General features: G+C 62.7%; 48 protein-coding genes and 1 riboswitch (1 of these 49 running past the window's edge). Of the genes, 18 read left to right on the plus strand and 30 right to left on the minus strand.

The window, feature by feature from the left end:
* Window positions 1-395 precede the first annotated feature (395 nt).
* From NR193_RS00005 to NR193_RS00025, 5 genes are read right to left on the minus strand one after another with little or no spacing between them, the layout of a single operon-like run.
* Window positions 396-2,105, minus strand: a complete 1,710-nt coding sequence (locus tag NR193_RS00005; protein ID WP_256748858.1) for a dihydroxy-acid dehydratase — start codon at window positions 2,103-2,105, stop codon at window positions 396-398.
* A complete protein-coding gene (locus NR193_RS00010; protein WP_256748859.1) occupies window positions 2,105-3,559 on the minus strand; it encodes an NAD-dependent succinate-semialdehyde dehydrogenase in 1,455 nt (484 codons plus the stop codon). The genes NR193_RS00005 and NR193_RS00010 overlap by 1 nt, the downstream gene beginning before the upstream one ends.
* Window positions 3,560-3,570: 11 nt before the next feature.
* Entirely contained in the window at window positions 3,571-5,469 is a 1,899-nt protein-coding gene (locus tag NR193_RS00015) for a thiamine pyrophosphate-dependent enzyme (protein ID WP_256748860.1), read from the minus strand.
* A gap of 10 nt (window positions 5,470-5,479) precedes the next feature.
* Window positions 5,480-6,550: a Gfo/Idh/MocA family protein gene (locus NR193_RS00020; RefSeq protein ID WP_256748861.1), complete on the minus strand. Its 1,071-nt coding sequence runs from the start codon at window positions 6,548-6,550 to the stop codon at window positions 5,480-5,482.
* Complete coding sequence (locus NR193_RS00025; RefSeq protein ID WP_256748862.1) at window positions 6,540-7,280, minus strand: IclR family transcriptional regulator; 741 nt, start codon at window positions 7,278-7,280, stop codon at window positions 6,540-6,542. Before NR193_RS00025 ends, NR193_RS00020 begins: the two co-directional genes overlap by 11 nt.
* A gap of 237 nt (window positions 7,281-7,517) precedes the next feature.
* On the opposite strand from NR193_RS00025, the gene NR193_RS00030 reads away from it, so the two are divergent.
* The 4 genes from NR193_RS00030 (at window position 7,518) to NR193_RS00045 (ending at window position 11,694) form a co-directional block, all read left to right on the plus strand.
* Window positions 7,518-8,789, plus strand: coding sequence for an ABC transporter substrate-binding protein (locus tag NR193_RS00030; RefSeq protein ID WP_256748863.1), 1,272 nt, complete (start codon window positions 7,518-7,520; stop codon window positions 8,787-8,789).
* A 67-nt stretch (window positions 8,790-8,856) separates the two neighbouring features.
* Window positions 8,857-9,744, plus strand: coding sequence for a carbohydrate ABC transporter permease (locus NR193_RS00035; RefSeq protein ID WP_256748864.1), 888 nt, complete (start codon window positions 8,857-8,859; stop codon window positions 9,742-9,744).
* Window positions 9,737-10,594 (plus strand): carbohydrate ABC transporter permease, encoded by an 858-nt coding sequence (locus NR193_RS00040; RefSeq protein WP_256748865.1) that lies wholly within the window; start codon window positions 9,737-9,739, stop codon window positions 10,592-10,594. The genes NR193_RS00035 and NR193_RS00040 overlap by 8 nt, the downstream gene beginning before the upstream one ends.
* 14 nt (window positions 10,595-10,608) lie before the next feature.
* The gene (locus NR193_RS00045; protein WP_256748866.1) at window positions 10,609-11,694 is read left to right on the plus strand and encodes an ABC transporter ATP-binding protein; all 1,086 of its coding nucleotides are present in this window, start codon (window positions 10,609-10,611) and stop codon (window positions 11,692-11,694) included.
* A gap of 259 nt (window positions 11,695-11,953) precedes the next feature.
* On the opposite strand, the gene NR193_RS00050 is transcribed toward NR193_RS00045, so the two are convergent.
* Both NR193_RS00050 and NR193_RS00055 read right to left on the minus strand, forming a co-directional pair.
* Window positions 11,954-12,715, minus strand: coding sequence for a Stf0 family sulfotransferase (locus NR193_RS00050; RefSeq protein WP_256748867.1), 762 nt, complete (start codon window positions 12,713-12,715; stop codon window positions 11,954-11,956).
* Window positions 12,716-13,013: 298 nt separating this feature from the next.
* The gene (locus NR193_RS00055; RefSeq protein ID WP_091579790.1) at window positions 13,014-14,003 is read right to left on the minus strand and encodes a LysR family transcriptional regulator; all 990 of its coding nucleotides are present in this window, start codon (window positions 14,001-14,003) and stop codon (window positions 13,014-13,016) included.
* A 312-nt stretch (window positions 14,004-14,315) separates the two neighbouring features.
* Between NR193_RS00055 and chvE the strand changes: the two genes are divergently transcribed.
* The 4 genes from chvE (at window position 14,316) to araD1 (ending at window position 19,507) form a co-directional block, all read left to right on the plus strand.
* A complete protein-coding gene (chvE, locus tag NR193_RS00060) occupies window positions 14,316-15,383 on the plus strand; it encodes a multiple monosaccharide ABC transporter substrate-binding protein (protein WP_091579787.1) in 1,068 nt (355 codons plus the stop codon).
* 121 nt (window positions 15,384-15,504) lie between these two features.
* A complete protein-coding gene (mmsA, locus tag NR193_RS00065; protein ID WP_256748868.1) occupies window positions 15,505-17,037 on the plus strand; it encodes a multiple monosaccharide ABC transporter ATP-binding protein in 1,533 nt (510 codons plus the stop codon).
* Entirely contained in the window at window positions 17,034-18,326 is a 1,293-nt protein-coding gene (gene mmsB, locus NR193_RS00070) for a multiple monosaccharide ABC transporter permease (protein ID WP_256748869.1), read from the plus strand. Before mmsA ends, mmsB begins: the two co-directional genes overlap by 4 nt.
* Window positions 18,327-18,514: 188 nt before the next feature.
* Window positions 18,515-19,507, plus strand: coding sequence for an AraD1 family protein (araD1, locus tag NR193_RS00075; RefSeq protein WP_256748870.1), 993 nt, complete (start codon window positions 18,515-18,517; stop codon window positions 19,505-19,507).
* A 195-nt stretch (window positions 19,508-19,702) separates the two neighbouring features.
* Here araD1 and NR193_RS00080 read toward each other — a convergent pair whose 3' ends face one another.
* Together NR193_RS00080 and NR193_RS00085 are read right to left on the minus strand one after the other, a co-directional pair.
* Window positions 19,703-20,476 (minus strand): ABC transporter substrate-binding protein, encoded by a 774-nt coding sequence (locus NR193_RS00080; RefSeq protein WP_256748871.1) that lies wholly within the window; start codon window positions 20,474-20,476, stop codon window positions 19,703-19,705.
* Window positions 20,477-20,575: 99 nt separating this feature from the next.
* The gene (locus tag NR193_RS00085) at window positions 20,576-21,670 is read right to left on the minus strand and encodes a 2'-deoxycytidine 5'-triphosphate deaminase (RefSeq protein ID WP_256748872.1); all 1,095 of its coding nucleotides are present in this window, start codon (window positions 21,668-21,670) and stop codon (window positions 20,576-20,578) included.
* 138 nt (window positions 21,671-21,808) lie between these two features.
* A riboswitch (SAM riboswitch) is annotated at window positions 21,809-21,886 on the plus strand.
* Between the two features lie 57 nt (window positions 21,887-21,943).
* On the opposite strand from NR193_RS00085, the gene NR193_RS00090 reads away from it, so the two are divergent.
* Window positions 21,944-23,131, plus strand: a complete 1,188-nt coding sequence (locus NR193_RS00090; RefSeq protein WP_256748873.1) for an O-succinylhomoserine sulfhydrylase — start codon at window positions 21,944-21,946, stop codon at window positions 23,129-23,131.
* Between the two features lie 16 nt (window positions 23,132-23,147).
* Here the strand turns inward: NR193_RS00090 and NR193_RS00095 are convergent, their stop codons facing one another.
* Window positions 23,148-24,299 carry a ceramide glucosyltransferase gene (locus NR193_RS00095; protein WP_256748874.1) on the minus strand — a complete coding sequence of 384 codons (1,152 nt, stop codon included), beginning with the start codon at window positions 24,297-24,299 and terminating at the stop codon, window positions 23,148-23,150.
* Window positions 24,300-24,527: 228 nt separating this feature from the next.
* Here NR193_RS00095 and apaG point away from each other — a divergent pair, with 228 nt between their 5' ends.
* Complete coding sequence (apaG, locus tag NR193_RS00100; protein WP_256748875.1) at window positions 24,528-24,920, plus strand: Co2+/Mg2+ efflux protein ApaG; 393 nt, start codon at window positions 24,528-24,530, stop codon at window positions 24,918-24,920.
* A gap of 62 nt (window positions 24,921-24,982) precedes the next feature.
* Here apaG and NR193_RS00105 read toward each other — a convergent pair whose 3' ends face one another.
* The 3 genes from NR193_RS00105 to NR193_RS00115 form a co-directional block, all read right to left on the minus strand.
* Complete coding sequence (locus NR193_RS00105; RefSeq protein WP_256748876.1) at window positions 24,983-26,017, minus strand: Hsp33 family molecular chaperone; 1,035 nt, start codon at window positions 26,015-26,017, stop codon at window positions 24,983-24,985.
* A gap of 129 nt (window positions 26,018-26,146) precedes the next feature.
* Window positions 26,147-27,058, minus strand: coding sequence for an ornithine carbamoyltransferase (gene argF / locus NR193_RS00110; protein ID WP_256748877.1), 912 nt, complete (start codon window positions 27,056-27,058; stop codon window positions 26,147-26,149).
* A gap of 14 nt (window positions 27,059-27,072) precedes the next feature.
* Entirely contained in the window at window positions 27,073-28,272 is a 1,200-nt protein-coding gene (locus NR193_RS00115; RefSeq protein WP_256748878.1) for an aspartate aminotransferase family protein, read from the minus strand.
* 357 nt (window positions 28,273-28,629) lie between these two features.
* On the opposite strand from NR193_RS00115, the gene NR193_RS00120 reads away from it, so the two are divergent.
* Window positions 28,630-29,148: a GcrA family cell cycle regulator gene (locus tag NR193_RS00120; protein ID WP_256748879.1), complete on the plus strand. Its 519-nt coding sequence runs from the start codon at window positions 28,630-28,632 to the stop codon at window positions 29,146-29,148.
* A gap of 103 nt (window positions 29,149-29,251) precedes the next feature.
* Here the strand turns inward: NR193_RS00120 and NR193_RS00125 are convergent, their stop codons facing one another.
* The 3 genes from NR193_RS00125 to NR193_RS00135 form a co-directional block, all read right to left on the minus strand.
* Window positions 29,252-30,262: a magnesium and cobalt transport protein CorA gene (locus NR193_RS00125; RefSeq protein ID WP_256748880.1), complete on the minus strand. Its 1,011-nt coding sequence runs from the start codon at window positions 30,260-30,262 to the stop codon at window positions 29,252-29,254.
* Window positions 30,263-30,352: 90 nt separating this feature from the next.
* On the minus strand, window positions 30,353-31,078 hold the full coding sequence (phoU, locus tag NR193_RS00130) for a phosphate signaling complex protein PhoU (RefSeq protein ID WP_256748881.1): 726 nt from the start codon (window positions 31,076-31,078) through the stop codon (window positions 30,353-30,355).
* A gap of 114 nt (window positions 31,079-31,192) precedes the next feature.
* A complete protein-coding gene (locus tag NR193_RS00135) occupies window positions 31,193-32,458 on the minus strand; it encodes an ATP-binding protein (protein ID WP_256748882.1) in 1,266 nt (421 codons plus the stop codon).
* A 216-nt stretch (window positions 32,459-32,674) separates the two neighbouring features.
* Here NR193_RS00135 and ppk2 point away from each other — a divergent pair, with 216 nt between their 5' ends.
* A complete protein-coding gene (gene ppk2, locus NR193_RS00140; RefSeq protein ID WP_256748883.1) occupies window positions 32,675-33,583 on the plus strand; it encodes a polyphosphate kinase 2 in 909 nt (302 codons plus the stop codon).
* Window positions 33,584-33,640: 57 nt separating this feature from the next.
* On the opposite strand, the gene NR193_RS00145 is transcribed toward ppk2, so the two are convergent.
* From NR193_RS00145 to NR193_RS00160, 4 genes are all read right to left on the minus strand, one after another.
* Window positions 33,641-34,390, minus strand: a complete 750-nt coding sequence (locus NR193_RS00145) for an enoyl-CoA hydratase-related protein (protein WP_256748884.1) — start codon at window positions 34,388-34,390, stop codon at window positions 33,641-33,643.
* 14 nt (window positions 34,391-34,404) lie between these two features.
* Entirely contained in the window at window positions 34,405-35,043 is a 639-nt protein-coding gene (locus tag NR193_RS00150) for an acyl-homoserine-lactone synthase (RefSeq protein WP_091579742.1), read from the minus strand.
* Between the two features lie 97 nt (window positions 35,044-35,140).
* Window positions 35,141-35,872, minus strand: coding sequence for a LuxR family transcriptional regulator (locus tag NR193_RS00155; RefSeq protein ID WP_256748885.1), 732 nt, complete (start codon window positions 35,870-35,872; stop codon window positions 35,141-35,143).
* Between the two features lie 7 nt (window positions 35,873-35,879).
* Window positions 35,880-36,071: a hypothetical protein gene (locus NR193_RS00160; RefSeq protein WP_256748886.1), complete on the minus strand. Its 192-nt coding sequence runs from the start codon at window positions 36,069-36,071 to the stop codon at window positions 35,880-35,882.
* Window positions 36,072-36,130: 59 nt separating this feature from the next.
* Here NR193_RS00160 and NR193_RS00165 point away from each other — a divergent pair, with 59 nt between their 5' ends.
* A complete protein-coding gene (locus NR193_RS00165) occupies window positions 36,131-36,982 on the plus strand; it encodes a transporter substrate-binding domain-containing protein (protein ID WP_256748887.1) in 852 nt (283 codons plus the stop codon).
* A gap of 89 nt (window positions 36,983-37,071) precedes the next feature.
* On the opposite strand, the gene NR193_RS00170 is transcribed toward NR193_RS00165, so the two are convergent.
* Window positions 37,072-37,485 carry a tellurite resistance TerB family protein gene (locus tag NR193_RS00170; protein ID WP_167365128.1) on the minus strand — a complete coding sequence of 138 codons (414 nt, stop codon included), beginning with the start codon at window positions 37,483-37,485 and terminating at the stop codon, window positions 37,072-37,074.
* 157 nt (window positions 37,486-37,642) lie between these two features.
* Between NR193_RS00170 and NR193_RS00175 the strand changes: the two genes are divergently transcribed.
* Window positions 37,643-39,289: a lysine--tRNA ligase gene (locus NR193_RS00175; protein ID WP_256748888.1), complete on the plus strand. Its 1,647-nt coding sequence runs from the start codon at window positions 37,643-37,645 to the stop codon at window positions 39,287-39,289.
* Here the strand turns inward: NR193_RS00175 and NR193_RS00180 are convergent.
* The 8 genes from NR193_RS00180 to NR193_RS00215 form a co-directional block, all read right to left on the minus strand.
* Window positions 39,255-40,106, minus strand: a complete 852-nt coding sequence (locus NR193_RS00180) for a thermonuclease family protein (protein WP_375162677.1) — start codon at window positions 40,104-40,106, stop codon at window positions 39,255-39,257. The two genes, NR193_RS00175 and NR193_RS00180, sit on opposite strands and share 35 nt — an antisense overlap.
* A 9-nt stretch (window positions 40,107-40,115) precedes the next feature.
* On the minus strand, window positions 40,116-40,766 hold the full coding sequence (locus NR193_RS00185) for a helix-turn-helix transcriptional regulator (protein ID WP_256748889.1): 651 nt from the start codon (window positions 40,764-40,766) through the stop codon (window positions 40,116-40,118).
* Between the two features lie 369 nt (window positions 40,767-41,135).
* Window positions 41,136-41,681, minus strand: coding sequence for a thioesterase family protein (locus NR193_RS00190; protein ID WP_256748890.1), 546 nt, complete (start codon window positions 41,679-41,681; stop codon window positions 41,136-41,138).
* Between the two features lie 62 nt (window positions 41,682-41,743).
* On the minus strand, window positions 41,744-43,963 hold the full coding sequence (locus NR193_RS00195; protein WP_256748891.1) for a 3-hydroxyacyl-CoA dehydrogenase NAD-binding domain-containing protein: 2,220 nt from the start codon (window positions 43,961-43,963) through the stop codon (window positions 41,744-41,746).
* Window positions 43,964-43,977: 14 nt separating this feature from the next.
* Window positions 43,978-45,186: an acetyl-CoA C-acetyltransferase gene (locus NR193_RS00200; RefSeq protein ID WP_091579721.1), complete on the minus strand. Its 1,209-nt coding sequence runs from the start codon at window positions 45,184-45,186 to the stop codon at window positions 43,978-43,980.
* 85 nt (window positions 45,187-45,271) lie between these two features.
* Window positions 45,272-46,444, minus strand: a complete 1,173-nt coding sequence (locus NR193_RS00205) for an acyl-CoA dehydrogenase family protein (protein WP_256748892.1) — start codon at window positions 46,442-46,444, stop codon at window positions 45,272-45,274.
* A 50-nt stretch (window positions 46,445-46,494) separates the two neighbouring features.
* Window positions 46,495-48,285, minus strand: a complete 1,791-nt coding sequence (locus NR193_RS00210; protein ID WP_256748893.1) for an acyl-CoA dehydrogenase — start codon at window positions 48,283-48,285, stop codon at window positions 46,495-46,497.
* A 299-nt stretch (window positions 48,286-48,584) separates the two neighbouring features.
* Entirely contained in the window at window positions 48,585-49,043 is a 459-nt protein-coding gene (locus NR193_RS00215; RefSeq protein ID WP_256749318.1) for a MerR family DNA-binding transcriptional regulator, read from the minus strand.
* Window positions 49,044-49,498: 455 nt separating this feature from the next.
* Here NR193_RS00215 and NR193_RS00220 point away from each other — a divergent pair, with 455 nt between their 5' ends.
* The 4 genes from NR193_RS00220 to NR193_RS00235 all read left to right on the plus strand — a co-directional run bounded on the left by NR193_RS00220 (window position 49,499) and on the right by NR193_RS00235 (window position 56,818).
* Window positions 49,499-53,482, plus strand: coding sequence for a peptidoglycan-binding protein (locus tag NR193_RS00220; RefSeq protein ID WP_256748894.1), 3,984 nt, complete (start codon window positions 49,499-49,501; stop codon window positions 53,480-53,482).
* Window positions 53,483-53,673: 191 nt separating this feature from the next.
* Entirely contained in the window at window positions 53,674-54,597 is a 924-nt protein-coding gene (locus tag NR193_RS00225; protein WP_256748895.1) for a sulfite exporter TauE/SafE family protein, read from the plus strand.
* Entirely contained in the window at window positions 54,597-55,391 is a 795-nt protein-coding gene (locus NR193_RS00230) for a TIGR02186 family protein (RefSeq protein WP_256748896.1), read from the plus strand. Before NR193_RS00225 ends, NR193_RS00230 begins: the two co-directional genes overlap by 1 nt.
* A 170-nt stretch (window positions 55,392-55,561) precedes the next feature.
* Window positions 55,562-56,818: an Hsp70 family protein gene (locus NR193_RS00235; RefSeq protein ID WP_256748897.1), complete on the plus strand. Its 1,257-nt coding sequence runs from the start codon at window positions 55,562-55,564 to the stop codon at window positions 56,816-56,818.
* 9 nt (window positions 56,819-56,827) lie between these two features.
* Here NR193_RS00235 and NR193_RS00240 read toward each other — a convergent pair whose 3' ends face one another.
* Window positions 56,828-57,671 carry the 3' portion of a LysR family transcriptional regulator gene (locus NR193_RS00240; RefSeq protein ID WP_256748898.1) on the minus strand. 53 nt of this gene lie beyond the right edge of the window, so 844 of the gene's 897 nt are visible here — the last part of the coding sequence; its start codon lies off the right edge, out of view — the gene reads right to left on this strand; the stop codon is at window positions 56,828-56,830.

The raw sequence follows: 57,671 nt of genomic DNA on the forward strand, positions 1-57,671 counted from the left end.
TTTGAGCATGATCTTTCCCGAAAACCGGATTCCACTTTTCGGGATCATGCTCTAGCCGGGGGAATGGAGAGACAGCCCCCGGCTGGTTTGCGCGAAAGACTTGGTGAACCGGCATGCGGAAGTGACCGTCAACCATCCCGCTCGCGCAATTGGCGTCTCTTTTCGTTCAGCCTTTTCGCGGGCGGCCATGCCGTGATGTTGTTCTTACCGTCCGACAGAACGTAAATTCGTTCACCGATGCGATCTAGCCTTACCGCCAAGCCGGGACGAGTCCGTCTGCCTTGCGGCGATGCCTGTGCCGTGCTGACACTACGCCATATCGGGTAGCGTGCGGATTCTCGTTTCGCTGCGCTTGACTTCAAAATCCAGTCACTCTGCTCAGGCGAATGCCTGCATCAGGCTGTCTTCGTGACGCGCAGAAAGTCGAAATCGCATCCGTGCGTGGCAGGCAGCACTGAGCGATGGTAGAGCGCTTGGTAACCCCGCGCCGGGACATCTGCGTCCGGTCGGAATTCGACCTTGCGCCGGGCGAGTTCGGCTTCGTCGACAAGCAGATCGATCCGTTTGCCCCTGGCGGAGAGTCGAATACGATCGCCGTTGCATACAAGCGCGAGAGGACCGCCCAAAGCTGCCTCCGGCGTGACATGCAGCACGATCGTGCCGAAGGCGGTGCCGCTCATCCTCGCATCCGAGATTCGCACCATATCCTTGACACCCTGCCGTGCGAGCTTTTTCGGAATCGGCAGATAGCCGGCTTCCGGCATCCCGGAAGGGCTTTTCGGGCCGGCGTTCTGCAGGACCAGTATGTCGTCGGCGTTCACATCGAGATCGGGATCGTCGATCCTGGCCGCGAGATCATCCAGCGATGAGAACACAACTGCACGACCCTCGTGCTCGAGCAGCCCGGGCGTTGCTGCGGCACGTTTCAGCACGGCACCACCCGGCGCGAGTGATCCATTGAGCGCGATAAGTCCGCCCTCCCGCTCAATGGGATCCTCGGCAGAACGGATATAGGTTCGGTCGATCGGGTCGGACAACGGCTTCGCCAGCCGCTCCGCCATCGATTGCCCGGTAATGTCGACCGCATTGAGATCAAGCAGTGGTGCAATCGCGCGCAACACGCCCTCGAGCCCGCCCGCCGTGTGGAAGTCTTCCATGTAACCTTGCCCGACGGGCTTGAGGTTGACCACGACCGGCGTCTCGTCGGAGAGCCTATTGAAATGGTCGAGATCGACATCGATCCCCAAACGGCCGGCTATTGCGGTCAGATGAATCAGCGCGTTTGTCGAACCTGACACCGCCAGCAGCACCCGCATTGCGTTTTCCACCGAAGCCGCGGTGACTATCTTGTCCGGCGTCTGGTTCGAGCCGACGAGCCGCGCGGCAAGCGCGCCGGTCTCCTCAGCAGCCCGCAGCCGGTCGGCATGCACGGCTGGGATGGCCGCCGTATCCGGCAGGCACATGCCGAGCGTCTCGCCGATCAGCGCCATGGTGCTGGCTGTTCCCATCACCGCGCAGGTGCCGGCCGTCACGGCGAGACGTCCCTCGACCTGGTTGATCTCGGCCTCATCGATGGTGCCACCGCGATACTGCCCCCAGAAGCGGCGGCAATCTGTGCAGGCACCTAGCCGTTCGCCTTTGTGCCGCCCAGTCATCATCGGACCTGCCACGAGAAGAACCGCAGGCTTGCCGGCCGAGGCAGCGCCCATCAGCAGCGCCGGCACGGTCTTGTCGCATCCGCCCATTAGGATGACCGAGTCCATCGGCTGGGCGCGGATCATTTCTTCGACATCCATGGCCATTAGGTTGCGAAACTGCATGCTGGTCGGACTGAGGAAAACTTCGCCGAGTGAAATCACCGGAAACGGCACCGGCAGGGCGCCGGCAGCGAGCACGCCCCGTTTCACCGCCTCCAGGAGCTCGGGAAAATGGCGGTGGCAGTTGTTGAAGCCGCTTTCCGTATAGCAGATGCCGACGATCGGCTTGTCGAGCGACGCGTCGGTGTAGCCCATCGATTTCGCGAAGGAGCGGCGCAGATAGCGGGCAAATTCCCTGTCGCCGTAGTTGGTGAGGCCACCGGTAAGGCCTTCATGCCTGTCGACCATCAGAGGGCACCCCTCATTTCCAACCGGCGCCGGATATATTTCGACTCGAGATAGTCCATGATTCCGAGCGAGCCGCCTTCCCGGCCGAACCCGCTCTCCTTGATGCCGCCGAACGGCGCCTCCGCGGTTGCCAGCATGGTTTCGTTCACGCCAACCATGCCTGCATCGATGCCCTCTGCCGTGAGTGCCGCGAGCGCGTCATCATGCGTAAAGACATAGGAAGCGAGGCCGAAAGGCACGCTGTTGGCGCGACGAATCACGTCGTCGAGCCGGGAGAACCCGGCAATCGGAGCGACCGGCGCAAACGGTTCCTCCTGCATGATTCGCGCCTCGTCGGGCACGTCCGTCAACACCGTCGGCTCCAGGAAGTTGCCCTTGTTGTACTGGCTTGGCCGGCGCCCGCCGGTCAGGAGCTTCGCCCCTTGCTTAACGGCGTCCTCGACAAGTCCAAGCGACTGTTCGACCGCGCTAGGGCGGATGAGCGGCCCCATGGTGACGCCTTCCGAAAGTCCGTCGCCGACGACGAGTTTCTCGGCAAATGATTTGAAAGCGGCTTCGAATTCGCGTTTGATCTTGACATGCACGTAGAAGCGGCTGGGCGAAATGCACACCTGCCCGCCGTTACGGAATTTCGCCGCAGCAACCCGTTCCGCCGTCGCGACAGGATCGGCGTCCGCATGAACGATCACCGGCGCATGGCCGCCAAGCTCCATCGTGACCTTCTTTATGCCCGCAGCGCAGAGCGACAGGATATGCTTGCCGACCCGGACGGATCCCGTCAGCGAGACCTTGCGGACAACAGGCGAAACGATCAGTCGTTCCGAGATCGGCCCTGGATCGCCAGTCAGGATCGTCAGGACGCCGGAGGGAAGCCCGGCATCCATCAGCGCCTGTGCGATGGCAAAGCATGCGCCTGGCGCTTCTGACGCCGGCCTCGCAATAACCGAACATCCCGCGGCAAGTGCCGCGGCGATCTTTCGGCCCGGGAGCAGAGCAGGAAAATTCCATGCAGACAACGAAAGGCAGACACCGACCGGCTGGTATGTCACCGACATGCGGTCGGTGGCGTTGCGGCCCGGGATTATCTGGCCATAGATGCGCTTGGCTTCCTCACCATACCATTCGAACTGGTCGGCCGTGGCGTTGATTTCACCCATCGACTCGGCGAGAGGTTTTCCCGTTTCGGTGCTGATCATCCGAGCGATCGTATCGGCGCGCGCGCGGATCAGCGATGATGCCTTGGCGAGAGTTCGGCCACGCTCCCAAACCGGAACGGCGCGCCAGACGCTGAAAGCAGCCTCTGCGCCTGCCAGCGCCGTGTCGATGTCTCCTTCGGCGGCGTTCGGCACGTGACCGACCGGTTCGCCGGTGACGGGGCTGACGACCGCGCGGGTTTCGCCGGAACCGGCGGGCCGCCATCGGTTCTCGATAAAAAGGCCATAGTTCTCATACATGGGGGAAGTTCCTATATCGTCGCCGCCCGGTAGGCTTCTTCGACGTCGGCAACCCAGTTGCCGACGTTCCAGGAACCATGGGCGCCGAGGGAGGCGATCGGATCGTCGCCGAAGTAAACGGGCACATGCACCACGCTCAGTCCACGATGAGCATGTGCCCGCCTCAATGCGTCCAGCAGGCTGTCGGGTGAATTGCCGCCGTCGAGCGCCAGCACGCCTTCAATCGCACCGGCGAACCGGACATAATCGACCGCAACGCTGTCATTGGTGCGGAATTCGCGGCCATACTGGGCAAGCTGCAGGGATGTGATCGCCGCCATCCGACGATTGTCGAACAGGACGATCGTGGCATGCAGGCCATGTTCGACACCGTCGACCAGGATCTGCGGGTTCATCATGAACGATCCGTCGCCGGTAAAGGCGACCGTGTAACGCGGCTTGTCCGCCACGGCGGCGGCGAGCAATCCCGAGACTGCGAAGCCCATGTAGGACGCACCGCTTTCGGTGATCGTGTCCTCAGGCCGTTCGTCCTCGACGACCTGAAAACCGTTCGCCTGGACATCGCCGGCGTCGAACAGCTTGAGCGCGCCATTGGCCTTGCAGAAATCGGCGACCACTTTGATAGCGCGCGGCTGGGTCAGCACCGGCCGTCCCCAGACTGCGTCGATGATCGGGGCCGTTTCGTAGCGCACCCTTTTGAAGGCGCCCCACCGCCGCTTTTCAGCCAGGCAATCGCCGAGCCAGGCCTGCCGAGCGCGGTTCACCAACAACCCTGCACTTTCGAGGCGTGCCGTAAGCGCTGCGAGAATGGCGCCGATGTCGCCGTGTAGCGCTGTCGTGTTGTTGTAGTGCTGAACGTCGTCGAGATCGGCATTGACGTTGATGACATTGGTGACCCTGGGATAGCCAATTCCGGAGCAATCGGACTGGCAGACGCCGCGCGAGCCGACGACGACCAGCAGTTCGGCATGCTTCATGGCCCAGTTACCACTGATCGAACCCTTCGACCCGCCAACATGCATGTTCTGCGGATGATCGTCCGGCACGACGCCGGTTGATCCGGGGCTCAGCACGACAGCGGCACCGGAAGCTTCGGCGAAGCGCCGAACAGCTTCGGCATGGCCGCGGCTGCCGCCACCGGCCTTGACGACAATGCGTGCGGTCGCGCGGATCAGTTCCGCGGCTCGGTCAAGCGAGGCCGCTGCGGCCGGGGCCGAAGGCGCGATAGGCGTCACCGCCGGCAGCGTGTCTATCCGGATGTCGACTTCCTTTGGCTGCGTGTTGATCGGCAGCAGCAGGTAGAACGGGCCAGCCTTGAAATCATGGAACACGGTCGCCGCGCCGCGGCGCAAGGCGTCGCGCAACGCGTCGGGCGTATGCAGCACATAGGAGCGTCCCATCAGGGCCGTGATCCGGCCGTAGAGCATCTGCTCCAGTTTCGGCACCTGCTGCATATTGTAGCCTTCGCCATGTGTCGTCTCGTCACCATAGAGGTGATAGACGCCAATCCCATTCGAGGCGGCAGCGAGCGACCCGGCCATGGCCTGCAATGCGCCGGGCCCGATAGAGGTCACGACGGCCGAGGGTTCGCCATAGGCCCACCGAAGCACGGTGGCGGCATGCGCCATCTCGACCTCGTTGCGGCATTGCCAGACGCTGACAAGTCCAAAGATCTCATAGACACGCAAGGTCTCGGCAAGCGCGGTCGAACCATGGCCGAAGATGGCAAAATATTTGCTCACCCCCTGCTTGAGAAGGCCGAGCACGAGTGCCTCGCTCAACGTGATCCGGTGAGGTGTGGAGAACAGGCCGGCGGCAAGCGCTTGCTCAAAGCCGCCTGTGGCAGCAATGCGCCCTGCCAGGCGCGCTGCGGAAATATCGGAGCTTGAGTTGGCCTCGGTCTGCAGCACGGCCACCCCCTCACCCGAGCTCGACTGTCTTGCCGGTGCGCGCCGACTCTTCAGCCGCCAGCGCGAACCGGAGCACCTGACGGCCTTCGCAAGCGGTCAGAGAAGGAGCGGTGCCGCTGCGCAACGCCTCGATGAAATGCCGTGTCGAGTGGACGAAGCTCGCTTCCCAGCCGGTTTCCATGCCGCGGAAAGTGCGGAGTTCGCCGTCCCGATAAAGGGCGAGCGGCGGGGGATCGCCAAGGCGGCCGTGACCGCAATTGATCCATATGACGCCCTTGGTGCCGGTGATCTCGACACGATCGTCTTGGGCATAGTGGCGGGTGATGATGTCGAGTTCGGGTGAATAGACGACTTCGAGATTGCCCATGCGGTTGCCGGGGAACCGGAACGAGACCATGGCCGGGGCATCGAAATAGAACCCGTCCTGCCGCTGCGTCTCGCCGATGAAGGCATGCACTTCGTCCGGATTGCCCATGAAGTGCCAGGCGAGCGCGAACTTGTGATGGCCGTCGTCGAACACCAGCGGCCCGCCGCCAGACTGCGACCGCTCCTGCCGCCAGGCGTCCGCGGCATGCGGGACGTCCCAGGCTGTCTGCGACCGGCCTGGATTGCTCTTGATGCGGATGGTGAGGGGGGTGCCGATCGCGCCTTCATCCACCAGGGACTTCGCCTTCATCACGGGAGGATAGAAGATGAAATTTTCGAACACCTTGACCGGTGCGCGGGCGTTCGCGGCAGCCTCCACCACTTTGTCCGCTTCGGCGAGATCGACACACATCGGCTTCTGCAGCGACACGACCTTTCCCGCCTCGATCGCCGCAAGCGTGACCGAGCAATGCAGGTGGTGCGGCAACAGGATTTCGACCAGGTCGATCTCCGGATCGGCCAGGATGGTCCTGTAATCGTCGACGATCCGTGCATTCTCGACGCCCCAGGCTGATGCCCGGCTTCTTGCCGATTCCATATCCCGATCGCAGAGCGCGACGATCTCCGTGTGAGGGTTCTGGCAATATTCGATTGCGTGCAGGTCGGAAATCCGGCCCGTGCCGATCATGGCCACGCGCAAACGGTCATAAAACATTCAATACCCCAGGTTTCATCTTGTCGATTTGTGCCAACACGGTCTGGCCGAGTTCGGCGAAACGAATATCGTCGATGCGTGCGGTGGGACCGGACACGCCAATCGCCGCCACCATCTGTCCACGCGTGTTGTAGATCGGCACGGCGGCGCAACGTATGCCGAGCGTGTATTCCTCGTCATCAAGCGCAAAGCCTCGCTTACGCGTCGAGGCGACCTCGGCATTCAGCGCAAGCTGGGTAACGATCGATTTTGGCGTGTGCTGCTCGAACTTTGACGGCGGACTTGCACCGCCAAAGGCGAGAAACGCCTTACCCAGTGCGGTGCAGTGAAGTGGCGCAAGGGAGCCGATCGGATGGTCAACCTTCAACGGCAGCGGCGAGGCGATCTGGTCGATATACCAGACGCGGCTGCCGACCAGCACGGCCACATGGGCGCATTCGCGGGTTTCCTCGACGAGCGCGGCCAACGCCGGACGCAGTCGATCGCGAACGTCGATGATGTCCTCGAGGGAAGGCGACGAATCGGTTGCCACCTTGGCCGAGGCCTGGTAGCGCCGACCCTCGACCTGGTCGGCATAGCCGCCCGCCACAAGGGTCTGAAGCAGATGCGAGGCGTTGGACTTGTCGACGCCGAGCGCCGAAGCAAGCTCGGTCAATCTGACCGGTCCGCCTTGGGCGACCAGGTAGTCGAGGGCTTCCAATCCACGCGCCAATGATTTCAGCAATCTCATTTTTCGTCTCGCGATCTTCCGTTGCCATATCCTTGTTTAACATATGCAAACCGTAAGTTAAACATAGGGCAACAAATAATCGGCAATTGCTCCGTCTTGGACGATAATTCAGAAAAAATAGCCGTATGCAACACTTTTTATTGACAGGATAGTAGATCCCTGACTTTTATATCCTCGTGCAATGCACACAGTTTAACATTGTCAAACTTTGGGTTTGACGGTTCGAGGGAGGAACAGATGTTCAAAACAACACGACGCGCCTTAATGGTATCGGTGCTGGCGTCCGGCCTCATGGCAGCGCTGCCGGTTCAGCAGGTCTTTGCAGGCGGCGAAGTCACCATCAGCCACTATTTCACCGGCGATCTCGGCCTCGACGGCCTCAAGCAGATCTTCGCCGAATTCAACAAGGAAACCGGCGTCACGGTGAAGGACAGCCCGATCGGACACGAAGACTTCAAGACCGGCATCCTGGTGCGGGCAGCCGGTGGCAACCTGCCCGACGTGTTCAGCTACTGGGCGGGCGCAAAGACACAGTTCATCATCAATTCGAAGAGCCTGCATCCGATCGACGACATGTGGAAGGCCGCCAATCTCGACGCGATTGTCGCCAAGCCGGTCGCCGACGGTGCGACCCTCTATAACGGCCACCGTTACCTGATCCCGTTTGGCTATCACTATGCCGGCATCTTCTACAACAAGAAGATCCTGCAGAAGGCCGGTATCACCGAAATGCCGAAGACCTGGGACGAGTTCAAGGCGATGTGCGACAAGCTGAAGGCAGCCGGCGTCACACCGATCGCGCTCGGCTCGAAGAACCGCTGGCCGGCGCAGTTCTGGTTCGACTACCTGCTGCTCAGGACCGCCGGACCGGATTATCGCGCAAAGCTCATGGCCGGCACCGCCTCCTATACCGATCCGGAAGTCGCGCAGGCGATGGAACTCTGGAAGCAGTTGCTGGAGGCCGGCGACTTCACCAAGACCCCCAACGCCTATGACTGGACGGACGCCGCCGACCAGGTGCAACGCGGCGAGGCCGCGATGACCCTGATGGGCACCTGGATCACCGGCTACTGGAACACCAACAAGTTCACCGATGCCGACTATGACTTCTTCGAGTTCCCGACGGTCAAGGATGGTGTTCCGCGCGCTGCCGTCGGTCCGGTCGACGGCCTGGTGATCGCGGCGAACGCCAAGAACATGGAAGGAGCCGAGAAGCTCCTCGCATTCATGATCTCCAAGCCCGACGTCCAGGCGAAGTGGGCCTCGATCCAAGGAGCCCTGTCGGCCAACGAGATGGTCGATCCCAAGACCTACACCCCAGTGATGCAGCACGCGCTCGATGTTGTGAAGCATGCACCGGCCTTCGCCTTCAACTACGACCTTGCCACGCCTCCGGCGGTCTCTGAAGTGGGCCTTTCAATGTTCTCCCAGTTTCTTGACAATCCTGGCGACGTCAAGTCGATGCTCGACCAGACGCAAACTGCCGCGGCCGCTGCATTCAAGCAGTAAGCGACCGTCTCGTCATGAGGGGCCGGCCGATTCGATGATATCGGCCGGCACTGACCATTGAAGGAAGATGAATTTGGAGAAGGACAAGACGCTGTGGCGGGTGGCGATGCTGATCCCACCGCTTGCCGTGTTCGGGATCCTCGTGGTCTGGCCACTGTTCAGCTCGTTCTATTACAGCATCACCAACTGGAACGGTTTCAGCGCCGACTATCGGTATGTCGGATTCGACAACTTCCTGCAGATCTTCCACGACCCGCTTTTCACGAGAGCCGCGGTGAACACCGTGATCTGGATGCTGGCTGCCGTGATCGTGCCGACGGGCCTTGGCCTTGTCCTGGCCCTGCTGATCGACTCGCAGGTTCCCGGGGCTTCGGTATTCAAGTCGATCTTCTATCTACCGATCTGCCTCTCGGCGATTGTCGTGGGACAGATCTGGGTATGGATTTACCAACCGGACTGGGGCCTGCTCAATACGGCGATCAACTTAGTCACCGGCGGCAACAGCCATTTCGCCTGGCTCGCCAAGCCTGGGACAGCCCTTTACGCGGTGATTGCAGCCTGGTCCTGGCAGCAGACAGGCCTCGCCATGGTGATTTTCCTTGCCGGCCTGACCGCCATTCCGTCTGATCTCATCGAGGTCTGCCATATCGAAGGCGCCAGCTCCGGTCAGCGCATCCGGCAAGTCGTCCTGCCGCTGCTGCGCCCGGCCACCGTGGTGGTGGTGGCACTCGGCGTCATCAACTCGCTAAAAGGCTTCGACATCCTCTACATCATGACCGGCGGCGGCCCTTTCAACAGCTCCGACACGCTCGCCATGCACATGTATAACGAGTCCTTCAAGAAATATCACATGGGCTACGGCAGTGCGATTTCAGTCGTCCTGTTCCTCATCGCGCTCGCTATCATCTTCGCCTATTTCCGCCAGTTGAGGAAAGTCGACGAAATCTATGAATGATCGCTTTGCCTCCGCCGCCATGCCCTCCTTCAACCCGTGGCAAGCGGCAATCTTCGTATGTCTGACAGTGCTCGCGCTGCTCTTCCTTGCCCCGACGATCGGCGTGCTCCTGTCGTCGCTGAAGACCACCGAGGACATCGCTCTCGGCAAACTCTGGAGCTTCCCGACCAGCCTCTATCTCGACAACTTCAGGACCGTGCTCGCCGACCCGGCGATCCACACCTATTTCCTAAACACGCTGCTGATCGCCGTCCCGGCGACAGCAGGCTCTATCGTGCTCGGAATCCTCTCCGGCTACGTCTTCGCGAAGCTGCCGTTCCGTGGCAGCGACGTCCTGTTCCTGGCGATCATTGCCGGTATGTTCTTCCCGCCGCAAGTGATCTTGATCCCGCTCTTCCGCCTCTTCAACGGACTTGGCCTGCTCGACACGCTCTGGCCGATGATCTTCGTGCACATCGCCATGGGGATCCCGATCTGCACGCTGATGATGCGCAACTTCTTCGCCACCGTGCCGGCGGCGCTCCGGGAAGCCGCCATCATTGAAGGCGCCAGCGAATGGCAGGTGTTGACCAAGGTCGCCCTGCCACTCAGCCTGCCGGCGCTGGCAGTGCTGTCGACACTCCAGTTCACCTGGATCTGGAACGACTTCCTTTGGCCGCTGATCTTCACGCAATCCGACGACAAGCGCACGATCATGCTCGGCCTGGTCTTCCTGCAGGGGCAATACAGCGTCGCTTGGGGCATCCAAGGCGCATTGTCGCTGATAGCCAGCTTGCCGACCCTGACCGTTTTCCTTTTCTTCCAGCGCTATTTCATAAAAGGCATGACCATGGGGGCCGTCAAAGGCTGACCCGGAAAGATCGCATGAGCACTCTTACTCTCAAGAATATCCGTAAATCCTTCGGCGATGTCCACATCATCAAAGGTATCGAACTCGACATCCCGTCGGGCGAGTTTGTCGTCTTCGTAGGACCGTCAGGCTGCGGCAAGTCCACGCTGCTCCGCATGATCTCGGGCCTAGAGACGACGAGTTCTGGCATGATCTCGATTCGCGACCGTGATGTCACCCATGTCCCGCCGGCTCGGCGCGGCATCGCCATGGTGTTCCAGTCCTATGCGCTTTTCCCCCATATGAGCGTCGCCGACAACATCACCTTCGGTCTTCGATTGGCGCATGCCGGCAAAGATGAAATTACAAAAAAGCTCGCCGAGGTCGCCGATATCCTGCAGCTGACGCCGCTTCTCGATCGTCGGCCCAAGCAGCTGTCAGGCGGGCAGCGGCAGCGTGTCGCGATCGGTCGCGCGATCATCCGCAACCCGGACGTGTTCCTGTTCGACGAGCCGCTCTCCAACCTCGATGCGGCACTTCGCATGCAGATGCGGCTCGAGATCGCACGCCTACACCAGCGCCTGAAGGCGACGATGATCTACGTGACCCATGACCAGGTCGAGGCGATGACGCTGGCCGACCGGATCGTGGTTCTGAATGCAGGCCGCATCGAACAGGTCGGGGCGCCGATAGACCTCTATGAACACCCTGCAAATCGCTTCGTCGCCCAGTTTATCGGCTCGCCGAAGATGAATTTCCTCGCTGCAAAGATAGACGTCGTCGAAGGGCGGCAGATGGCGGTGGCCGGTGGGATGGCCGTGCAGCTCGGCGATGAAGTGCCGGCTCAACCGGGAGAGGACGTAACGGTCGGCATCCGGCCGGAAAGTCTGGCCATCGGCGGTGAAGGTCCGCAGATTTGCCAGGCAAGGATTGCGGTCGTTGAGCGGCTTGGAAGCGAGACCATCGCCTATGCTGGCATCGATGGCCAGGAAGAATTGTTGTCGATCAAGCTGCCGGCCAATCCGCAGGTCCGTCCCGGCGACCTCGTGCCCGTAACCATGATTGGACAGCGTGTCCATGTCTTCGGACGAGACGGGATCTCCATACGGTCGCAAATCTAGAACTTTGCAGGCCATGCCCGGGAGCGCTTGCTGATGACCGCCTTAGCGTCGAGGGTGTTGACGGCTGCCCAGGCCAAGAGTCGAAGTGCTCAGAAATCTTACAGCGTCATTGATTTCATTGCAGAATTTCCGGCGAGAATTATCCCCGTTTTACAACCCAGCCACTGAAATTACTACAATACGTCCAGCTTCCCAAGCTGAACGCGCGGGTTCGATTCCCGCTCCAGGCCCCACATTCCGGAAGGTTCGAACAGGCTGCCTAAGCCTGGCTGATTCGCATCTGCTTCTTCAGAAGGAACCGAGCGAGATTATCAATGTTGCGCGGCGCCACGTGTTCGGGGAGATGGGCCAATGGGCTCTTGGATTTGGCGTCATCTTGGAACCGCTCTACCCAGTTTTCAGTGTGCGTGTCCCGCTGCAATCGTAAATTCGTCTTGAACTCGCCGTCTGGCATTTCAACCGACAACTGCCGGGCCATCGATTCGACATAAGGACGAGGGTCGTCCAACAGGTCTTCATAGACGAAATGGTCGTAAGGCAGATTGGCTATGCGCAAGTAGGCCTCCCAGAAGGCATAGCTCTGTTCGATCAGGAAGTAGGCCTGGCAGATGCCCGCGAAGTCGTATTGCGGAACCACATCCGCGCCGTTCATCGTGCTTTTCCAATGGCCTGTCGCCTTCGCCCGACAATGGGAAATTGCTTGACGAAGGCGGTCTCTCCGCTCCAGCAGGATCAATCCCATATCATGGCGCCTGACGCATTCGGCGAGGAAGTCGGTTCCATATTTCGCCTGCGACCAGTGAAGATGCCGTGGGAACAACTTTACCGCGAACCTGCCATTCGCGGTCCCGCCGCGATCGATCACTGCGGAAAGAAGTTCATCGAACGATTTCGGCTTGAATCCCAGATTGATGGTATCGAGCCATTCGGCCGAATTGCCAAAGGTACCGGTGCTGTTGGTGAGACTGCCGAGCCATTCGGAGCCGCTACGAGCCTCGGTCAATATTGCCACGCCTTTCATGTGTCCCCTTTGCTGGTGGTTCGCAGAGATTCATTAGTTAAGGGAAATATGGCGCTCTCAAGGAATGTGTAGCCCCTCGCTTTGGGTTGTACATGTGGCACCAACTGGCTCCGGGGCTTAGGCCATTTGCCGGCAATGGCATTCGCCGTTGGCGGTCGGACCTGGGAGCCGCCGCATCGGATCTGTCGCCTATGGAACCATTGCATCCGTCGGCGATCATCTGGCCACCCATTCGATGCTGAAGTTCGCTGGTGATCAAGTCGTGCGTCGGGCAGGATAACCTTGCCCGCAGTGGCCGCTATCCCACCTCTCGCAGAATGAAGTCGTGCAGCATCTTGGCGGCGGGCGACAGCACACGGTTTTTCACGGTGATCAGGCTGTAGGGCCTGACCTCGATGTCGAATTCGGTGTGGACGACGTCGATGGCGCCGGCCAGCCCGTCGGGATTCTGGATGAATTTCGCGACCTGGACCGAGACCGGGGCGATGGCGTCGGACTGCGCGACCATGACCAGGGTCAGGAGCAGCGAGCTGGTGTTGAGGATGCGGTCCGGCAGGGCGATGTTGCGGTTCAGGAAATTGCTCTCCATCGCCTGGCGCAGCGGCGAGCCGCCCGACTGGAAGACCCAGTCATAGGCGGCGGTGTCTTCCAGCCGCACCGCCTCGCCCCGCGTAAGCGGATGACCACGGCGCACGATAAGACAGGCTTTCTCGACGCCGATGACGCGCGACTCGAACAGCCGCGGATTGAGATCGTCGGGGATGCGCGCGATGATGAAGTCATGGCGCGTGGCGATCAGTTCGCGCGCCAGCACGTTGGAGGTCTCGACCTGCATGGTGATCTCGATGCGCGGATAGATGCGGCGGATCTCGCGAATCGCCGGCACCGCCAGTTCGATCGCCGGCGCCGTCACGGCACCCAGGAACACCGAACCGCCCTTGCCCGCCTTGAGCTCGGATATCTCGCGGTCGACCTCGCGCATCTCCAGCAGGATCGATCGCGCGCGCCTGGCCAGTGCCTTGCCGTACGGCGTCAACGTGATGCCGCGCGGCAGCCTTTCACACAGCTTGACCTCGAGCACGGCCTCCATCTCACCGATCATGCGCGAGGCCGCTGGCTGCGAAATGTTCATGACCTGGGCTGCCGCGCTCACCCGGCCATGATCGTCTAGCGCGACGATCATGCGCATGTGACGGAGGCTGAGACCACTGCGCAGCAGGGTTTCGCCATCGCCCGGCATCTCGCTGTAACCATTTGAAACCGCTGTCGGATTCCGTAGCGCCACCATGGCTTCTCGTCGCCTCCGCTCGCCGCCGGCCGGTATTGTCGGCGGTCTCGTGACGTCTCATAACACATACCAATAGTGATATAGCAACCATCAAAGATCGCATTTGACAGTTATGGCAAAGGGCCACACCCTTCGCGCGTTCCGAGACGCGACGGTCGCTGACGAGAAGAATCGTATCGATTGAAATCAGCGCCTCGGAGCCATGGGAGGATACCGGAGATCGATATGACGGCAGCAGTGCCTTGGCGCTTCTGCACGATTGCGCGGCCCGCGACCCCCGGGGTGCCGCGTCCATCAACCAGGGAGAGTTAAGTGAAAATCATCAAGACATTAGTCGCCGCCTTGGCGGTCAGCATCGCAGCCATGTCGGCCACCGCCTACGCAGCCGACAAAGGTCTGGTAGGCGTGCTGATGCCCACCAAGACCTCGCAGCGCTGGATCAACGACGGCGACGCCGTTAAGTCCCAGCTCGAGGCTCTCGGCTACACCGTCGACCTGCAATACGCGCAGGATGACATCCCCAACCAGCTCAGCCAGCTGGAAAACGAAATCACCAAGGGTCCGAAGGCACTGATCATCGCCTCCATCGACGGCACCACGCTGTCGGATGCGCTGCAGAAGGCCGCTGACGCCGGTGTCGTCGTCGTCGCCTATGACCGCCTGATCAAGAAGACCGCCAATGTCGACTACTACACCACCTTCGACAATTTCGGCGTTGGCGTCATCCAGGCCAATTCGCTGCTCAAGGGCCTCGGTTACCCGGACAAGAAGGGTCCGTTCAACATCGAACTGTTCGGCGGCTCGCCCGACGATAACAACGCCTTCTTCTTCTACAACGGCGCCATGTCCGTTCTTCAGCCGCTGATCGACAGCAAGGTGCTGGTCGTGAAGTCCGGCCAGATGGGCATGGACAAGGTCGGCACGCTGCGCTGGTTGGCGGCAACCGCCCAGGCGCGCATGGACAACCTGCTCTCCGCCAACTACTCGGACGGCAGCCGCGTCGATGGCGTTCTGTCGCCCTATGACGGCCTGTCGCGCGGTATCACCGCCTCGCTTCGCGCCGTGGGCTACGGCACGGCCGCTCAGCCCTGGCCTGTCGTGACCGGCCAGGACGCCGAGACCGCTTCGGTCAAGCTGATCATCTCGGGCGAGCAGTACTCGACCGTGTTCAAGGACACCCGCGAACTGGCCAAGGCCACTGTCGGCCTGGTCGACAAGGTGCTCTCGGGCGGCAAGCCGGAAGGCCTCGACACCAAGACCTACAACAACGACGTCAAGGTCGTTCCCTCGATCCTGCTGACGCCGCATGAAGTCGACAAGTCGAACTACCAGGCACTGGTGGTCGACTCCGGCTACATCAAGGCCGAAGACCTGAAGTAATCGCGTCTGCAAAGCCTGGGGTCCCGCGCGCAGCGGGGCCCCTTTTTGCTAGCGCGGCGAATCCAAAATTCGCATACTAGCCCCCGGCATTGTTCCGGACCTCGGAGGAGCGGTATTCCTGATGGCCTCGACGATTTTGGAGATGCGCGACATCACCAAGACGTTCCCCGGCGTGAAGGCGCTGTCGAACGTCAACCTCAGCGTCGAGGAAGGCGAGATCCATGCCGTGGTCGGCGAGAACGGTGCCGGCAAATCGACGCTGATGAAGGTGCTGTCAGGCGTGTATGCGTCCGGCACCTATGATGGCGCGATCATCTACCGTGGCGAGGAATGCCATTTCAAAGGCATTCACGACAGCGAACACATGGGCATCGTCATCATCCACCAGGAGCTTGCGCTGGTGCCGATGCTGTCGATCGCCGAAAACATCTTCCTTGGCAACGAACACGCCAGATTTGGCATCATCGACTGGAATGCCAACGAGACACGCACCAGCGCCTTGCTGAAGAAGGTGGGCCTCAAGGAGGACCCCAAGACGCTGATCACCAATATCGGCGTCGGCAAGCAGCAGTTGGTCGAGATCGCCAAGGCGCTCAGCAAGGAAGTGAAGCTGCTGATCCTCGACGAGCCGACGGCGAGCCTGTCGGAAAAAGACAGCCAGGCGCTGCTCGACCTGCTGCTCGAGTTCAAGCGGCAAGGCATCACCTCGATCCTGATCTCGCACAAGCTCAACGAGGTGAACCGGGTCGCCGACAAGGTCACCATCATCCGCGACGGGCGAACCATCGAGACGCTGGCCAAGAAAGACATCTCGGAGGACCGTATCATCACCTCGATGGTCGGCCGCTCGCTCGACGACCGTTATCCGCCGCGCGAGCCGAAGATCGGTGAGATCGTGCTCCAGGTGAAGAACTGGTCGGTCTATCACCCGATCCATGCCGAGAGGCAAGTGATCAAGGGAATCGATATCAATGTCCGCAAGGGCGAGGTGGTGGGTATCGCCGGGCTGATGGGCGCCGGGCGCACCGAATTCGCGATGAGCCTGTTTGGCCGCTCCTATGGCCGCCGCATCACTGGCGAGGTGCTGCTCAAGGGCAAGCAGATCGACGTCTCATCGGTGAGCAAGGCGGTGGAACACGGCATTGCCTACGTTACCGAAGACCGCAAGACCTACGGTCTCAATCTCATCGATCACATCAAGCACAACATCACGCTGGCCAACCTTCCCGGCGTGTCGCGCCACGCCGTGATCGACGACCTGCGCGAACTCGCCGTCGCCAACGACTACAAGGCCAAGACCAACATCCGCTCGTCCAGCGTCTATCAGATGACCGGCAACCTGTCGGGCGGCAATCAACAGAAGGTGGTGCTGTCGAAATGGCTGTTCGCCAATCCGGAAGTGCTGATCCTCGACGAGCCGACGCGCGGCATCGACGTCGGCGCAAAGTACGAAATCTACACCATCATCGCCCGCCTCGCCTCCGAGGGTAAGGCGATCATCGTCATCTCGTCGGAGATGCCGGAACTGCTCGGCATCACCGACCGCATCTACGTCATGAACGAAGGCCGTATGGTCGGCGAAATGGCGGCGAGCGACGCCAGCCAGGAAAAGATCATGCGCGCCATCGTTCGGGGAGAAGGAAAAGCATCATGAGCACCGAAAGCGCTCCCGCGCCGAAAAGCGGCGTCGCCGAAGACGTGCAGCAGGGACCGCGCGTCGCCGTCTCGGCGCTGATCACCAATTTGCGCGAATATGGCCTGATCCTGGCGCTGATCGCCATCATGGTGTTCTTCCAGTTCACCACGTCCGGCACGCTGTTCAAGCCGGTGAACCTGAGCAACCTGGTCCAGCAGAATTCCTTCATCATCGTGATGGCGCTGGGCATGCTTTTGGTGATCGTTTCGGGTCATATCGACCTCAGTGTCGGCTCTGTCGCCGGTTTCATCGGCGCGCTGGCGGCGATGATGATGGTCATCTGGCCGCTCGGTCCATTCAGCAATCCGCTGGTTGTGTCGATCATCTGCCTCATCATCGGCGGCGGCATCGGCGCCGCCCAGGGCTACTGGATTGCCTATCACCGAATACCGAGCTTCATCGTCACGCTGGCGGGAATGTTGATCTTCCGCGGCATCTGCCAGGCGCTGCTGGGTGGCGGGTCTTCGGTGGGGCCGCTTCCAGACGGCTTCAAGGCGCTCAGCTCCGGCTTCATTCCCGACGTGATCGGCCCGTTGACGCTGATCCCGCCGACCGTGAACGCCGCCGGCAAGACCATCATCGGCAGCGGCCTGACACTGCATATGACGACGATCCTGATCGGCGTCGTCGCCGTGCTCGCCTATGCCTATTTCGGGCTCAGGGCACGACGCACCCGCGAGCAGCATGGCTATGAAGCCGAGCCCTTCACACTGTTCGTCGTCAAGACCCTGGTGACCAGCGCCCTGGCGCTGTTCCTGGTCTATCAATTCGCCACCTACAAGGGCCTGCCGATCGTTCTCATGGTGATGGGCGTGCTGATCGCGCTGTTCGTCTTCGTCACCAAACGCATGACGGTCGGCCGCCGCATCTACGCCATGGGCGGCAATGCCAAGGCGGCGCAACTGTCGGGCATCAAGACCGAGCGGCTGACCCTCATGGTGTTCGTCAACATGGGCGTGCTGTCGGCGCTTGGAGGCCTGATCATCGCGGCACGCCTGGGACAGGCCGTGCCGGCGGCGGGCCTCGGCAGCGAGCTCGACGTCATCGCCGCGGTGTTCATCGGCGGCGCTTCGGCCATGGGCGGCGTCGGCCAGGTCATCGGCGCGGTGGTCGGCGGCTTCATCATGGGCGTCATGAACAACGGCATGTCGATCATGGGCGTCAACGTGGACTGGCAACAGGTGGTGAAAGGCCTGGTGCTGCTCGGCGCCGTGGTCTTCGACGTCTACAACAAGAACAAGGGCTGAGGAAACAGGAAGGCATACGGGTCACATCGCGGCACTGCCGGGCGGCACGAAGAAGTCCCCCGAGGGACCGAGCCCGCGAGCGCAATCCGAACGGAGAATTTCACCCGTGGCATGGACGACGTCCGGCCGCGCTTGGGAAGGTTTGCCGTGCCGGCAGCCATGCCAAGGCAAATGAGAGAGGATTCATCATGCTGATCTCCCAGATTCTCGATGACGCCGAGACCATTCGCGTCGTTGCCCGCAATGGCGGCAAGACCCGCATCATCAACGGCGCGCGCAGCGTCTATTCGCTGGCCATGGAGGCCGCCCGCACCGGCGTCGGTCTCGTCGCGCTGATCGAACGCAAGGGCTTCGGTGAGACCATCGACCTCGACGCGGCCTACAAGAAAGGGCGGCTGGTGTCGCCGATCAACCATCCCGACCCCGCGCATCTCCACCTCACCGGCACCGGCCTGACGCATCTCGGCTCGGCGGCGACGCGCGATTCCATGCACAAGAATCTCAGCGCCCACGGCGAGGAGCAGCTCACCGATTCCATGAAGATGTTCCGCATGGGGCTGGAGGGCGGCAAACCCGCGAAAGGTCAGGTCGGCGTACAGCCGGAATGGTTCTACAAGGGCAACGGCACGATGGCGGTGGCGCCAGGCGCCGCGCTGATGTCGCCGGCCTTCGCCATGGATGCCGGCGAGGAGCCCGAGGTCGCCGGCATTTATGTGATCGGTGACGACGGCGCGCCATTCCGCGTCGGCTTCACGCTGTCGAACGAGTTTTCCGATCACGTGACCGAGCGCGTGAACTATCTCTTCCTCGCCCATTCCAAGCTGCGCAACGCGTCGTTCGGACCGGAGATCCTGATCGGCGACCTGCCGTCCGACATCCGCGGCACCTCGCGCATTGTGCGTGACGGCAAGACGCTGTGGGAAAAGCCGTTCCTGTCGGGCGAAGCGAACATGTCGCACACCATCGCCAATCTCGAACACCACCATTTCAAATACTCGGCCTTCCGCCAGCCAGGCGACGTGCATGTGCACATGTTCGGAACGGCGACGCTGTCCTTCGCCGACGGCATCAGGACCGAGGCCGGCGACGTGTTCGAGATCGAGGCCAGGGATTTCGGCCTGCCGCTGCGCAACCCGCTCGAGATCGAGCAGCCGGTGAATGTCGCGGTGAAGGCGCTTTGACAGCGTGATCTCCCCCACGTGGGGGAGATGGCCGACAGGCCAAAGGGGGGCGCTGTCCCTCCAGCACCTCCGAATATCATCGAGCCCTCGGACTGCTTTCGATTTGTCACAGAATGCGAGGTTGGCAATCCTTCACGCCCCCCTCTGCCCTGCCGGGCATCTCCCCCACGAGGGGGGAGATCGGCAGCTTTACCCTCAATAAATATCGAAATCGAAATACTTGGCCTGGATCTTCTTGTAGGTGCCGTCGGCGACGATGGCGTCGATGGCCGCGTTGAGCTTGTCGCGCAGTGCCGTGTCTTCCAGGCGCACGGCGATGCCGGCTTGCGTCTCGGTGCCCTTGACGTCGCCGACCAGCTTGCAGCAGCCGTCGCTTGCCTTCTTCAGCCAGTCCACCAGCACGAACTTGTCCGAGATCACGGCATCAAGCCGGCCATTGGTCAGGTCGGTGATCGCCTCTTCCTGTGTCGGATAGAGCTTCGCCTCCGCGCCCGCCTTGCCATAGGTATTCTGGGCATAGTCGGCCTGCGTGGTCGAAGCCTGGGCGCCGACCGTCTTGCCGGCAAGTGCCGCCGGTTCGGTCGAGGTGAGATCGCTGTCCTTGGGCGCCACCAAAGCGAGCGGCGTCGTATAGTATTTGTTGGTGAAGGAGACCTGTTTCTTGCGCTCCTCGGTGATGCTCATCGACGCGATGATGGCATCGAACTTCTTGGCCTGCAGGGCGGGAATGATGCCGTCCCAATCCTGGGTGACGATTTCGCACTCGACCTTCATCTGCGCACACAGCGCATTGGCGATGTCGATATCGAAACCGACAACCTTGCCGTCCGAGGTAATGGTGTTGAACGGCGGATAGGCACCCTCGGTGCCGATTTTCAGTTTCTCCGCGGCCTGCGCCGACAGAGAGCCAGCCGCCATCGCCAGCATGGCAGCGCCCGCTGCCGAAACGATCCATTTTGAAATCCGCATCTTCTTGGTTCCCCTTGAACGCCGGCATCCTGACGGCCAGAAGGCAGCCAAGCATGGTGGGCCAGCACAGGCAAGTATTTTGCCCGACGGCAATGCGGTTCAGCGTGCGGGGCGGAAATGCTTGGACAGCTTCAGGCCCTGCGCCTGGTAGTTGGAGCCGAGGTCGGTGCCGTAGAGCGCCTGCGGCCGCTTCAGCATATGCTCGTAGACCAGCCGGCCGACAATCTGGCCATGGTCGAGGATGAACGGCACTTCATGGCTGCGCACTTCGAGCACCGCCCGGCTGCCGGTGCCGCCTGACGCCGAGTGGCCGAAACCCGGATCGAAGAAGCCGGCATAGTGGACGCGGAACTCGCCGACCAGCGGATCGAACGGCGTCATCTCGGCGGCATAGAGCGGCGGCACATGCACCGCCTCCTGGCTGACGAGGATGTAGAACTCGTCGGGATCAAGCACCAGTTCGCCGGCGCCACTCTTGTGGATCGGTTCCCAGAAATCGACGACCTCCTGCGCGGCACGCTTGTCGACGTCGACGAGACCGGTGTGATGCTTGCCGCGATAGCCGACCAGACCATTTTCATCGCCATTGAGGTCGATCGACAGCGCGATGCCGCCACCGGAAATGTTCGGCGGCTCGGTGGCGACCAGCATCTGGGCGCGATGCAATTCATGCAACTCGGCTTCCGAAAGCAGCGCATTGCCGGTGCGGAAGCGTATCTGCGACAGCCGCGAGCCGGTGCGCGCAACGATCGGGAAGGTGCGCGGGCTGACCTCCAGGTAGAGCGGCCCATGATAGCCGGCGGCGATCTTGTCGAACTCGTGGCCACGGTCGGTCATGACACGGGTGAAGATGTCGAGCCGCCCGGTCGAGCTCTTCGGATTGGCCGAGGCCGAAATCTCCGCCGGCAGCGCAAGGCTTTCGAGCAATGGCACGATGTAGACGCAGCCGGTTTCCAGTACGGCGCCGTCGGCAAGATCAATCTCGTGCAGCTTCAGCCGGTCGAGCTTTTCCGAAACCTTGTGGCCGGGACCGGGCAGGAAGGAGGCCCGCACCCGCCATGCCTTGTCGCCGAGCCTCAAATCCAGGCTGGCCGGCTGGATCTGGTCGGCATCGAGGGCGCGCGGCGACTTCAGCGCACCGGACTGGAACAGCGCCGAAATGTCCTGATCGGGAAGAATGCCTGTCTGCCGCAAGGCTCCACTCCTAGGCCAGACGTTTTTCTTGTCGCCGGTTCTTGCCGCAAAACCGTGGAACACTTTTGCTGAACCTGCTTGGTACAAACCTCTTAATCAAGCCGGCAATTGACGCAAGCGTGGCGCGGGTCTAAAGGGTCGTTATCCCGTGGTGATTTGGCCGGTCGGCTTGCAGCCACGTTAAACAAGTCGCTAAAGGACCGTCGGGCCGCAAGGCCGTATGGACCGGTTGCGACTTTCGCGGCCGGTTTTTTTGTGTCTGGAACAAAAGCGATGAGCACCAAGAAGCGCAACTGGAAACCTCAGACAGCCCTCGTACACGCCGGAACCCTGCGTTCTCAATTCGGCGAAACCTCCGAGGCGATGTACCTCACCCAGGGCTATGTCTACGAGACGGCGCAGGCCGCCGAAGCCCGTTTCAAGGGCGAGGAGCCGGGCTTCATCTATTCGCGCTACGCCAATCCCACGGTCGACATGTTCGAAAAGCGCATGTGCGCGCTGGAAGGCGCCGAGGATGCGCGCGCCACCGCGTCGGGCATGGCGGCGGTGACCGCAGCCCTTCTGTGCAGCGTCAAGGCCGGCGACCATATCGTGGCGGCGCGCGCGCTGTTCGGCTCCTGCCGCTGGGTGGTCGAGACCCTGGCGCCTCGGTACGGTATCGAGGCAACGCTGGTCGACGGCACCGACATCGCCAACTGGGAAAAAGCGGTCAGGCCGAACACCAAGCTGTTCTTCCTGGAAAGCCCGACCAACCCGACGCTGGAAGTGGTCGACATCGCCGCGGTTGCCTCACTCGCCAATTCGATCGGCGCGCGGCTCGTCGTCGACAACGTCTTTGCCACCCCCCTGCAGCAGAAACCCTTGCAGCTTGGCGCGCATATCGTCGTCTATTCGGCGACCAAGCACATTGACGGCCAAGGGCGGTGCCTTGGCGGCGTCATCCTGTCGGACAAGAAGTGGATCGACGAGAACCTGCACGACTATTTCCGCCACACCGGGCCCAGCCTGTCGCCCTTCAACGCCTGGACGTTGCTGAAGGGCCTGGAGACGCTGCCGCTGCGCGTACGCCAGCAGACGGAAAGCGCCGGCAAGATCGCCGACTTCCTTGCCGTGCAGCCGGAAATCGCCCGTGTCATCTATCCCGGCCGCGCCGACCACCCTCAGGCGGCGATCGTCAAGAAGCAGATGTCGGGCGGCTCGACGCTGATCTGCCTCGACGTCAAGGGCGGCAAGCAGGCGGCCTTCGCCTTGCAGAACGCGCTCGACATCGTGCTGATCTCCAACAATCTCGGCGACGCCAAGAGCCTGATCACCCATCCGGCGACGACGACGCACAAGAATTTGAGCGACGAAGCCCGCGCGGAACTCGGCATCGGGCCGGGCACGCTCAGGCTTTCGGTCGGCCTGGAGGATGCCGACGATCTGCTCGAGGATATCGCGCAGGCGCTGAAGGCCAAGTAGGAGAGGTTTTGGCCCTTCAGGCGCTCGACGGCGTCTCTTCCAGTTCGGCCGCCTTGGTGCCAATGGTCATCGCGTTGCCGCGCCAGTCGACGGCGCCGCCGAGCCAGCCGCGTGCCCACATCACCGGCAGGATCATGTCGCGCACCACCATCGCCGCGATCATGCGGGGCGACAGATACCAGCCCTTGGCCGAGGCCAGGGCGCATTCCGGAAGATAGAAGGCTGCCAGCACGGCGATGCAGGTCAGCGGCAGGCTGAAGCCGGCGCCTGCCGCCGCAACCAGCGCAAGCACCAGCGGCACCGCCGCGCCAGTCAGGATCTCGGGCGCGAAGAACAGCGGGAAGGTGACACGGCGCAGGCGCGCCCAACGCGCCTGGCGCGACCAGATCTCGGCAAGCGTGCGCCGGCCGAGCGGCTGCTCGAAAGGGGCGGCGACGAGATTGACGCGCAGGCCGAGGCCGTTGACCAGCTTGGTCGCGGCAGCGTCTTCGGCGATCTCGGCGGCCAGCGCGCGGATGCCGCCACTGGCGTCGAGCATCGGCTTGTTCCACAACATGCTCTTGCCTTGGGCAAAGCCAAGGCCGAGCGCTTCGCCGGCATATTGCCAGCGCGCCTGCAGCGTGTTGAGGAAGGCACATTCGACCTCGGCCCAGAAGCCGTCCGGCCGCGAGCCGATCGGCGTCGAGCAGACAAGGCCGGTGTCCGGCCGCCAGGCCGCCATCAGGTGCTGGACATAATCTTCAGGCATCAACACGTTGGAATCGGCCAGGATGACCCAGTCGTGGCGCGCCGCTTCCCAGCCCTTGACGCAATTGTTGAGCTTCGGATTTGCGCTGATGCGGTCGTCGCCGAACAACAGGCGGGCCGGCACTGCCGGAAAACGGGCGATGGCGGCGCGGATCAATCCGACCACCGGATCATCGGCATGGGCGACGCAGAAGATCAATTCGTAGCGTGGCCAGTCGAGCGAGAAGGCGCGCTCCAGCGTCTCGTGCGTGAACGGCTCGACGCCACGCGACGGCACGACGATCGACACCGGCCGTGACTTGCCGGTCGGCGCTGCGATGACGCGGCGTCGCTTCAGACGTGAAGCGGCGAACACGATGCTGGCGAGGTTTGAGACAATGAGAACAGTCGAAAGCAAGGCGGCTATGAGAGTGAGTTCCATCGAGATCCGGTCACTCCAGAAAAAGCCGGCCTCCATGGCGACCGCTTTCGACAATTCGACAAAGCGCCCGAGTCGCCAGGCACTGGTTGGCGCACACCATCATTGTCATGTGTCACTTAAATGACATTCTTTGTCGGCACTTGCCTGTCAGGTCGGAATGACGGGGGCGCACCGTTGACCAGCCCGAGAGGAGCGCCGAAAGTTGCCGGGACTGTTTTGGAGTCGCTTATGTACCGCGCCGTCACGCGCAACATCGAAGTGCAGGTCAGGCCGTTCTATCTGGAGGATCGCTCGGATCCGTCCGAGAACCGCTATGTCTGGGGCTATCAGATAACGATCGACAATCAGTCGGAGGAGTTCGTGCAGCTGTTGTCGCGCTATTGGCACATCACCGACGGCACCGGTCGGGTCGAGGAAGTGCGCGGCGCCGGCGTCGTTGGCGACCAGCCCGAACTCAATCCCGGCGACAGCTATCAATACACGTCCGGCTGCCCACTTTCGACACCGTCAGGGATCATGGTCGGGCATTACACGATGCGCAACAAGCGGGGCGAGACGTTCGACATCGCCATCCCCGCCTTCTCGCTCGACCTGCCGGGTACGCGGCGCACGGTGAATTAGCCTCGGGTGGGCGCCAATGCCCTCACCGGCCGCGAGGCAGCCGGTGAGACGTTGTTCTGTCGCTATTGAGCCGCTGCAAATTCCGCCGGGTCGAAGTCATATTGCTTCGAGCAGAATTCGCAGGCGACGTGGATGCCGCCATCCTCGGTGCTGTCCTTGATCTCCTGCGCGGAGAAGCCCTCGAGGATGCCGCGGATCTTGTCCCGCGAACACGAACACTGATCGGCGACCGGAACACCGCCGAAGACGCGCACGCCATGCTCGTGGAACAACCTGTAGAGCAGCCGCTCGGCGCCGATCGTCGGGTCGATCAGCTCGGTCGGCTCGATGGTGCCGAGCAACGCCAGCAGTTCCTGCCAGGAATTGTCGGCCGGATCGTGGATTTCGTCGCGCGGATCGCCATCGCCACCCGGCAGGTCCGGCACACGCATACGCTCGGGCGATTGCGGCAGGAACTGCGCCAGGATGCCACCGGCGCGCCACTGTTCGCGTGCGCCACCGATGCCGGGCGTCAACAGCTTGGCCACCGAAAGCCTGAGATCGGTCGGAATCTGCTCCGACTGGCGGAAATAGGTACGTGCCGCGTCTTCGAGCGTTTCGCCGTCGAGCTGGACAATGCCCTGATAGCGCTGCGTGTGAGCACCCTGGTCGATGGTCAGCGCCAGGACACCGCTGCCGAGCAGCGTCTGCTGAGACGTTTCGCCGGCCGCGACCAGCGCCTCAAGCCGGTCGGGATCGAAACGCGCATAGGCCCGCAGTGCCGTGGGCGTGGAAAAATCCGCGACCAGCATATCGACCGGACCATCGGTGCGGGTCTGCAGGATGAATTTGCCCTCGAACTTGAGCGATGTGCCGAGCAGCACCGTCAGCACACAGGCCTCCGCCAGCAGGCGGGCGACCGGCTCGGGATAATCGTGGCGGCTCAGGATGGCGTCGAGCATCGGCCCGAGTTGAACGGTGCGGCCGCGTACGTCGAGCGGGCCGACCTCGAAGGGAACGACGTGATCGTCGCCGGCGTAGCCGAATTCGCCGAGTTTGGGGTGATGTTCAGTCACTTGATGGGTTTCCAACATGACAAAGCTCCAGGGCGCGGCCATGCCGCCCTGTGGGGCGCATGCGTCGAAACGCGCTTGATTTGCGTGATGCGGCGCAAATAGGCATCACGCCCCCAGAGATCAAGCTCCCAGGCACTTCAAGCGCCAAGACACTTCAAGCACCAAGACACTTCAAGCACCAAGACACCAGGCGAGCACGGCCTTCTGGGCATGGAGCCGGTTCTCGGCCTCGTCGAAGACCACCGAATGCGGCCCGTCGATGACTTCGTCGGTCACTTCCTCGCCGCGATGCGCCGGCAGGCAATGCATGAACAGTGCGTCCGGCTTGGCCTGGGCCATCAGCTTGGCATTGACCTGATAAGGCGAGAACACGTTGTGGCCGCGGGCGCGATGCTCCTGGCCCATCGACACCCAGCAATCGGTGACGACGCAATCGACCTGATCGACGGCCTCCTCGGGTGAGCGGGTGAAGTGCAGCTTGCCGCCATGCGCTTGCGACCAGTCGACATGCTTGCGTGCCGGTTCGCTGCCCTCGGGAACGGCGACGTTGAGGTTGAAGCGGAACCGTGCCGAGGCCTCGAGCAGCGAATGCAGCACATTGTTGCCGTCGCCGGTCCAGGCAAACGTCTTGCCGGCTACCGGACCGCGATGCTCCTCGAAGGTCATGATGTCGGCCATCAACTGGCAGGGATGGGTGTCGTCGGTCAACCCGTTGATCACCGGCACGGTGGCGTTCTCGGTCAGTTCCAGCAGCCGCTCATGCGAGGTGGTACGGATCATGATCGCGTCGACATAGCGCGACAGCACCTTGGCGGTATCGGCGATGGTCTCGGAGCGGCCGAGCTGCATTTCGGTGCCGGTCAGCATGATGGTCTCGCCGCCGAGCTGGCGCATGCCGACGTCGAAGGAGACGCGCGTGCGCGTCGACGGCTTGTCGAAGATCATCGCCAGCACCTTGCCTTCGAGCGGCTTTGTCCGCTCGCCAGCCTTGAGGCGAGCCTTTCGCACCACCGCATCGTCGAGCATGAAGCGCAGGTCGCCTTCGGAAACGGCGGAAAGATCGGTGAAATGACGGGGGCTCATCAGGATCTTTCGAATTACTTCGCGGCAGCGGAGGCGATCGCCTCCGCCAGGCCCTTGGCGCCGGCGCGGATGCGGTTGAGCGCTTCGTGGATTTCGGCGTCGGTGACGGTGAGCGGCGGCAGCAGGCGAATGACATTGTCACCGGCCGGAACCGCCAGCAGGTGCTGGTCGCGCAGCGCCATGTTCACCTTGGTGTTGGGCATGGCGCATTTGAGGCCGAGCATCAGCCCAACGCCCCTGATGTCCTCGATGACTTCGGGAAACTCGTCGGCGACCGCCGCCAGCCCCTGCTTCATCAGCAACGCCTTGCGCTGGACGTCTTCGAGGAAGCCGTCTTCCAGCACCACGTCGAGCACGGCGTTGCCGACGGCCATGGCAAGCGGGTTGCCGCCGAAAGTGGTGCCGTGAACGCCAGCGGTCATGCCGACAGCTGCTTCATCGGTGGCGAGGCAGGCGCCCATCGGGAAACCGCCGCCAATGCCCTTGGCGATCGCCATGATGTCGGGTGTGACGCCGGACCATTCATGCGCGAACAGCTTGCCGGTGCGACCGATGCCGCATTGGACCTCATCGTAGATCAGCAAAAGGCCGTGCTGGTCGCAGAGCTGACGCAGCCGCCTCAGCGATTGCGCCGGCACCGGGCGGATACCGCCCTCGCCCTGCACCGGTTCGATCAGGATCGCGGCGGTTTGCGGCGTGATCGCCTTTTCGGCGGCGTCGATGTCGTCGAAGCCGACCTGGTCGAAGCCTTCGACCTTGGGTCCGAACCCTTCAAGATATTTGTACTGGCCGCCGGCCGCGATGGTCGCCAGAGTGCGGCCATGGAAAGCGCCTTCGAAGGTAATGACGCGGAAGCGCTCGGGATGTCCCTTGACGAAGTGGTAACGCCGCGCCGTCTTGATCGCGCATTCCAGCGCCTCGGCGCCTGAATTGGTGAAGAACACCTTGTCGGCGAAGGTGGCATCGGCCAGCCGCTCGCCAAGCCGGCTCTGCGCCGGTATCTCGTAGAGATTGGAGACGTGCCAGAGCTTTGCGGCCTGCTCGGTGAGCGCGGCGACCAGATGCGGATGGCTATGGCCGAGCGAATTGACGGCGATGCCGCCGGCGAAATCGAGATATCGCTCGCCCTTGTCGGTAACCAGCCAAGTGCCCTCCCCATGGTCGAAAGCCAGGGGTGCGCGAGAAAAGGTCTCGAAAAGCGCCGAACCGCTCATTATATGCGTCTCCGGTACCGGAAAATCAAAAAAGCCGCCAAAGCGGCGGCCTGTGCGGCTTATCGTGTTTTTCGGCCATGAAGTCAACGAAAACGTCGCGCATAGGGGCGCGGCAAGCCTCCTGACGAGACGCCGGCTCACAAGCGACCGGGCAAGTTGGGGAAAACCGAAAAAACCGATTCGTGTTGCACTTGGGACTCTTGTCACCGAGTCAGCGCATAGAGTAGTTGTAGTCGAGAAATAACTAGATTTCGTGCGGCGGACCTAATCACCAGATATATGTGGTGTCTGCCCCAGCAATTTTGCTGGGTCGGGAAGGGATTCCGATTGCCGCACGCTTAGCAGGAGCGCGGTCTCATGAACTGGACTGACGAGCGGGTCGAACTTCTCAGGAAACTGTGGTCGGAGGGTCTGAGCGCAAGCCAGATTGCTGCCCAGCTTGGCGGGGTCAGCCGCAATGCGGTCATCGGCAAGGTGCATCGGCTGAAGCTGTCGGGCCGCGGACGCGCAACGGCGACACCGGCACGCCAGAAGAAGACGGCGCAAGGATCGACCGTTCAGAAATCGGTGGCGCGCGCCGCGAGCGCGACACGCCACGTCACGACGTCGATCGGCGCGACGGCCCTGCAGACCCAGTTCGACGCCGAACCGGTGGCACGCCACTATATCCGCCCGGTCGAAAATGTCGTGCTGCCGATCTCACGGCATCTGCAGCTCGTCGAGCTGACAGAGCGGACCTGCAAATGGCCGAATGGCGATCCGCTTTCGGAGGACTTCCATTTCTGCGGCAACGAGGCCGCCGAAACCGGTCCCTACTGCAAGTACCACGCCCGCGTCGCGTTCCAGCCGGCATCGGAGCGGCGTCGCAGTCGCTGAGCGAATAGCGAATAGCGAATAGCGAATAGATACAGCTTGGTATCGGTGACCGAGCAAGCCTTTTCACGCTACTCGCTACTCCCTATTCGCTACCCGCTCTCTTTCACAGCCAGCCATTCTTGCGGAAACGCCAGTACAGGAACGAGCAGATCAAGGCGATCACCGCCAAGACCATGGGATAGCCGTATTCCATCTTCAGTTCCGGCATATCGCTGAAATTCATGCCGTATATGCCGGCGAATGCCGTCGGCACCGCCAGAATGGCGGCCCACGAAGCGAGCTTCTTGGAGATTGCCGTTTCCTGGCTCTGGCCTACCAGCAGGCTCGCCTCGAAAGCGAACGCCAGCACTTCGCGCAGACTGTCGATCTTTTCCTGCACGGTGCGGATGTGATCGGTCACGTCGCGGAACAACGGGTGCATGGCCGTATGGATCTGCGGCAGGTCGGCACTGGTCAGCCGGCGACAGACTTCGACCAGCGGCAGCGCCGCATTGCGCAGGCGCAAAAGGTCGCGGCGCAGCATGTAAAGCCGCTCGATGTCGGGGCCGGTCATCGGCTTCAGCAGGACCTTGTCCTCGATCGCCTCGACCTCGTCCTCGATCTGTTCGAGCACGGGCATGTAGTTGTCGACGATGAAATCGAGAATGGCATAGAGGACGAAATCCTCGCCCTTGGCGAGCGAATGCGGGCAGCTTTCCCAGTGCTGGCGTACAGCGGCATAGGATGTCGAGGGACCGTGCCTGACGCTGACTATGTAGCCGCTGCCAACGAACAGATGCGTCTCGCCGAAGGTGACGCGGCCATCGATGAGCTGGGCGGTGCGGGCAACGATGAACAGCGCGTCGCCATATTGCTCGATCTTCGGCCGCTGGTGCGGGTGCTCGGCATCTTCGATTGCCAGTTCATGCAGATGGAATTGCGCCTTGACGCGCAGCAGCAGGTTGCGGTCGGGCTCGAGCAGGCCAATCCAGACGACATGACCGGACTTTTTTGCCCATTCGCCGGCCTCCTCGATTGGAATGTCGGCAATGCGACGGCCGGCCGTGTAGACGCTGGAGGCGACAATGCCGGAGGTTGGCGGCGGCGCCGGCGTCAGGTTCCGAACATTTTCCATCACGACCTCCTGAAGGGCGGACATAAGTCCATGGCCAGGAAAGTTCGCGGAGCTTAACGCAATTCCCGAAAGCCTTCGAGTGGCAGCCGTTCACTTCACCGGCAGCGTGCCGGAAAGGCCTATCTTGTCCGTCTTGTCGCCCTTCGGCCGTTCGGCCGGCATCTGGTCGCCGGTGACGATATAGTAGATGGTCTCGGCGATGTTGGTGGCGTGATCGCCGATACGCTCGATATTCTTGGCGCAGAACAGCAGATGCGTGCAGGGCGTGATGTTGCGCGGATCCTCCATCATGTAGGTCAGCAATTCGCGAAACAGCGATGTGTACATGGCGTCGATCTGGTCGTCGCGGTCGCGCACGAAGCCGATCTTGTCCACCGAGCGCGATGCGTAGACGTCGAGCACTTCCTTGAGCTGGGTCAGCGCCAGATTGGCCAGAGCCTCGAGGCCGCGGAACAGGCTGGTCGGCTGGCGCCCGTCAATAACGGCGACGACCCGCTTGGCAACGTTCTTGCCGAGATCCCCGACCCGTTCGAGGTCGGCGGAGATGCGGATGGCGCCGATGATCTCGCGCAGGTCCGTCGCCATCGGCTGTCGCTTGGCGATGATGATGATCGCCTTGTCGTCGATCTCGCGCTGCCCTTCATCCAGCACGGCGTCGTCGCGGATGACCTTCTGAGCCAGCCCCGGATCGGCATTGACCAGTGCGGCGATCGCCTGCTCGACCATGCGCTCGGCATGGCCACCCATCGCCGCGATGCGCTTCGACAGGTAATTCAGCTCCTCGTCATAGGCGCTGACGATGTGCACGGACTGCATGGACCAAATGCCTTCCCAAGGGATGTGTTGACTTGAGTCGTTCCTCGAATCCCCACCGATACGCTAGCCGGATGACAGAAAAAAGAAACGGCCTTCTGGAAAACTAGGGCGGTATCAGTGCGTCGGCAAATGAACCTGGAATGCCGCTCCCTTACCGACTTCGGACTTGATCGAGAGCCGGGCATTGTGGCGCGTCAGGATGTGCTTGACGATCGACAGGCCAAGGCCGGTGCCTTTCTGGGTCCGGCTGGTCTCGACATCGATGCGATAGAAGCGCTCGGTGATGCGCGGAATGTGTTCCTCGGGAATGCCGGGGCCGAAATCCCTGATGGTCACGTCGATGCCCGGTTCGGAATCGGCATCGCCGCGCGCGATCGTCACCACGACGCGCCCACCCGATTGCCCGTATTTGCAGGCGTTTTCCAGCAGATTCTCGAAAACCTGGAAAAGCTCGTCGCGGTCCCCCGGCACATCAAGCGGCCCCTCGGCGAAGTCCCGTTCGATGACAACGCCGTTTTCCCTGGCCAGCGGACCGAGCGAATCGATGACGCTGTCGACGGTCTGGCGCAGATCGACCTCGGTTCCCGGCTTCAGATAGGGCTTCATCTCGAGCCGCGACAGCGACAACAGGTCGTCGATCAGACGCGCCATGCGGCCGGTCTGGCTCTGCATGATCTGCAGGAACTGATCTCGTGCCGCCGGGTCGTTGCGCGCCGGGCCGCGCAGTGTTTCGATGAAGCCGGAGATCGAGGCGAGCGGCGTGCGCAGCTCGTGGCTGGCATTGGCGATGAAGTCGGCGCGCATGCGGTCGATCCTGCGCGCTTCGCTCTGGTCCTTGAACACCAGCACATAGAGATCGGTGCCGTGACCGACCGAGGACGCGCTCACCCGGTAGGCCCGTTCGACCGGCAGCTTCTCGGTGTAGTCGACGACATCCGAGGCGACATCGCCCGACAGCACACCATCCAGCAGAGCCTGCATTTCCGGCGCCCGGAATTTCAGCGACAGGGACATGCCCGGCGCGATCCCGCCGAAAGCGGCGAAGGCGGCGGCATTGGCATGGACGATGGTGGCGGTACGGTCGAAAATGATCAGCGGATCGGCGACGGCTGCCGCCAGATACTCGCCGGAGAGCCGCTGCAACCCGATCGCCTCGATGGCCGCGCCATTCTCGCCAGTCTGGCGCGTGGCACCGGCCGGCAACAGCGCCGCCGCAAGCAGCATGGCCAGTGCCAGCAGCAGCACGTAGGCGGAGATACCGGCAAGGGCATAGACCGCCAGAACCGCAACGAGGCTCGCCGCGAGCAGCCAGCGGCTGTTCCACAGCCGGGTGGCAATGGCTTGCGCCACGCCCCTGTCATCCGCGCCCCGGTCAGCCATACGCGCGCCCCGCATTCTTGCGCTTCGCCTGCCGGTCCCCTGGCAACTTCGCGCTGGACCGGCTTCGCGCCTGACCCCGAAAATCAGGATCGATTTTCGGAAAGGATCATGCGCAAATTAAAAAGTGCTACAGCGTCCTTTGCGCGTCCAAACGGACGCGCGGCGCTGTAGAGGCTCCCAATAGCATGAGTCCGGAAGCTGGAAAGGTTCATCTCCATGAAAAAAGCCAAGGAAAACTCCGCCGCTCCGACATCGGGACCGCTGAAGATCAGGGTCGACGGCAAGGAGCGGGAGTTTGACATCGAGAATCCGACGCTTCCAAGCTGGGTCGAAGAGCGCAAGCTGACCGCCGGCGGCTACCCCTACGACAAGAAGATGAACAGCGACGAGTATGACGCGATGCTCGAGCAACTGCAGATCGAGCTGGTCAAGGCGCAGGCTTGGCTGCAATCGACCGGCAAACGGGTGATGGCGCTGTTCGAGGGCCGTGACGCTGCCGGCAAGGGCGGCACGATCTTCGTCCTGCACCAGTACATGAACCCTCGAACCGCACGCAACGTGGCGCTGACCAAGCCGACCGAACCGGAGCGCGGTCAGTGGTATTTCCAGCGCTATGTGGAGCACTTCCCGACATCCGGCGAATTCGTCACCTTCGACCGCTCCTGGTACAACCGCGCCGGCGTCGAGCCGGTGATGGGTTTCTGCACGCCGAAGCAGCACGAGCAGTTTCTGGACGAAACGCCGCATTTCGAGCGGATGATCTGCAACGAAGGCATCCACTTCTTCAAGTTCTGGCTGAACATCGGCCAGGAAACGCAGCTCGAGCGCTTCCACGATCGCCGCTACAGCCCGCTGAAGAGCTGGAAGTTTTCGCCCATCGACGTAGCCGGCATCACCAAGTGGGACGACTATACCAAAGCGCGCGACACCATGTTCAAGCGCACCCACAAGCAGTTCGCGCCGTGGATCATCGTGCGGGCCAATGACAAGCGGCGTGCGCGGCTGGCGGTGATGCGGCGCATCCTTTTGTCACTGCCCTATGATGGCCGCGATCTCGGCATCATCGGCAAGGAGGACAAGAAGATCATCGGCGAAGGGCCGTCATTCCTGGGGAAACAAGATTGACGGTTCCTCTGCCGCGCGGCCATGAGGTTGCGCGGCAGAGATTCATCCAAGCCTCTTTCAGGCGGCCAACCGGGCAATCCGCTGCAAGCGCCGCAGCGTGGTGTCATCCTGCAGCGCCTGCTGGAAAAGCGAAATCTCCTGATCGATGCGCTCGCACAGCTCGGCAGTGTTGCCCTTGAGCAGGCCACGCGTCTGCAGCAAGGCGGCGACCGGCTTCTTGACAAGCTGTCTCGCCCGGCCGAGAGCCGCTTCCTCGACGCTGCCGACCGGAACGATCTCGGCGACGAGGCCGAGCGCCCTGGCGTCCTCGGCGCGAAGCGTATCGCCGAGGCAGAAGAAGCGGAAAGCACCGGCATAGCCTAGCTTCTGCGGCGCCAGGATACTGGTCGCCGCATCCGGGACCAGGCCGAAATCGACGAACGGCACCCTGAAAGTGCTTTGGCTCGACGCAATCACCATGTCGCAATGGAACAGGATGGTGCAACCGACGCCGACGGCATCGCCATCAACGCAGGCAAGGATGGGCTTCGGAAACGTCGCCAACGTGCGAAACAGATCGGTGACGGCGGCGATCAGCTTCTGGTGCTTGGTGGCGTCGAGGAATTCGGAGAAGTCGCCGCCGAGACAGAAGCAGCCCGCCAGGCCGCGCAGCACGACGACGCGAACCTCCTCATTGTCGGCAGCTTCATGGAAAGTCTTGGCCAGGCTTTCATAGGCTCTTCTGTCCAGCACCGGTCGGCCGTCATTCGACGACACGGTAACGACCAACGTGTGGTTGCGGAGTTCGGGTTGTGGATGTGTGTTCATGACTGTCTCCGATCTCACGACGCACGCCTTTGTCCGAGCATGTCGGGGTATCCCCTGGCCAGAACGGGGGCGAAATGATTGCGGCGCGAACGCACCACATCGAGCGTGTGCTCGTTGAAGGAAAGCAAGGTTGCAACGACCTGCTGGTTGCCATAGGTGCGCTGATAGCCAAGCGGTGTCGCCAGGAAATGCAGCTGCAATGCACGCAGGACCCACATCGGCTCGAACTCGATGATCATCTGGTTGACATTGCGCTTCAGCCCCCACTCGACGAAGCCGGCAATCAGTTCGGTACCGACAGTCGACACGCCGCGACGGCCGTCTCGAAAGCCGGGAGCAACCGCATAGCGGGTCAACTCGTAGATGTTCGGACCGGAGGGTGGCGTTCCCTCGAAGAGGTCGGTCAGCACTTCGGTCAGGAGATGCCCGCGCGTCGTCGGCAACAGCCTCTGATAGCCCGCGACTTCGTCGCCCCTGATGACGATCTGGTGGATGGCCTCGTCATGATCGAACTGGTCGCGTTCGAACCCGTCGGGGCGCCTGAGATCCTCCCATCCCATCTCCTCGACAAATATCTTGTAGCGTAGCCGATGGACGGCCTCCCAAAGGTCAGGACGTTCCATCAATTCTTGGGTTGTAAGGGAAAAAAGCATTCTGCCGTCTCCTGGGTTCAGAGGAAGATACGGCCGTGCTTTGACGAGAAAATTGCGTGATCACGTAGGCAAGAATTTCTAGGCCGGCACGGCCGACCTAACTAATGTAGCCGCGCCTTATCGCCTCCGCGACGGCTTGCACCCGGTTGACGGCACCGAGTTTACCTTTGGCGTTAAGAAGATGTTTCTCCGAGGTGTGTTCGGAGATGCCCAGGATTTGCGAAATCTCCCATTCGGACTTGCCGACGGCGGCCCATTGCAGGCATTCGCGCTCGCGCGGCGTCAGTTCGATATGATCGATGGTCTTGCTCGCCATGGTGTGGAGCTGCATGGCGCGACCAACCGCATAGGTCGACACCAGCGACACCTGGCCGAACTCTGCCGCCGACAACTCCACAGCCTCGCCGCCCAGCGATACCATGACGATCTGGCCGCCGAGCGTGATCAGCGGGAAGGCCAGCCCGTCGCGCAACTTGAACACGCCGGCATCGCCCATCACCTCGCCGCTGCTCTTGTCGATGCTGATGCCCTGCGAGGCTTCGCGCCACTGGAAGGGCGCCTGCAGCTGTTTCATATGGCTGACGACCGGGTCGTGGTCGACATAGTTGCGCGCGACATAGCGCTCCAGCCATTCAACGGGCCAGTCGCAAAGAAGCACGTGCTGTTTTTGCAGGCCGGCCGGCGTGCCTGGCTGCGGCACGGTTCCGGCCATCAGCGCGGTGAGACCGAAATCCGACGTTATGCCCAGAAGCGTCTGGCAAACCGCGGCCGCCGTTCCGGCGTGCTGCAGTTGGTCTATGAATTCCAGCGTGCGATCGAACTGACTCATCGCAACATCAATCCCATGTTGCCTCATGCATTTCGACCAATGGTCCGTGCCTGATTTGCACTTCGCCACTGACCATGGATTGCAAAGCACTCGCTCCCGGTTGTGGTTCTCGACCCTGATCCTCCACCAAGGCAATCACCGCTGTTTGCAAACTCGCTAAATCATATCCTGAAATCGACGGGTTGAAATCAAAAACCATTGTACCTGTACCATTTTCGTACCAAAACCCTGCGAACACGACTGCGGCGGAGTTTTATCGTGGCGTTCCAGTGGAGGTCCCTCGTTCTTGCGTCGATGCTGGTCGCGGCGCTGTTGGTCGCCAATGGAGGGCGCGCCGCGGAGCCGCAGGTTCCGGTGCTGTGGGATACCAAGGAACGATTGCCCAAACCGGACCTTTCGGCGCTGCCGCGACTGAGATTCCTGACGACCACGGACTTCCCGCCCTTCAATTTCCTCGACGGCGCGGGAAAACTGTCCGGGTTCCACATCGATCTGGCGCGCGCCATATGCGCCGAGCTCAGCATCGTCGAAAAATGCCAGATCCAGGCATTGCCCTGGAGCGAGCTCGAAGGCGCGCTGCAGAAAGGCGAGGGCGAGGCAATCATCGCCGGCATCGCCGCGACGCCGCAATCGCGCTCGACATATGCCTTCTCGCGCTCTTACCTGCAGTTTCCGGCGCGCTTCGTCATGGCGAAGGGCACGGCGCTGACCGATCCGGTCTTCGACAAATTGCGCGGCAAGCGTGTCGGCGTGATCGCCGGCTCGGCGCATGAACGCATGCTGCGCGACTATTTCAACACCGTTCAGGTCGTCCCCTTCGACAGACCGGAAGACCTCTACAGCGCTCTCAAGGCTGGCAAGGTGGACGCCGCCTTCGGCGACGGCATGCGCCTGGCCTTCTGGCTGGGCGGCTCGGATGCAGCGGGATGCTGCCGCTTTGCCGGCGGCCCCTACCTGGCGCCCGAATATCTGGGCTCGGGCATGGCCATCGCCACCAGGCCGGACAATCCGGCGCTGGCCGCCGCGCTCGACTACGCGCTGCAGGAAATTTCGATGAAAGGGACGTTTGCGGAATTCTACCTGCGCTATTTCCCGGTCAGTTTTTACTGATCCGGCCCGGTCAGCTTTTTCTAGGCCACGATGCCGAAAAGGGTGAACCGGCCTTCGGAAAGACATGGCCAACCGGGACCGGGAGGCTATCAGGTCAAAGTTCGCAGCCTCGCCTTGGCCGCGCGCGCGATTGCCGCGACGGTCAGCGTGTCGAGATCGAGCTGGCGGCGGATCAGCTGCAGCACCCGCACCTCTTCCAGCCGCATTTCGAGATCGACGGCGGCCACTTCGAAGGCGGCGGCGTAGGCAGTGTCGCGCAAGCGTTCCGGCAGGGCCTCGGCGACGCGCGCCAGAACGCCCTCCAACCCGTCCTTTTCGTGCAGCATCTTCTGGCAGGACTGGGCGACTGAAACCAGCCGGCTGTGATTGAAATCCTCGAACACCGGCCAGGAGCGGACGACGTCGCCGATCCGCGCCAGTTCGACATCGGTCATGTCGCGATCGGACGCCGAGGTGATGACCATCAGGTAGATCAGGGCTTCGTGCGGCGTCGGCAGAGGCATTTCCTACTCCTTGAACAGGCCCCGAAGGTAGGAGCGCGGTACCCGTGCCGCAAGGAAAAAGCGCCGCACTCGTTGACGCTCCGGCCAAGCGCGCCTAGAGACCGATTGAAAAAAACAAGCCCCGGCGATGCCGGCGAATGATTTGGAAAACAGTACCATGGCGGGATCAAACATCATCGATCTCAATCCCGAGCTGCTGGCGGCCGCGGCCGAGAGCAAGGCATGGCCGTTCGAGGAAGCCAAAAAGATCGTCGAGCGCTACAAAGGCGCCGACTTTCCCGACACGATCCTGTTCGAGACCGGCTACGGACCGTCCGGCCTGCCGCATATCGGCACGTTCGGCGAAGTGGCGCGCACGTCGATGGTGCGCCATGCCTTTCGCGTCCTGACGCAGGACAAGGTCGCGACCAAGCTGCTTTGCTTTTCCGACGACATGGACGGTATGCGCAAGATACCCGACAGCGTGCCGGATCGCTCGGCACTGGAGCCGCACCTGCACAAGCCGCTGTCGTCGGTTCCCAATCCCTTCGGCGGCGACTATGCGAGCTTTGCCGATCACAACAACGCGATGCTTTGCCGCTTCCTGGACACGTTTGGCTTCGACTACGAGTTCGCCAGCGCGACGCAATATTACAAGTCGGGCCGTTTCGACGCGATGCTGCTGCGCGCCGCCGAACGCTATGACCAGATCATGGCGGTGATGCTGCCGACGCTCGGCTCCGAGCGGCAGGCGACCTACAGCCCGTTCCTGCCGATTTCGCCGAAAAGCGGCCGCGTGCTTTACGTTCCCATGAAGCATGTCGACGCCAAGGCCGGTACCATCACCTTCGACGACGAGGGCACCGAGACGACGCTTTCGATCACCGGCGGCAAGGTGAAGCTGCAGTGGAAGCCGGATTTCGGCATGCGCTGGGCGGCACTTGGCGTCGATTTCGAAATGTTCGGCAAGGACCACCAGACCAATGCGGTGGTCTATGACCGCATCTGCAACATTCTGGGCGGGCGGGCGCCGGAGCATTTCGTCTATGAACTGTTCCTCGACGAGAACGGCCAGAAAATCTCGAAGTCCAAGGGCAACGGCCTGACCATCGACGAGTGGCTGACCTATGCGCCGACCGAGAGCCTCGGGCTCTACATGTACCAGCGGCCGCGGCAGGCCAAGAAGCTGTATTTCGACGTCATCCCGAGAGCGGTGGACGAATACTATGCATTCCTCGCCGCCTATCCCCGGCAGGATTGGAAGGAGCGGCTGGGCAACCCGGTCTGGCATATGCATGATGGCAATCCGCCGGTCATCGACATGCCGGTGCCGTTCTCGCTGCTGCTCAACCTGGTCAGCGCCTCCAACGCGCAAAACAAGGATGTGCTGTGGGGCTTCATCTCGCGCCATACGCAGGGCGTGACGCCGCAGACGCATCCCGAGCTCGATCAGCTGGTCGGCCATGCGATCCGCTATTTCGACGACTTCGTGAAGCCGACGAAGACCTTCCGCCCAGCCGACGACGTCGAGCGCGCGGCGCTGGAAGAGCTCGACAAGGCGCTTGGCGCCCTGCCCGCGGACGCCAACGGCGAAGCGATCCAGAACGCTTCGCTCAACGTCGCACGCAAGATCGAGCGCTATCAGGACCATTCCAAGCAAAGCCCCGAGGGCGGCCCTGGCGTTTCGGGTGCTTTCTTCCAGATGATCTATCAGGTGCTGATCGGCCAGGAGCGCGGCCCGCGCTTCGGCTCGTTTGCCGCGCTCTACGGCATTGCCGAGACGCGGGCGCTCATTGAACGGGCACTGGCTGGTCAGCTGGCTTGAGAACGCCGTCGACCTCTTCCAGGATCGAGCCCGGCGCCTGAGGAGCCGGGCTCGGTGCCGCCGGCATCGACGGCATGCCGGAGAGGTTCGGCGCCGATCCGAAAATGCCTTTCTTTTCGGTGCGTGCCTTTTCGCCGGCTTCGACATAGGGCCCGCCCCTGGCGGCGCGCGCCCAGCCGTTTTCGACCAGCCATTGACCGACATCCTGCTTGCCGATCCGGCATTCGGCGGCGATCAGGTCGCGGCCACCCTCGGGCGGCACGGTGCAGGCCACCGCGCGGCCGCGCAGGAAGGCGCGGAACGCCGTCCGCGCCCGGACGCCGCACGGCCAGGATTTGCCGTCATCGCTACAGGTCTCATCCTGCCTGACGACGTCGATGCCGGAAACCGCGACCGAATAGCCCTTCGCTTCGATCAGGCCGGCGGCCGACGCTACCGGCTGGAACAGTTTCGTCCCGTTCCAGTCGTCGGGCATTTTCGGCTTGGGCGGCACGGCCAGCGCCAGCTTGCTCAGCGGCGCGCGCGGCTCGACACGTTCAAGCCCCTCGGCGGGAAGCTCCGGCGGCGCGACGATCTCGGGATCGATCGCTCTCGAACGCGGTGCCGGTTTGGGCGGCTGCGGGGCTGATATGGCAGACGTGGCGGGTTCTTCGGGCACCGTATCGGCGCCCTGCTGCGGGATCGTGTCGGCGCCCGGATCGACCTGCTCCACCGCGACGATGCTGTCGCTTCGCTTCAGCGTGCGACCGCCGGCGACAACCAGGGCCGCCATCACCGGGACCATCAGAACCGCCAGGGCAAGATGAGCGAGCCGCACCAGCGTGGCCTACTGGCTTGCCCAGACAATCCGCGCCACCCATTCGACATCGCGCATGGGAATGTCGCGGTCGGGATGATCGGGATTGAGCGAGACCAGCGCAATCGACTTGACGGTCTGACGGTCCAGCACCTTGGCCATCACCTCGCCGGCGGTTGTCTTGACAACGACGCGATCGCCCTTGCGGGTGATGGCGCCCGGCTCGACGATGAGGACATCGCCATTGCGGTAGAGCGGGAGCATGGAATCGCCCTGCACCTGCAAGGCGTAGGAACTTTCGGTCGATTGCGCCGGCAACTCGACCAGATCCCAGCCCTGCCCGACCGGAAAGCCGGCATCGTCAAAGAAGCCACCGGCACCGGCCTGGGCAAAGCCGAGCAATGGCACGGAGCGCCTGTGCGCGACCGATGCGCCATGGGAGGATCCGGCCCGGCCTTCGATCAGCCCGGTGAATTCGTCGAGCGAAGCGCCGGTCGCCTCGATGATCTTGGCCAGCGATTCGGTCGAGGGCCAGCGCGGCCGGCCATCCGACGACAGACGTTTCGACTTGTTGAAGGCGGTCGAATCGAGGCCCGCGCGCCTTGCCAGACCCGAGGCCGAAAGCGAATAGCGCTCGGCAAGAGCATCGATGGCAGCCCAGACGCGATCGTGCGAGAGCAATCTCGCTCTCCTTCAGGACAGGAAAAAATACCTTTCCTTTCTACCGCGCAGACATCTCGATGTCCACCGGGACGGACGGCGGATCGCGAACAAAGCTGTGGCCCTCCCGGGCCGGGCGTGAGCCTATGCGGCCATGCCTGCCATCGCTTTGGGCGACCTTCGAGCTCTTCGGCATTCATCACCGGGACGAAGTCGATAGAGGCGTTGAAGGCGAAGAAGAACCGCCCGCCGAGGTAAGGCATGTCGGAATTTTCGTTCATATTCCACGAACAGTAGGCCGTTCGCTGGCCCTTCTCGGGGGTGAATAGGCCGCCTCCGGCTTCAGTCCTGACAGCGCGCGCCGGTGGGGGCCTGGTCCCGAAAGTTTGATCAGCCGGATACCTTGGCCATGCCGCGCAGCCCCTGGTGGGAGGTCATGAACGCCCGCTCGGTTTCTGTAAGCGGGCGCGGCCGAACGGCGCGGCCAAGTGCTGCGACGACCTCGTCAATGTCGAGAAAGCGGCGCGCCGAGCGGTCGTAGACGCCGGCCGTCGTCATGATCAACGCAGCCGTTTCGCCGTTGTCGAGGACGAAGCGATGCTTGCCGATAACCTGGGTGCCTTCCCAGGTCTCGATCGAAGACACGACCTCAAAACGCCGCCACAGCTTGATCTCGCGTGCGTAGACCGACTGCAGCCCGCCCATCATCGGCGCCCAGCCATTCTTCCTCGCCAGGCGGATGAGGCCGGCGCGCATGAACAGGTCGATCCGGCCGAGGTCGGCCAGCATCATGTAGCGCGCATTGTTGAGATGGATGTTGAAATCGATGTCGGTCGGCAGGCAGCGAAAGGCCAGCCGGCTCTCGCCGCCCATTACATAAGGGCCACGGCTTCGTGCCGTGGCCATCATGCGCGCCATGCGCGCCCAGACATACATTACAGCGCCGCGCGTCCTCTTGGACGCGCAAAGGACGCTGTAAGACTCTTGTTGTCCATGCGTCAGGCTGCCTGCTTCACGTCGCCCTTGGCGTAGGGATCGAAGCGCTGGTAGAAGGTCTCACCCTTTTCGGCCATGTCGAGCAGCAGCTTGGGCGCCTTGAACTCGGCGCCGTATTTCTTCTGCAGGTCCTTGGCGATCTTGACGAACGCCTTGGCGCCGATACCGTCGATATAGGACAGCGCGCCGCCAGTGTAAGGCGCGAAGCCAAAAGCCAGGATCGAGCCGACATCGGCCTCGCGCGGATCGGTGACGATGCCCTCTTCCATCACCCGCGCTGCTTCCAGCGCGATGGTGACCAACAGCCGCTGCTGCAGTTCCTCGTAGTCGACCTTCTCCGGCGCCAACTGCGGATAGAGGTCCTTGAGGCCTGGCCACAGCTTCTTCTTGGCAGGCTTGGCGGGGTAGTCGTAGAAACCCTTGCCGTTCTTGCGGCCGAAGCGGCCGTGCGTGTCGACCATGGTGTTGATCAGCGCCATCTGCTTCGGGTCGACGGCCTTGTCGCCGAGGTCCCTGATGGTCTGCTTCATGATCTTCTGGGCGAGGTCGATGGCCGTCTCGTCGGTCAGCGCCAAGGGCCCGACCGGCATGCCGGCGGCCTTCGCCGCATTCTCGATCATCGGGGCAGGCACGCCTTCGATCAGCATCTTGTAGGCTTCCGACATGTAGCGCAGCACGCAGCGGTTGACGTAGAAGCCGCGCGTGTCGTTGACGACGATCGGCGTCTTCTTGATGGCGCGCACGAAGTCGATTGCCGTGGCCAGAGCCTTGTCGCCGGTCTTCTTGCCCAGAATGATCTCGACGAGCATCATCTTGTCGACCGGCGAGAAGAAGTGGATGCCGATGAAGTTCTTCGGCCGCGCCGAATTCTTCGCCAGACCGGTGATCGGAATGGTCGAGGTGTTGGAGGCGAAGACCGCCGACGATTTCAGCACGGCTTCCGCCTGTTCGGTGGCGCTTTTCTTGACGGCCGAATCCTCAAACACCGCCTCGACGACAAGGTCGCAACCGGCGAGGTCGGCATAGTCGGCCGTCGGCGTGATCAGCGACAGAAGCTTGTCCTTCTCCTCGGGCTTGGCGCGGCCCTTCTTCACCTGATCCGAGACCAGGCTGTCGGAATGTGCCTTGCCCTTGGCGGCGGATTCCATGTCGCGGTCGAGCAGCACCACCGGGATGCCGGCCTTGGCCGTGACATAGGCGATGCCGGCGCCCATGAAGCCGGCGCCAAGCACGCCGATCTTCTTGAACCTGGTTTCCGGCACGCCGGCCGGACGGCGGGCGCCCTTGTTCAGTTCCTGCAGCGAGACGAACAGCGAGCGGATCATCGCCGCCGCTTCCCTGGTCTGCATGATCTCGGTGAAATAGCGCTGCTCGATGCGCAGGCCGGTGTCGAACGGCACCAGCAGCCCTTCATAGACGCATTTGAGGATCGCGGCGGCGGCCGGATAGTTGCCATAGGTCTCGCGACGCAGGATGGCGATGGCTGGCGGCCACAGATTGGCGCCCGCCGCCGAATAGATCGGGCCGCCGGGCAGCTTGAAGCCCTTCTCGTCCCACGGCGCCACCGGCTTCAAGCCGTTTTTGATCATCGCCTTGGCGGCTTCGACCAGCTTGGCCGGCTCGGCGATCTCATGGATCAGTCCCATCGACTTGGCCTTCTGCGGCGACAGCGCCTGGCCGGAGGTAAGCATCTGCAGCGCCTGCTGCTGATCGGTCAGCCGCGGTACGCGCTGGGTGCCGCCGGCGCCCGGGAAGATGCCGATCTTCACTTCGGGAAGCGCCATCCTGACCTTGTCCGAGTCGCCTGCGACACGGCCGTGGCACGCAAGCGACAATTCGAAGGCGCCGCCCATGCAGGTGCCGTTGATCGCCGAAACCCAAGGCTTTCCGCAAGTCTCCAGCTTGCGGAACAGGCCGGTCATGGTGCCGGCATTGTCGAACAGCGCCTTGGTCGCCTTTTCGACGTCCTTGGCCTTTTCCGCGGCGAAGGTCGTCAGCATCTTCTGCAGCAGGGTGATGTCGGCACCGCCGGAAAACGTATCCTTGCCGGAGGTGATCACCGCGCCCTTGATGGCCGCATCGCCAGCCACATGATCGACGATGGCGTTCAGCTCCCGCATCGCCTCTTCGGTGAAGACGTTCATCGAGCGACCCGGCATGTCCCAGGTGACCAGCGCAATGCCGTCGGCGTCGATATCGAGGGTGAAATTGGTATAGCTCATCGTTTCTCTCCCCGTCAGACGCGTTCGATGATCGTTGCGGTGCCCATGCCGGCGCCGATGCACAGCGTCACCAGTGCGGTGTTCAGGTCCCGGCGTTCGAGCTCGTCCAGCACGGTGCCCAGGATCATCGCGCCGGTGGCACCGAGCGGATGGCCCATGGCGATGGCGCCGCCATTGACGTTGATCTTGTCGTGCGGAATGTCGAAAGCCTGCATGTAGCGCAGCACCACCGAGGCGAAGGCCTCGTTGAGCTCGAACAGATCGATGTCGGACAGCTTCATCTTGGCGCGCTTCAACAGTTTCTCGGTGACGTCGACCGGACCGGTCAGCATCAGCACCGGTTCGGAGCCGATGTTGGCGAAGGTGCGGATGCGGGCGCGCGGCTTCAGGCCCATGGTCTTGCCGGCCCTCTTCGAGCCGAGCAGCACGGCGGCGGCGCCATCGACGATGCCGGACGAGTTGCCGGCGTGGTGGACGTGGTTGACCTCTTCAACCTCGGGGTGCTTCTGCACCGCAACGGCATCGAAGCCGCCCATTTCGCCAGGCATGACGAAGGACGGGTTGAGCGCGGCCAGCGACTGCATATCGGTCGAGGGCCGCATATGCTCGTCATGGTCGAGGATGGTCAGGCCGTTCTGGTCCTTGATCGGGATGACGGACTTCTTGAAACGACCATCGGCCCAGGATTTGGCGGCACGCTTCTGGCTCTCGACCGCATAGGCGTCGACGTCGTCGCGGGAGAAGCCGTATTTGGTGGCGATCAGGTCGGCCGAGATGCCTTGCGGCACGAACCAGCCGGGCAGGCCGACCGAGGGATCCATGAACCAGGCACCGCCGGAGGCGCCCATGCCGACGCGCGACATCGATTCGACGCCGCCGGCAATGACGATCTCGTCAGCGCCCTGGGCGATCTTGGCGGCGCCGAAATTGATGGCGTCGAGACCGGAGGCGCAGAAGCGCGAGATCTGCATGCCTGGCGCCTTGGTGTCGTAGCCGGCCTCGAAGGCGGCGGCACGCGGTATGACCGAGCCCGCCTCGCCGACCGGATCGACGCAGCCGAAGATGATGTCGTCGACGTTGCCGGTATCGAGTCCATTGCGATCGCGCAACGCCTCGAGCGTCTTGGCGGCAAGCCGCACCGCCGGCACCTCGTGCAGCGATCCGTCCTTCCTGCCCTTGCCGCGCGGCGTGCGCACGGCATCATAGACAAAAGCGTCAGTCATTTTCTTGCTCCCTGGGTTTATCGGACGGCTTTAAACTGATGCATGTCGATCCCCCAAAACCGGGACCACTTTTGAGCGACATGCATTAGAGCGAGCGTCCGATCAGCAATTTCATGATCTCGTTGGTGCCGCCGTAGATGCGCTGGACGCGAGCGTCGCGGAACATGCGGGCGATCGGATATTCATTCATGTAGCCATAGCCGCCATGCAATTGAAGGCATTCGTCGACGACCTTTCCCTGCAGGTCGCTGAGCCAGTACTTGGCCATCGAAGCCGTCACCGGATCGAGGCCGCCGGCGATGTGGCGGGTGACGCAGTCATTGTAAAAAACACGACCGATGGTCGCTTCGGTCTTGAGCTCGGCCAGCTTGAACTGGGTGTTCTGGAAATCGATGATCGCCTTGCCGAAGGCCTTGCGGTCCTTGACGTAGTCGATGGTCAGCGCTAGCGCCCGCTCGATCATGGCAATCGCCCCGGTGCCGATCTGCAGCCGCTCCTGCGGCAATTGCTGCATCAGTTGGACGAAGCCTTGTCCCTCATCGTGGCCGAGCAGGTTGGAGGTCGGCACACGCACATCATTGAAGAACAGCTCCGATGTGTCGTTGGCCTTCAGCCCGATCTTGTCGAGGTTACGGCCGCGCTCGAAGCCTTCCACCTCATCGGTCTCGACGACGATCAGCGAAGTGCCCTTGGCGCCCTTGTCCGGATCGGTCTTGGTGACGACGATGATGAAGTTGGCCAACTGGCCATTGGTGATGAAGGTCTTGGAGCCGTTGATCTTGTACTGGTTGCCATCCTTCTGCGCCCGCGTCTTCACGCCCTGCAGGTCGGAACCGGCGCCGGGCTCGGTCATGGCGATGGCGCCGATCAGTTCGCCGGTGGCCAGCTTCGGCAACCACTTCTTCTTCTGCTCTTCCGAACCATAATGAAGAACGTAGGGCGCAACGATCGAGTTGTGCAGGCCGATGCCGAAACCATCGACACCGACATGGCCGATGGCCTCGATGATGGCGCTCTCATGGGCGAAGGTGCCGCCCGAGCCGCCATATTCCTCCGGCATCGAAGCGCAGAGCAGACCGGCCGCACCGGCCTTCAACCAGCTCTCGCGGTCGACCATCTCGTTCTTCTCGAATTCGTCGTAACGCGGCGCGATCTCTTCCGACATGAAGCGGTGCGCCATGTCGTAGAGCATACCGACTTCATCCGCTGCCCAGGCGGGCTTCGGCAAAGAGAGCACTTCGGCGGGATTTGTCGCCACGATTTCCTCCGCGTATCGACAGACAGGGCCGGCGGCGCCGGCGGTCGAGCTTAGAACGCTTCCGCCGGCAGAGCCATCAACGTATCGGCGCCGCTCGAAATGCGGGCGAGGTGCGCCGAGGTCTCCGGCATGATCCGCTCCATGAAGAAGCGGGCCGTCACGACCTTGTTCTCGTAGAAGGACTGGGAACCGTTGGCACCCGTCTTGCCAAGTGCCGCCTTGGCCATCTGCGCCCACATGTAACCCAGCGCGACAAGGCCGAAGAGATGCATGTAGTCGGTCGAGGCGGCGCCTGCATTGTCGGGCCTGGCCATGCCGTTCTGCAGCAGCCACATGGTCGCCGCCTGCAGGTCGTTGAGGCCCTTCTTCAGTGCCTTGGTGAAGGACGCCATCTTCTCGTCGGAGCGGTTTTCCTCGCAGAACTCACCGACCTCCTTGAAGAAGGCCTGCACAGCGCGACCGCCATTCAAACCGAGCTTGCGGCCGACGAGGTCGAGTGCCTGGATGCCATTGGCGCCTTCATAGATCATGGCGATGCGGGCATCGCGCACGAACTGGCTCATGCCATGCTCTTCAATGTAACCGTGACCGCCGAACACCTGCTGCGCCATCACGGCGTGGTCGAAACCCTTGTCGGTGAGCACGCCTTTGACCACCGGCGTCATCAGGCCGGTGTAGTCGTCGGCGGCCTGGCGATCCTTGTCGTCGCCAGAGCGGTGGGCGATGTCGGACTTGATGGCGGTCCACAGCGCCAGCGCGCGGCCGGCCTCGTTGAAGGCCTTCATGGTCATCAGGCTGCGGCGGATATCGGGATGGACGATGATCGGGTCGGCCTTCTTGTCCGGCGCCTTGGCCCCTGACAGCGATCGACCCTGTAAACGGTCCTTGGCGTAGGCGACGGCATTCTGGTAGGCGATCTCCGACAGCGACAGCCCCTGCAGGCCGACACCGAGCCGCGCCTCGTTCATCATCGTGAACATCGCCTTGAGGCCGCCATTGGCCTCGCCGAGCAGCGTGCCTTCGGCCGCGTCATAGTTCATGACGCAGGTCGAATTGCCGTGAATGCCCATCTTCTCCTCGATCGAGCCGCAAGAGACGGTGTTTCTCTTGCCCGGATTGCCCGATGCGTCGAGCATGAGCTTCGGCACGATGAACAGCGAAATGCCCTTGACGCCTTCCGGCGCGCCCTCGATGCGGGCCAGCACCAGATGGACGATGTTGTCGGACATGTCGTGCTCACCGGCCGAGATGAAGATCTTCTGGCCTGAAATCTTGTAGGTGCCATCGCCGTTCGGCACCGCCTTGGTGCGCAGCAGGCCGAGATCGGTGCCACAATGCGGCTCGGTCAGGTTCATGGTGCCGGTCCAGGCACCCTCGACCATCCTCGGCAACCATTTGGCCTTCTGCTCGTCGGTGCCGTGGGTGATGATCGCCGCGATCGCGCCCTGAGTCAGGCCGGGATACATCATCAGCGACATGTTGGCCGAGACCATGTATTCGGCAACCGCCGTATGCACGGCGTAGGGCAGGCCCTGGCCACCGAACTCGACAGGCGCCGCCAGCCCCATCCAGCCACCTTCGCGATACTGGTCGAAGGCCTCCTTGAAGCCTTTCGGCGTCGTCACCGAACCATCGTCGTGACGGACGCAGCCTTCCATGTCGCCGACACGGTTGAGCGGATGCATGACGTTTTCGGCGAGCTTGGCGCCTTCGGCAAGGATAGCCTCCAGCACGTCGGGCGTGGCGTCGGAAAATCCGGGAAGGTTCGAGTAGCGCTGATAGCCCAGCACCTCGTTGAGCACGAACAGCGTATCCTGGACCGGAGCCCTGTATGTCGGCATGCTTTTTCTCCACCCTGCAAACCCGATCCGCCCCCCCGAAATCAAGCCAGGGCGGCATGCGGACCTGTGTTGGGGTCGGGATAGCAAAAATTGACGTTTGCGTAAACGTCAATTTTTTCGATGCGACAAGATTTCCCGCCCCTATGCGCAAGGAGCCTAGCGGCGCAGCATCGCGCAAGCCAGCGTGAAACAACCCGAAGGGCTGCATGAGGGGCAGGCGCAGACGACGAAAAGCCGCGCGGCGGAGCCACGCGGCTTTGATGGTCAGGGATCCGACAGCGTCGGAATCAGCAGATGGCTTAGCTTGCCGCGCTCGCCTGCGGCACCGAACGCTCGGCCAGCATCTGGCGTACTGCCGACATCGAGCCGCTCAACTCGTTGATGGCGTCGTCGATCAGCGCCCGCTGCTTCTGCAGGCGGGCAAGCTGCTTTTCCGACTTGTCCAGCGCAAGCCGCAGTTGCTTGGTGTTGGAACCGGTCGGATCGTAGAGGTCCATCATCTGCTTGACGTCACGCAGCGAGAACCCGACCTTGCGGCCAAGCAGGATCAGCTTCAGCCGCGCTTTGTCGCGACGCGTGTAAAGACGGGTCGACCCGTCGCGCTGCGGGTTGAGCAGCCCCTTGTCTTCGTAGAAACGCAGCGTGCGCAGCGTTACTCCGTATTTCTTGGCCATCTCACCGATGCGGACAAGGTCCTCGCCGGCTTCAACAGACATATTGGTATTGGCCGCGGTCTCGCCGGCCGAGATAAGCTTCATGGTCACTGGCTTTCCCCGTCTGATGGCGTCGCGGCCCTGGACCGTGCGTCGCCTGACTGGAAGCGGGGGCGTGCTCCCAGTCGTGGTTTCAACAAACAAATCGCAAACAGCACGCTCAATGCGCCTTTTACGTTTACGTCAATTCTATACCGATAGCCGCCTCATGACGCAAGGGCGTTCTGCGAGCGGAGCTTTATGCCGCACCGTCAGGCCGGCAGCCAACATCCTTCCAATTTCTTAAGTTTGGTTAACGCGTTGTTTACCACGTTGGGCGAAATGTGGGCGCGTCGGCTACCCGTGTTTATCCTGTATCGAATTTTTCACGGTTTTTCGGAGCGCGGGTGAGAACCCGGGAAGCTTGTCTTCCACCGCGGCAAAGCGCCCGGTCGCCTCGTTCCGACAGGGACTTGGGGGAGTTGGCTACAAGCCAGCCATTCTGAAAGACGGACGCACAGATGAACAGCAAGCGGTCCTATCTCGATACACTCAACGCCGGCAGGCAGCGCAGGCCTCAGACCACGCTCGAGCAGTTGAACCGCTCGCTGGAGACGCTGGAACAGCGGCTGGAGCGAACCCGCGAGGATCCGATGGGTCGTCCCGATCCGCGCCAGCAACGCTGGTACGAGGATCCGCAGCCAGCGCCGCGCCCGCAGAGCCCGGTGCAGCCCGCCGCCGCTTTCGAGCAGAATTACCAGGCCATTGCGCGCGACATCGATCGCGTGCGCGGACAGGAAGACGGCGTTGCCATGGTCGGCAAGATCGCCGGCGAATTGCGCGGCATGCGCGAGGAACTACGCCACCAGATGACTGCCGGGCTGCAGCGTGAATTCGAAGCGCTGCGCAAGGACATAGAGCGGGCCTTCCAGTCGAACGCGACGCCAGGCGGCGCGTCGGGTGCCCTGGCCAAGGGCAGCGCCGAACTCGGCCTCGAGTTCGAGAGGCTTTCCGGCGCCATCCAGACGCTGGCCGAGAAGAGCGATGACAGAAGCGTCAACATGCTGCGGCTCGAACTCGAGCAGGTCAAGGCGGCGCTCGACACGCTGGCGCGCGAGGAGAGCGTGCAGAAGGTCGATCGCCGCTGGGACGACTTCGATCGCCGCTGGACGGCCTTCGAGGATCGCGTCGATGCCGACCAGCGCAAGCGCTCGGACGACCCCGGCCTGTCGATGCTGACAGACCGGCTGGAGCAGATCAGCAACGCCGTCAACAATCTGCCGGAATCGCTGTCGCTGCGCTCGCTCGAGGACAAGGTGCGCACGCTTGCCGGCGCCGTCGACCACTTCGCCAGCCAGCAGGACAATCGCGGCAGCGACACGCTTGGCATGATCGATGAGCGGCTGGACGAGATTTCCCGCGCCATCGTTGCATCGACCGTCGCGGCGCAAGCCAATTCATTCGACCATGAGGCTTTCGAGCGCATCGAGAAGCGGATCGACTCGCTTGCCGGACAGATCGAGGAAGTGGCGCAGGATCGCCCCGGCAACGCGGTCATGGACCGCCTGAACACGCTGTCGAGCAGGGTCGACGAGCTCGCCGGTCGCGCCAATCTGCCCGAGCAGGCGATGGAGCGCCTGGCCAAGCAGATCGCACTCATCGCCGACAAGATCGACCAGGCGCCTGCCATGCCTGACGCCGACTATATCTTCCATGGGCTGGAGCAGCGCTTCGACGTGCTGTCCGGAATGATGGAACGCCGCCAGGGTGACGCCATCGAACAGGGCAACATGCTGTTCCGCGATCTCGAGCGCCGGCTGGACGAAGTTGCCGACAGGCTGGACGAGCGCATGCCGCAAGTCGACAGCGCCGGCATCATGGACGCCATCGACGCCCGCTTCACCGCTCTGGCCCAGCGCATCGAAACGCGCGTTCCCGATCCGGCCGGCGAAGCAGCGATCCGCGGCCTGGAAAGCCGGCTCGAAGACATTTCAAACCGGCTGGACGCGTCCGCCGCGCAAGTGGCCGGCATCGATCCAGCGTTGATCCGAAGCCTGGAGGCGCAGGTCGCCGGTCTGTCTGCCCATCTTTCCAAGCCCAGCACGCCGCTGCCGGAATTCGAGGACATCAGCCCGCGCCTCGACGAAATCGAAAAGTCGCTGGCCGGAACGCGCGATTCCATCCTCGACGCGGCGCGCGACGCGGCTGAGAACGCGGTGCGATCGCTGGCCGGTTCGAGCGCCAACACGACGGCCGTTTCCGGCCTCGCTCAGGACCTGAAGACACTCGAAGCGCTGACGCGGCGCTCGGACGAGCGCAATTCGAGAACGTTCGAGGCCATCCACGACACGCTGCTCAAGATCGTCGACAGGCTTGGCTCGCTGGAACCCGGCGAGCCGGCCGAGGCGGTGAGCGAACTCCTCGACGCGCGGCCGGACGAGCCGGCAGGCAGGCGCCGTGCGCGGCAGTCCAAGATCGCCGTCGACGCACCGTCGATGGACATCGACGAGCCAATGCCGTTGACCGGAGACATGGCCGATCTCGATGGCCGCGTCGCCGCCATCATGCGCAACGAACCGGTTTCACGCGGCGATCTGGGTACGCGCGGCGACCTGGGTTCGCGCACCGACCTGGGTACGCGCACTCCGGCCGAGGCCGCCGCTGCGGCGGCCATGGCAGCCCTTGGTTCCGACACGATCGCCGACAGTGGCGAGCCGGCGGGTCGCCGCAAATCGATGTTCGGCGGGCTGGCGCGCGCATTCAGGGGCAGGAAGGAGGCGGATATTCCGCCGCTGGCCGGCTCGGCGCCGAGCGCTCCGATCCCGAGTGTCGACCTCGACGAGCCACTCGATCCGAAAATGGCCAACCGGCCGCTGGAGCCCGGCTCTGGCGCACCAGACCTCAATGCCATCATGAAGCGTGTGCGTGACGAGCGCGGCCAACCAGCCAAGCCCAGCGACACCGATGCCGCCAAATCGGATTTCATCGCCGCGGCGCGGCGCGCGGCGCAGGCCGCCGCCGCCGAGGCCGATGCCCTGAAACGTCAGTCGACGATGACCGGACCGGTCAAGGCGCTGCGGATCGGTGACCTGCTCAAGTCACGACGCAAGCCTATCCTGATGGGGTCAACCGCGATCCTGCTGGCGCTTGCCGGCCTGCAACTGGGCAAGGCTTTCTTCGCCGATCCCGCGCAAGTGGCAAGCAACGACGCCGCACCGGTTGCGGCTTCGCAACCGGTGCAAACCGCCTCACTCGACACCGCAAGCCAGCCGAAGCCGGATGCGCGGCCCCCGGCACCGGAAACCGCGCCGGCCCGTGTCGTCAGGCAGGCCGCACCGTCCGAGCCGGCAATCAAAGACGACATGGCGACGCAAGCCACGATGGCAACGCCACCAGGCGTCGAGCCGTCGATGGATGCGGCACCGACAGCCGAACCCGTTCCCGCGCCTGTTGCTCCGGCCATGCCCGCCGATGCTGGCGCGGCGGCGTCCGGCACGGCAGCCTCGGCAGCTTCGGCCCCGGTGGCCGCACCGACCGCTGAGGCAACCGATGCCGCAACCGGCAACCAGCCGATCGCGGCTGCGCCAGCCACGGACACCACAGGCGCGGTTCCGCCAACGAACGCTTCCCCGGCGGCGGCCGCGGCCAAGATCGACATTCCAGCCAACGCCGGCCCGGCCGCCTTGCGTGACGCCGCCGCCAATGGCGATGCCAAGGCGCTGTTCGAGATCGGCTCGCGCTATGCCGAGTCGCGCGGCGTCAAGGAAGACATGGCGGCGGCCGCCAAATGGTACGAGAAGGCGGCGGAACTGGGCTTTGCGCCGGCCGAGTACCGCATCGGCAATTTCTACGAAAAGGGCATCGGCGTCGCCCGCGACATCAAGAAAGCCAAGACCTGGTACCAGCTCGCCGCCGAGCAGGGCAACGCCAGCGCCATGCACAATCTGGCCGTGCTGTTCGCCATGGCGGCGGACGGCGTGACCGACAATGAGTCGGCCGCGCACTGGTTCCAGGCGGCCGCCGACGTTGGCGTCAAGGACAGCCAGTTCAATCTCGGCATCCTCGCCGCCAAGGGCGTCGGCATGAAGCAGAACCTCGAGGAATCCTACAAATGGTTCGCTCTCGTCGCCAAGACAGGCGACAAGGATGCGGCGGCCAAGCGCGACGAGATCGCCAATGCGCTGCGGCCCGAGCAGCTTGAACGCGCCCGCGCCGCGGCCGAACTGTGGAAGGCCAAGCCGCTGGATCCGGCGTCCAATTCGGCGGACATTCCCGAATCCTGGCAGAACGACACGCCGCAGACGACCGCCAGCATCGACATGACGAAGGCCATCCAGAACATCCAGCGCATTCTCAACAAGAATGGCTACGATGCCGGCGGCGCCGACGGCAAGATGGGCCAGAAGACGAAGACCGCGATCATGGCTTTCCAGACCGACAACAAGATGCCGGCGACCGGCACGATCGATGAAAAACTGGTCAAGGCCCTGCTGGCGCGCAAATAACGGCGGATGCGTCGCTTCCACGACGCCTTGCCACACATTTGCCTGTTAACTGATTGAGATGTTTTTTGTTTCGGCGGTGCGGCGTGGTTTGACTTCGTAGCACCTCCGGCGCAAGAACAAATTGGCTTGTCGGGGCAAAATGCCCGCAACGGTTGCATTCGCCGGCAGGCAGAACTGATCGAGACTGACGGGTGGGCATCTATCTCCCGATCGCGGAAATTTCCGTCAACGTCTTCGTGCTGCTGGCCATGGGTGCGGCAGTGGGTTTCCTGTCGGGCATGTTCGGCGTCGGCGGCGGCTTCCTCATCACGCCGCTGCTGATCTTCTACAACATACCCCCGGCGATCGCGGTCGCCACCGGCGCCAACCAGGTCATCGCCTCCTCCTTCTCCGGCGTGCTTTCGCACATGAAGCGAGGGACGCTCGACTTCAAGCTCGGCGGCGTGTTGCTGGCCGGCGGCATCGTCGGCTCAACCGGCGGTATCTACGTCTTCGCCTTCCTGCGCAGGCTCGGCCAGCTCGACCTGTTCATCTCGCTGCTCTACGTCGTGCTGCTCGGCACCGTCGGCGGGCTGATGCTGGTCGAAAGCGTCAACGCGCTGCGCGCCACGCGCAGCGGCGCGGCACCGGTGCTGAAGAAATCCGGCCAGCACAACTGGATCCACCGCCTGCCGCTGAAGATGCGGTTCAGGGCCTCGAAACTGTTCGTCAGCGTCATCCCGGTGCTTGGTCTGGGAGCCGGCATCGGCTTCCTGTCGTCGATCATGGGCGTCGGCGGCGGCTTCATCATGGTGCCGGCGCTGATCTATCTCTTGAAAGTGCCTACCAACGTCGTCATCGGCACCTCGCTGTTCCAGATCATCTTCACCTCCGCCTACACGACGCTGGTCCACGCCACCACCAACCAGACGGTCGATGTCGTGCTGGCTTTCCTGTTGATGGCGGGCGGCGTGGCCGGCGCGCAATATGGCGCCAAGGCCGGCCAGAGGCTGCGCGGCGAGCAGCTCAGGGCGTTGCTGGCTCTGCTTGTGCTGGCGGTGGCGATCCGGCTTGCCATCGATCTCTTCGTCACCCCGCCAAATCTCTATTCGCTGTCCGGCGTGGGCCTCAACTGATGCCGGCACCGAAAGCGTTCGCAACCGTCATACTCTTGTCGTTGCTTGCCGCTGCCATGCCAGCGAAGGCGCAGGCGCCTTTGCCTACGGAAGGCATCCAGATCGGGCTCTCCACCGACAATGTGTCGATCACCGCCGGCTTTTCCGGCGCGGACCTGACGATCTTCGGTTCACTGGAAAACCCCGATCCGCTCGTTGCCCGTCAGGGCCGCTACGATGTCATCGTGGTGCTCGAAGGCCCGCCGCGAACGGTGGTGGTGCGCCGCAAGGACCGGGTGCTCGGTGTCTGGGTCAATCTGGACTCCGAGACTTTCGAGAACGTGCCGATGTCCTATTCTGTGGCGACCACGCGGCCGCTGCAGGACATCACCGAACCGAACAGCTACAAGCAGCTCTCGCTCGGCGCCTCCAACCTCTACATGCAGCCCGCCGATGCCGGCGACAGCCCGGCGACCATCGAGGAATTCACGGCGGCACTACGCGAACGCAAATCCGCGACCGGCCTCTACAGCGAGAATGTCGGCGGCGTGCAATTCCTGTCGCAGAACCTGTTTCGCGCCACTGTCAGACTGGCGCCGAATGTTCCGGTCGGAACCCACAAGGCGCGTGCCTTCCTGTTCAAGAGCGGCCTGTTCATCAAGGAAAGCTCGGCTCAGCTCGAAATCCGCAAATCCGGTTTCGAACAATCGATCTTCCGCGTCGCCCACGACTATTCCTTCCTCTATGGCGTCTTCGCTGTATCGCTGGCCATGATAACGGGCTGGCTCGGAAGGCTGGTTTTCCGAAAAGACTAGATCCCCGCCGAAAGGGGTTTCCCTTTCCCGGGCCATGCGATAGACCGCCGCCTCCCGGCGCGGCGAACGCGCACGATTTCAGTTCGGCAGGATGGTTCGGTCACCCCGGACAACGGCGCGCATGCGAAGACGCCGATCCGCTGCCCCAAGGACAATGACAGGACGTAGCGATGCGACCAGCATTCGGCGGTATCGACTTCGGCACTTCGAATTCCACCGTGGGCGTGGTCCGCAACGGGCAGCCTCGCCTTGTCGCTCTGGAAGATGGCCAGGTCACGCTGCCAAGTGCCGTCTTCTTCAACTTCGAGGACAACCGCACCTGTTTTGGCCGCCACGCTATCGCCAACTACACCGACAGCGTCGAAGGCCGCTTGATGCGCTCGCTGAAGAGCGTGCTCGGCAGTTCGCTCGCGCACGAAAAGACGCGCATCAAGGCGCGCTCGATCGGCTTCATGGAGATCATCGGCCTGTTCCTCGGCCATCTCAGGAAGAAGCTGGAGGAAGACGCCGGCGATGTGGTCGAGACCGTGGTGCTCGGCCGCCCGGTACAGTTCGTCGACGACGATGCGCAAGCCGACGCGAATGCCCAGGGCGAACTCGAAAAGGCGGCGCACGCCCAGGGCTTCAAGCACATCGCTTTCCAGTTCGAGCCGATCGCGGCGGCGCTCGACTATGAGCAGAAGGTGACGCGCGAGGAACTGGCGCTGATCATCGACATGGGCGGCGGCACGTCTGACTTCTCGATCGTGCGCGTCTCACCGGAGCGCTCCCGCTCGCCCGACCGCAAGGACGACATCCTGGCCAGCCGGGGCATCCATATCGGCGGCACCGATTTCGACCGGCTGCTGAGCATCGCCCATGTGATGCCGCAGCTCGGCTACCTGACCCCGACCAAGGACGGCAAGCGCAATCTGCCGGCCAGCTACTTCATCGATCTCGCGACCTGGCAGCGCATCAACCTGGTCTACACCGCCAAGGCGATGACGCATCTGCGCCAGATCCGCTACGAGGCCGAGCGTGCCGACCTCGTCGACCGCTTCATCCACATCGTCGAGCACCGCTACGGACACGCGCTGGCGGCACTGGTCGAAAAGGCCAAGATAGAGCTGACCGACAGGTCATCCGCCGAGGTCGCGGTGAAGCTGCCGGGCGTGGAGTTCGCCGCCGACATCACGCGGGCCGGGCTGGAAGCCACGATTGCCAGGGACATCGAGCGGGTCGCCGCGACGGTCGGGCAGACCATCCGCGATGCCCAGGTCAAGCCATCCGACATCACCGCGGTGTTCCTGACCGGCGGATCGACCGCGATCCCGCTGGCAAGACGGGAGATCCTGTCGCTGGTGCCGCGAGCCTCCATCATCGAAGGCGACATGTTCGGCTCGGTCGGGCTTGGCCTGGCTCTGGATGCCCAGCGGAAGTTCGGCTGAGCCCGTTCGTCAGGTTGTTCCGCCGGTTTCGGCGCCGAGATGCGCCTTGAGCGCCATCTGGGCCAGGCTTGCCTGGCGATCGCGGTGGGTGATCATGGCGAAGTCGCGTTTCGGCAATTCGAGCGGCACTGACCTCAGGCTGCCCTCGGCGACGGCGCGAGCCACGACGAGCTCCGAAATGATGGTGGCGCCGGCGCCCGCCTCGACCGCCTGGCGTACCGCCTCGTTGCTCGGCAGCACCAGGAATATCCTGAGGTCGGCGAGCGAAATCCCTTCGCGGCGCGCCAAGTCCTCCAGCACTTCGCGCGTGCCTGAACCACCCTCGCGGATGATCCAGCGCAGCCCCCTGATGTCAGGACGACCGGGCGACAGTTCGGCGATCTCCGGATGCGAGCTGGCGACGACCAGCATCAGCCTGTCGACGTCGACCTTGGTGCGGCGCAGGATGTCGGATTCCGTGCGCCCCTCGACCAGGCCGAGATCCGCGGCGCCATCGAGGACATTCGCCTCGACCTGTCTGGTGTTGCCGATGGTCACGCTCAGCCTGACGGCGGGATAGGCCTCGTGGAAGGAAGCCAGCCGGCGCGGCAGCCAATAGCTGGCGATGGTCTGGCTGGCGGCGATCGAGAGGCTGCCGGTGACCGTCTGCGAAACATGTTCCAGCACGTTGCGGGCGGCGGCGGCTCGTTCGAGCACGGCCTTGGCTTCTGGCAGGAACCGGTGTCCGGTCTGGGCAAGCTCGATGTTGCGGCCGACACGGTTGAACAGGTGGACGCCGTGCTGTTCCTCAAGCGCGCGTATGGCCGCCGACGCCGCCGACTGGGAAATGCCCAGCAGCGCCGCCGCCTTGGTC

This window comes from Mesorhizobium sp. Mes31 (genome assembly GCF_024519675.1).
In the GTDB taxonomy this organism is placed as follows: domain Bacteria; phylum Pseudomonadota; class Alphaproteobacteria; order Rhizobiales; family Rhizobiaceae; genus Mesorhizobium.

What these genes read in the sequence shown, in the direction of transcription:
- NR193_RS00025 (WP_256748862.1), bottom strand. Translation starts at nt 7,280, where the DNA reads ATGAGATTGCTGAAATCATTGGCGCGTGGATTGGAAGCCCTCGACTAC.
- NR193_RS00160 (WP_256748886.1), bottom strand. Translation starts at nt 36,071, where the DNA reads ATGGTTTTTGATTTCAACCCGTCGATTTCAGGATATGATTTAGCGAGT.
- NR193_RS00195 (WP_256748891.1), bottom strand. Translation starts at nt 43,963, where the DNA reads ATGAGCTATACCAATTTCACCCTCGATATCGACGCCGACGGCATTGCG.
- phoU (WP_256748881.1), bottom strand. Translation starts at nt 31,078, where the DNA reads ATGCAGTCCGTGCACATCGTCAGCGCCTATGACGAGGAGCTGAATTAC.
- NR193_RS00235 (WP_256748897.1), top strand. Translation starts at nt 55,562, where the DNA reads ATGCGACCAGCATTCGGCGGTATCGACTTCGGCACTTCGAATTCCACC.
- NR193_RS00030 (WP_256748863.1), top strand. Translation starts at nt 7,518, where the DNA reads ATGTTCAAAACAACACGACGCGCCTTAATGGTATCGGTGCTGGCGTCC.
- NR193_RS00040 (WP_256748865.1), top strand. Translation starts at nt 9,737, where the DNA reads ATGAATGATCGCTTTGCCTCCGCCGCCATGCCCTCCTTCAACCCGTGG.
- NR193_RS00145 (WP_256748884.1), bottom strand. Translation starts at nt 34,390, where the DNA reads ATGAACACACATCCACAACCCGAACTCCGCAACCACACGTTGGTCGTT.
- mmsA (WP_256748868.1), top strand. Translation starts at nt 15,505, where the DNA reads ATGGCCTCGACGATTTTGGAGATGCGCGACATCACCAAGACGTTCCCC.
- NR193_RS00125 (WP_256748880.1), bottom strand. Translation starts at nt 30,262, where the DNA reads ATGGAAAATGTTCGGAACCTGACGCCGGCGCCGCCGCCAACCTCCGGC.
- NR193_RS00020 (WP_256748861.1), bottom strand. Translation starts at nt 6,550, where the DNA reads ATGTTTTATGACCGTTTGCGCGTGGCCATGATCGGCACGGGCCGGATT.
- NR193_RS00120 (WP_256748879.1), top strand. Translation starts at nt 28,630, where the DNA reads ATGAACTGGACTGACGAGCGGGTCGAACTTCTCAGGAAACTGTGGTCG.
- apaG (WP_256748875.1), top strand. Translation starts at nt 24,528, where the DNA reads ATGTACCGCGCCGTCACGCGCAACATCGAAGTGCAGGTCAGGCCGTTC.
- NR193_RS00210 (WP_256748893.1), bottom strand. Translation starts at nt 48,285, where the DNA reads ATGCCGACATACAGGGCTCCGGTCCAGGATACGCTGTTCGTGCTCAAC.
- NR193_RS00220 (WP_256748894.1), top strand. Translation starts at nt 49,499, where the DNA reads ATGAACAGCAAGCGGTCCTATCTCGATACACTCAACGCCGGCAGGCAG.
- NR193_RS00050 (WP_256748867.1), bottom strand. Translation starts at nt 12,715, where the DNA reads ATGAAAGGCGTGGCAATATTGACCGAGGCTCGTAGCGGCTCCGAATGG.
- NR193_RS00005 (WP_256748858.1), bottom strand. Translation starts at nt 2,105, where the DNA reads ATGGTCGACAGGCATGAAGGCCTTACCGGTGGCCTCACCAACTACGGC.
- NR193_RS00155 (WP_256748885.1), bottom strand. Translation starts at nt 35,872, where the DNA reads ATGAGTCAGTTCGATCGCACGCTGGAATTCATAGACCAACTGCAGCAC.
- NR193_RS00230 (WP_256748896.1), top strand. Translation starts at nt 54,597, where the DNA reads ATGCCGGCACCGAAAGCGTTCGCAACCGTCATACTCTTGTCGTTGCTT.
- NR193_RS00135 (WP_256748882.1), bottom strand. Translation starts at nt 32,458, where the DNA reads ATGGCTGACCGGGGCGCGGATGACAGGGGCGTGGCGCAAGCCATTGCC.
- mmsB (WP_256748869.1), top strand. Translation starts at nt 17,034, where the DNA reads ATGAGCACCGAAAGCGCTCCCGCGCCGAAAAGCGGCGTCGCCGAAGAC.
- NR193_RS00150 (WP_091579742.1), bottom strand. Translation starts at nt 35,043, where the DNA reads ATGCTTTTTTCCCTTACAACCCAAGAATTGATGGAACGTCCTGACCTT.
- NR193_RS00175 (WP_256748888.1), top strand. Translation starts at nt 37,643, where the DNA reads ATGGCGGGATCAAACATCATCGATCTCAATCCCGAGCTGCTGGCGGCC.
- ppk2 (WP_256748883.1), top strand. Translation starts at nt 32,675, where the DNA reads ATGAAAAAAGCCAAGGAAAACTCCGCCGCTCCGACATCGGGACCGCTG.
- NR193_RS00170 (WP_167365128.1), bottom strand. Translation starts at nt 37,485, where the DNA reads ATGCCTCTGCCGACGCCGCACGAAGCCCTGATCTACCTGATGGTCATC.
- NR193_RS00080 (WP_256748871.1), bottom strand. Translation starts at nt 20,476, where the DNA reads ATGCGGATTTCAAAATGGATCGTTTCGGCAGCGGGCGCTGCCATGCTG.
- araD1 (WP_256748870.1), top strand. Translation starts at nt 18,515, where the DNA reads ATGCTGATCTCCCAGATTCTCGATGACGCCGAGACCATTCGCGTCGTT.
- NR193_RS00105 (WP_256748876.1), bottom strand. Translation starts at nt 26,017, where the DNA reads ATGGCCGCGCCCTGGAGCTTTGTCATGTTGGAAACCCATCAAGTGACT.
- NR193_RS00095 (WP_256748874.1), bottom strand. Translation starts at nt 24,299, where the DNA reads ATGGAACTCACTCTCATAGCCGCCTTGCTTTCGACTGTTCTCATTGTC.
- NR193_RS00090 (WP_256748873.1), top strand. Translation starts at nt 21,944, where the DNA reads ATGAGCACCAAGAAGCGCAACTGGAAACCTCAGACAGCCCTCGTACAC.
- NR193_RS00045 (WP_256748866.1), top strand. Translation starts at nt 10,609, where the DNA reads ATGAGCACTCTTACTCTCAAGAATATCCGTAAATCCTTCGGCGATGTC.
- NR193_RS00215 (WP_256749318.1), bottom strand. Translation starts at nt 49,043, where the DNA reads ATGAAGCTTATCTCGGCCGGCGAGACCGCGGCCAATACCAATATGTCT.
- argF (WP_256748877.1), bottom strand. Translation starts at nt 27,058, where the DNA reads ATGAGCCCCCGTCATTTCACCGATCTTTCCGCCGTTTCCGAAGGCGAC.
- NR193_RS00115 (WP_256748878.1), bottom strand. Translation starts at nt 28,272, where the DNA reads ATGAGCGGTTCGGCGCTTTTCGAGACCTTTTCTCGCGCACCCCTGGCT.
- NR193_RS00190 (WP_256748890.1), bottom strand. Translation starts at nt 41,681, where the DNA reads ATGTATGTCTGGGCGCGCATGGCGCGCATGATGGCCACGGCACGAAGC.
- NR193_RS00200 (WP_091579721.1), bottom strand. Translation starts at nt 45,186, where the DNA reads ATGACTGACGCTTTTGTCTATGATGCCGTGCGCACGCCGCGCGGCAAG.
- NR193_RS00010 (WP_256748859.1), bottom strand. Translation starts at nt 3,559, where the DNA reads ATGTATGAGAACTATGGCCTTTTTATCGAGAACCGATGGCGGCCCGCC.
- NR193_RS00055 (WP_091579790.1), bottom strand. Translation starts at nt 14,003, where the DNA reads ATGGTGGCGCTACGGAATCCGACAGCGGTTTCAAATGGTTACAGCGAG.
- NR193_RS00035 (WP_256748864.1), top strand. Translation starts at nt 8,857, where the DNA reads ATGAATTTGGAGAAGGACAAGACGCTGTGGCGGGTGGCGATGCTGATC.